The sequence below is a fragment of the Micrococcaceae bacterium Sec5.7 genome (assembly GCA_039636785.1).
In the GTDB taxonomy this organism is placed as follows: Bacteria; Actinomycetota; Actinomycetes; order Actinomycetales; family Micrococcaceae; genus Arthrobacter.
The window spans coordinates 2,704,205-2,761,875 of record CP144169.1 but is presented as its reverse complement, the minus strand read 5'-3'; the positions used below and the strand labels follow the sequence as shown (position 1 = coordinate 2,761,875).

The window sequence follows — 57,671 nt, the reverse complement described above, 5'->3', positions numbered from 1 at the left end:
CACAGACGGCAAGCGCTCGTGCCAATGGGAGCACTCCGTGGCCGTGCATGACGGTGGCATCTGGGTGCTTTCAGCGCCCGACGGCGGTGCGGAGCGGCTTGCGCCGCTGGGCGTGGTCCCCGTCCCGATCCCCTGAAGAAGCGCAAACTTCCCGGCGACACGAAAAATCCCTGACGACACTGGAAATTCAGCGTCGCCGGGGATTTTGCGCGTCGGCAGGCAGGAACGGCAGCGGCCACCAGCAGGCACAACGTTGGTTTTGGACCCCGGAAGAGATGCCTGAGGAGCACAATGGGTTCATGGCAGCCATTACCGATGTGACCGGAATCCAAGTGGGCCATGCCCAGAAGTCCGGCGACGGCTGGCTTAGTGGTGTGACGGTGGTGCTCCCGCCGGCCGGCACCGTGGGATCCGTTGATGTCCGCGGCGGCGGCCCGGGCACGCACGAGACCGACGCCCTGGACCCCACCACGCTTGTTTCCACCGTTGATGCCGTGGTGCTCACCGGCGGCAGCGCGTACGGGCTGGTCTCCGCGCACGGGGCTCAGCGCTGGTGCGAGGAGAACGGCAGGGGGTTCGTCGTCCCTGGCGGTGTGGTGCCCATCGTTCCGGCCGCTGCCATTTTTGACCTGGGAAGGGGCGGCGACTTCGCTGCCCGCCCGGACCAGAACCTGGGGTACGCGGCCGCGGCGGCCGCTGCAGCGTCCGGTGAGAAGGCCGACGTCGGACGCGGCAATGTGGGCGCCGGCACCGGAGCCGTGATCGGCCGGGGCAAGTTCAAAGGGGGAGTGGGAACCGCATCCATCACCCTGGAGAACATCTCCCCCGACGGGCCGGTGGTGGTGGGTGCCATCGCTGTCGTCAATGCGCTGGGACTACCGTTCGGTGATTTCGACAAGCTCGATCAGCGGCAGCCTCAGGTCGACCAGCTTCTCGGGACGCCGGTTGATTTCGACAAACCCAATCAGCGGCAGGACAACCCCGATCACCAGCCGCTCAACACCACGCTTGTGGTGGTTGCTACGAATGCCGTGCTTGATGCTGCTGAATGCAAGAGGACTGCCTCGGCTGCGCATGCGGGACTGGCTCGGGCATTGAATCCGAGCCATACCTTGGCTGATGGGGACACGGTGTTTTGTCTGGCTACCGGGGAGGTTGCGGTGGACCGCAGCACGGAAGCTGCCCGGCAGGTGAGTCTCATTACCCTGCAGAGTGCGGCAGCCCACGTCGTGCGTCTGGCCATCCTGGACGGGATCGCCAGCGCGGTGAGTGTCAGCACTCCGGCCGGGGAATTTGCTGCGTACGGGGACTCTGTAGGTTAGTCTGTAGGATTTCGTAAATACACACCGGTGTAGTAGTGTTGCATGTTGGTTGTCTGCCCTTCCACGCCCTTTTGTGGCCTGGAGGCACCAGCCAATCAATCAAAAAACGTTCGCAGTCATGACCGGTGCCAACCGGAGGGCTGTGGCAACAACAGTTAGCGGAGGGTATGGCCAAGAAGGACGGGGTCATTGAGATCGAGGGCGTTGTGACTGAGGCGCTGCCCAATGCGATGTTTCGCGTTGAGCTCACCAACAAGCACATCGTTCTGGCACACATCTCAGGGAAGATGCGCCAGCACTACATTCGAATCCTCCCTGAGGACCGGGTAGTGGTGGAACTGAGCCCGTACGACCTCACTCGTGGTCGTATCGTCTACCGCTACAAGTAAACACCTGGGCGGCCAGAGCAATTGCCGAAGGCCGGTCCAGTTGACCAACTGCAACACGCAAAGGAATGCCATGAAGGTCAAGCCGAGCGTCAAGCAGATCTGCGAAAAGTGCAAAGTGATCCGCCGTAATGGCCGGGTCATGGTGATCTGCGAGAACCCGCGCCACAAGCAGCGCCAGGGCTAATTTCCCTCTTCGGGAAATCCTGGGTTGCTAACCCACGCAAGTAAATAAAAGGCAGCACAAGCTGAATTGGGACGTATGAGCCCGGACAGCTAACCCCCGGTCGGAGGCTGGGGCCGCACTGAAAGTGCGGGTGTACTGCCTACGACCTCCGGTTTATTCAAGGAGCACTGCCACTATGGCTCGTCTCGCTGGCGTAGACATTCCCCGCGAAAAGCGGTTGGAAATTGCGCTTACTTACATCTACGGCGTGGGCAAGACCCGTGCACACGAAACCCTGGCTGCCACCGGCATCAGCGCTGACGTCCGCGTTAAGGACCTCAGCGATGCCGAACTGGTCCAGCTGCGTGACTACATCGAGGTCAACTACAAGGTTGAGGGTGACCTTCGCCGCGAAGTAGCAGCAGATATCCGCCGCAAGGTGGAAATCGGCAGCTACGAAGGCCTGCGTCACCGCAAGGGCCTGCCAGTACGCGGACAGCGTACGAAGACCAACGCCCGTACCCGCAAGGGCCCGAAGCGTACCGTCGCCGGCAAGAAGAAAGCCGCACGCTAGAAATAGCGTCCCGCTTACCCCCGTAACTTTCTGTAGGAGAAATAATGCCCCCGAAGACTCGTGGCGCGGTTCGCAAGCCGCGTAAGAAGGACAAAAAGAATATCGCGCTTGGCCAGGCGCACATCAAGAGCACGTTCAACAACACCATCGTTTCCATCACGGATCCGAACGGTGCTGTCATCTCCTGGGCTTCCTCAGGCGAGGTTGGCTTCAAGGGCTCACGTAAGTCCACCCCGTTTGCTGCCCAGATGGCTGCCGAAGCTGCTGCCAAGCGTGCGCAGGAGCACGGCATGCGCAAGGTTGACGTTTTCGTCAAGGGACCGGGATCCGGACGCGAGACCGCAATCCGCTCGCTGCAGGCCGCTGGCCTCGAGGTCGGCTCCATCCAGGACGTCACCCCCGCAGCGCACAACGGCTGCCGTCCGCCGAAGCGCCGCCGCGTCTAAGCCTTTTCCGCAGCAGGAGCTTGCCCGGACCGTCACTGGTCCGGGCAAGCCCAGCCGCGTTAAGTCTTCAGACCGAACTTTCCACCACCTGTGTTGCGTCATATAGCGGATGCTCGCCGAAAGGAAACCTAAGTGCTCATTGCACAGCGCCCCACCCTCTCCGAAGAGGTCGTCTCCGAAAACCGCTCGCGTTTCATCATTGAACCGCTGGAACCGGGCTTCGGCTACACGCTCGGAAACTCCCTCCGCCGTACCCTGCTCTCCTCCATCCCCGGTGCTGCCGTAACCAGCATCCGGATCGATGGCGTGCTGCACGAGTTCACCACGGTTCCGGGTGTGAAGGAAGATGTCACTGAGATCATCCTGAACATCAAGAGCCTGTCCGTGTCCTCCGAGCACGATGAGCCGGTTGTTGCCTACCTGCGCAAGCAGGGACCCGGAATCGTCACCGCCGCGGACATCGCTCCGCCGGCCGGCGTCGAATTCCACAACCCGGATCTGCACATTGCCACGCTGAACTCGAAGGGCAAGTTCGAACTCGAACTGACCATCGAGCGCGGCCGCGGCTACGTTTCGGCAGCTCAGAACAAGTCCGGCGATTCCGAGATCGGCCGCATTCCGGTCGACTCGATCTACTCGCCGGTGCTGAAGGTTACTTTCCGCGTGGAAGCAACCCGTGTTGAGCAGCGCACTGACTTCGACAAGCTCATTGTCGACGTTGAGACCAAGCAGGCCATCGCCCCGCGCGATGCCGTTGCTTCGGCAGGTACCACCCTGGTGGAACTGTTCGGTCTGGCCCGCGAGCTGAACACCGCAGCTGAAGGTATCGAGATTGGCCCGTCGCCGACGGACGCTGCCCTGGCAGCGGACATGGCACTGCCGATCGAGGATCTGGACCTCACCGTCCGTTCCTACAACTGCCTCAAGCGTGAGGGCATCCACACCGTGGGTGAACTCGTTGCCCGCTCCGAGGCTGACCTGATGGACATCCGTAACTTCGGTGCGAAGTCCATTGACGAGGTCAAGGCAAAGCTGGTTGAACTGGGCCTGTCCCTCAAGGACTCGCCTCCCGGGTTTGACCTCGCAGCACGCGCCGCAGCAATTGAAGAGGACGACGCCGCTTTCGGCGACGACGAACTCTAACAAACAGATCTTGGCTGGCGGGCTGGATGCACCATGGTGTGCGCAGCCCACCGGCTTCCATATGAGGAGAAACTATTATGCCTACACCCGCTAAGGGTCCGCGCCTCGGAGGCGGAGCGGCTCACGAGCGTCTTATGCTCGCGAACCTGGCAGCCGCACTGTTCGAGCACAAGCGGATCACCACCACGGTGACCAAGGCCAAGCGGCTGAAGCCGTACGCAGAGCGTCTGGTGACTTTCGCCAAGCGCGGCGACCTGTCTTCCCGCCGTCGTGTACTCGGTCTGATCAGCAACAAGGGCATTGTCCACGAGCTGTTCACCGACATTGCACAGGCAGTGGAAAACCGCGACGGTGGCTACACCCGCATCACCAAGATCGGCAACCGCAAGGGCGACAACGCTCCCATGGCTGTCATCGAGCTGGTTCTTGAGCCGGTTTCCGCCAAGCAGGCTGTTGTAGCCGAAGCCACGACGGCTGCTGAAAAGGCCGCTCCGGTTGCCGAGGAATCCGCCACGGTGGCTGAGCCTGTCGAAACCGAAGCCGAAGCAGCTGAAACCGAAGAGGCTCCGGCCGCTGAGGACGCCGCCGCTGAGTCTGCAAAGGACGCGAAGTAATTCGCTGAAACCTTCGCATAGACTTGAGTCTATGAGTGACCAAAAACCCGCTGCCCTCGTTTTGGGGGGCGGCGGGTTTTTGCGTGTCCGGCTGGATCTCGCGTACGACGGCGGCCCGTTCAACGGGTGGGGGATCCAGCCACGTTTGCGGACGGTCCAGGGAGTCCTGGAGGCTGCGCTGGCACTGCTGATCCGGCGACCCGTGAGGGTGACGGTGGCCGGGCGCACAGACGCCGGGGTGCACGCCCGCGGCCAGGTGGTGCACCTGGATCTCACGGAGACCGAGTGGCTGGGATTGAACAGGGGAGCGGAGCTCGATCCGGCTGCGGCGCTGTTGCGCCGGCTGCGGGGGGCCCTGAGCAGGGGGCTGGGTGACCTGACAGGCGCCGTGGAAGTGCACAGGGTGGGTCTGGCGCCGGAAGGCTTCGACGCCCGCTTCTCGGCGCTCTGGCGCCGCTACAGCTACCGCATTGCGGACGGGCCTGCCCTGTGGGATCCGCTGGGCAGGTATTCAACGCTCTGGCACAAGGAAGAGCTGGATGTTGACCTGCTGAACAAGGGTGCGTCGCAGCTCCTGGGGCTGCAGAATTTCCTGTCCTACTGCAAGCCGCGCGCGGGTGCCACCACCATCCGCGAGCTGCAGCGTTTTGAGTTTGCGCGCGGCACCGACGGCGTGATTGTTGCCACTGTCCAGGCTGACGCGTTCTGCCACAACATGGTGCGCTCTCTGGTGGGCGCTGCCTTGTTTGTGGGCGAAGGCGTGGAGGAGACGGGCTGGCTGCACGAGCGGCTGCTGGCCAAGAAGCGCGATGCCAAGTCGGTGCTGGCCGCGCCGCACCCGCTGGTGCTGGAGGAAGTGGCATACCCGTCCGTTCACGAAATGCTCGCGCGGGCCGAACTGACCCGGGCCAGACGGATGTAACGCCTGCTGACGGCTGTCAGCTGAGAATGTCAATCTGGTCGGGACCGCTTTGGCCGTCTGATTTGAGCCCACCCCCAATTCGCCGGACGGGCGGGCATCTTGACGGTGATGATCGTATTAGGACATGGACCGGTGTGACTCACGCCTTGACTGACGCTTCTTGAAGCTGTCTTTAGCATGATCCGTGCACCGGTCCGCGGCCCTGCATCAAGCGCGTTGGCCAGGCGGACATGACCTAATAGGACCCTTACATGAATCCACAGAGAAATCACCGGCCAAGATGCGCCCTTGACTACCACGCAGACGCGGCGTCCCAGTTCCAACGATGTGGGAGGCTCTCGGGTCGTTGTAGGAATCCGACAAAACTCTTTTGCTCACACCCGACCTACCGCGCGGAGCCCTGGCGCTGAGGCCGGGCTAGTCAACGTCCCCGGGGACACCAGAGGTCTCCTTGCCAACGGCGGAGCACACATGATCAGTCGAAGCCGAAAATTCCGGTCTGGGGTGCACCATAGGGTAGGGGCAGCGTCCGGGCCCACGCCCCTAGCTTTGGCCCGGCAACGTCCTTTTCTGCGGTGCTGACGCCGTCGATGACTCGTTCTCTTATGGGTGTGATGGCACGGATACGGTCATGGATGCGGTCTTTTCCCGAGTGTCACGACGTTGTCGGGGAAAATTGATTCGACCTTTCCCACGACATTTCGAACTCCCGCTTCGTCCAGGAACCCGGCGAGCGTTCCTTCGGCCAAGGTCGGAATGCATTTCCTGGTGCCGCCGGCGCCCCAAACCCGACTTGACGGCTCACGCCACATTTAGCGCACGGTCCCGTTCCATTACTACCAGACCCCGTTTCTCAGTAGTTTTTGCAGTCGTCACAGAGCGCCCGCTACTACACCAGCGCCGGTGTGCCGGCGGCGGCCCGGGCGAACCACGGCGCGGTAACCATTTCGATGAATGTGTCCACCACCTCATTGCGCCAGATGAACGAAGTCCACAACGGCTGCTCCCCGGCGGCGATCCGCCCCCACGAGCAGCCACTTTGCCGCGACGGAGCTGAGGATCAGCACGCTCTGTCAGTGAAGCGCAACGGTGTCATTTTCGACTCGGTCGCCTGCATCCTCGTCGAGCGGATTCTGTTCCCCATCAGGGTGGCGCTTCTCGGCGGCGTCTTTCCGTGTCAGTGTCAGGTATACGACGACGACCAGGACGACGGCGAGGAAGGTGACGCTGGTGCCTGTGGTGCCCAGACCCAGCCCGCCGTCGTCGGGGGACTGGGAGAGGAAATCGCCCAGTGACGCGCCGAGGGGCCGGGTCAGAATGTAGGCGCCCCAGAAAGCCAGCACCGCGTTCAGCCGCAGACCGTAGCGGGAGAGGGCGATGGCGGCGATGGCGGCAGCGAAGAGCATGGCGGAGGGCCAGTAGCCGACGTCGAAGCGCTCTGCGACGAGGTCACCGGCGGCGGTGCCGAGGGCAAAGGTGAAGAGGATGGCGAGCCAGTAGAAGCCCTCCCGGCGCGAAGTGGTGATGGCGTGGATCGACAGGGTCCGCTCAACGGCGAACCAGGCGCCGAAGGTGGCTGCCAGGGCCACGGCGAAAATGAGGGTGGACACTTTCAACGGCACGTTCAGGGTGTCCGTCAGGAAGTCGGTGAGAAGGGTCCCGACCACGCTGATCAGGACAACGGCCAGCCAGTAGATCCCGGGAACATACTTCCGTGCGCGGAACTGGACGACCAGCGCCGCCGCGAGGAGGGCGGCCATCAGCAGGCCGGTCCCCTCCAGGCCAAGATCCAGGTTGGTGTTGAGGTAGTCCGCGGCGGTTTCACCCACCGTGGTGCACAGGACCTTGATGACCCAGAAGTAGACAGTGACCTCGGGTACTTTGTTCAGCAGCCGCAGGGACGAGCCGCTGCGCAGGTTCGGTGGTGTGGTTTCCATGGTCGAACTCTGTCATCGGATTCTTGACACACCCTGAGAGCTGGCCGTGAGTATGCCTCGGTAGCTTGACGCTGCGCCCATGCGCCGTCATGTTTGGGTGAGGGACATGTCTGGGCTAGGCAGGACACCCTGTCAGCGCATCTGTAACGGCCGTGACGTTGGGGCCGCCGGGCGTTCTCTCGACGGGAAGGTGTTATCGATGTACAGCACCGACGCAACGCGACCGGCTGGCCGCAGCCGCTGGAGAGCGTGGCAACCACTGGCGGTGGCGTTCACCCTTGTCGTCGCGGTCGGCCTCGCAGGATGCCAATCGGGGCCGCCGACCACGCCCGGCGCATCCAAGGCCGCCACGTCCCAGTCCGGAACCGGGTCCCAGCTGTCGTCTGCGGGCGCGGCACCCGGGTCCGGCTCCCCTCAGCCGTCTGTGGGTGCGGCACCCGGAACCGGGTCCCAGAAGGGGCCGTCAGGAACGATCCCGGAGCATGTCTTCGTCATCAATTTGGAAAACAAGGGATACGACGCGGTGTGGGGGCCGGGCTCAGAGGCGCCCTACCTTTCCCGAACGCTCCGGGCCCGGGGTGTGCTGCTGACGCACTACTACGGCACGGCTCACCATTCCGCCCCTGATTACATCGCCCAGATTTCAGGGCAGGGATCCAATGCCATGAACCGCGACGATTGTCCGACCTACGCACCGTTGACGCCTACGGGAACGGCGGCGGCCGGGCAGGTGCAGGGCACCGGCTGCGTTTATCCGGCGTCCATGCCGACCCTGCCCGGCCAGCTGAGTCCGGCCGGGAAGACCTGGAAGGGGTACATGGAGGACATGGGGACGCCCTGCCGCCACCCCGAGCTCGGCGCCAAAGACGACAGCCAGAAGGCCAAAGCCGGCGATCAGTACGCGACCCGCCACAACCCGTTCGTGTATTTCAGGTCCATCACGTCTTCCCCGGAATGCGCGAGCAACATTGTCGACTTCAGCAACCTGGCGGCCGACCTTGGATCCGTCCGGACCACGCCGAACCTGTCCTACATCACCCCCAACCTGTGCAACGACGGCCACGACAGCCCCTGCGTCGACGGCCAGCCCGGCGGCCTGGCCAGCGCCGATGCCTGGCTCCAAAAGCAGGTCCCTTCCATACTGGACTCGCCGGCGTTCAACAAGGACGGGATGCTGGTCATCACCTTCGACGAAGCCGAAGGCGACGCGGCCGGCCCGACGGGGATGCCCGGAGGCACCGCCGGTGGTCGGGTCGGTGCGCTCGTACTCTCACCCCTCACGACGGCCGGCACTACCTCGGACACCGCTTACAACCACTTCAGCCTGCTGGCCAGCATCGAGGATATCTTCTCGCTTCCCCGTCTGGGCTACGCCGGGGCACCCGGGCTGAACAGCTTCGGGACGGACGTCTTCAACGCCCGCCCGTAGCCGGGCGGACCGCGAGTGCGTCTCGGGGAGCAGGAACTTGGCGGAGAACCATGCTGCGTCGGCGGCGCAGTGCGCGCTTAGACTTTGAGTATGTCCCGAATCCTGGTCATCGAGGATGACGCGACAATCGGAGCGACGCTTCTGTCTGCGCTTGGAGCTAGCGGCTACGGCGTTCAATTGGAGCCGACCGGTTACGGCGGGCTGGCCGTCGCGGCTGAAACGGGCGCTGACCTGGTGCTGTTGGACCTTGGATTGCCGGACCTCGATGGCTTCGCTGTCTGTAGGGAGCTGCGCGGCCTCCTGCCCGACGCGGTTATCGTTGTGCTGACCGCGCGGCAGCAGTCAATGGACGTGGTTTCGGGCCTGGAGTCAGGGGCGGATGACTACTTGACAAAGCCGTTCAAGCTCATTGAGCTTCAGGCGAGGGTCCGGGCGCATCTGCGCCGTTCGGCCGGATCCGCCGCTAGCGCACCGACGTCGTTAATCATGCTGGGAACTCTGACGGTGGATGGCGGCGCCAGGCGGGCGATGGTCAACGGAGTGGAGGTTCCGCTGCGGGCGCGTGAGTTTGATTTGCTGCTCCGTCTTGGTCGTGAACCCGGACAGGTTGTGAGCCGGGAAACTCTCATGTCCGAAGTCTGGGACGCCAACTGGTTTGGTTCGACCAAGACACTCGATGTCCACATGACATCCCTGCGGCAGAAACTCGCGCGAGCGGACGCGGGTAACAATGCGGTTCCGGTGATCCGAACGCTGCGGGGGCGGGGGTATCGACTGGACGCCGCCCCGTGGACGGGTCCACTCCCTCCGGGCGGAGCGGGATTGCTATAGCTCCCGCAGCAGCTCGACGGCGGGGCGCCGCTGCCGCCGGAAGACGAGCAGGTCAGCCGCCAGGATACCTCCCGTAGTCACCAGCAGTAGCAGCGCCAGGTAAGGTCCGGGCACGGCCGGGCCGGCGGGCGGTGGGTCAAATACTCCGGAGAGCACCGCGACGAGCATCTGGGAGAGCGCCCATCCGCTCAGTGCGCCGGCTACAACTCCGGCAACGGTTACCACGGCACCTTCACTGAGGATAAGCCCACGGAGCTGGCCCCGGGTGGCGCCGAGTACCGTGGCAATGGCGAACGTACGGCGGCGTTCGACGAGCCCGAGGGCCATGAGCAGCCCGCCTGCCGCGCACGCCAGGACCAGCGCGAAGCTGAGCTCCAGGCGGGTCAGGCCGGCAAGGTCGACCGAGGTCAGGCTGGAGCCGACCGAGGATCTCACGCTGTCGATTCCCGTCACGGCCACGGTGGGCCCGAGCTTTCCTGAGATCGCTGAAGTTACGCCGGAAACATTCTGGCCGCCGGTGTTGACCAGAACGATGTTCGCGGCGACGTTGTGCGTCTGCGCGGACAGGTAGTCGGCATTGACTACAAGGAAGCTATCCTTCGGGGCAGTGGGAAATTCACTGACGGTCCCCGCATACCGGAAGTCCAATGGGATGAACTTCTTGGTCTTGGCGTCCTGCAGCCGCAACGTCACCGTGTCACCGATTTGCAGCTGGAAATCCTTCACGGTTTCCGCGCTGACCAGAACGGCATCCGGGGAAGCGGCCAGGCGGTGCATCATGTCCGTTGCTGTGCCGCCTTGGAAGTAGGCATCCTGCAAGGACGTGGCCTGGGCGATGGTTTGGGCATGTACTCCATAGATGTCCTGAAGATCAGTGCCGACAAAGGCGAAGCGATGCTGTAATGGCTCGACGGACACAACTCCGGGCACGGCGGAGACAGCCTGAAGTATTTTGGCGTCAAGATTTCCGGCCGGAGGCGCGGAAACGGCCACATCCGCTCCGTTGGTCAGCCGCGCGTCTACCTCGGCCTGTTGTTGATACGTGGCGTTGAAGATTGCTGTCGAGGCTGCGAACGCGAGGGCCAGGGCAAGCACCACAACTGACTGGGCGATCAATGAGCGCTGCCGGAACATGCTGGCGGCAGCCGTGGGAGCAAGGCGCCCGGCCAACGGTCTGATGAGCCGGGAGACGGCCGACCTGCGGCGCAGGAGGAAGTCCACTGCGCGCCGGATCGCAAGCCCTGCCCCAACCCACAAAAGTGCCGGACCCAGGAACGCCCAGTAGTTGACAGAGATAGAGGCGACACCCTCCGGTGCCAGCACCAGCGTGTAGCCTGACTGCGTCGTGGCCAGAAAGACCGCCAAAGCCAGCGTGAGAGCAACGAGATCCAGGCCGAAGCGCATCCACCGTGGCGAATGCTCGCGCCGGATCTGCTTGCGGGCGGCGGAGACTGTGCTTTCACGGAAGTCCCCGACGGCCGGTCCGACCAAGGCCATGCCGGCGATTATGAGCCCTCCGGCGAATGCGGCAGCGGGCCACAGAATGGCGCTGGTCGACGATGCACCGAATCCGGACGATCCAAAGGAGACGGCGCCAAGGATTGCTGCCCCGGCGAGACCGGCGAGGCCGCCTACGGTTCCGACCAGAGCAGCTTCGATAACCGCCATCCGTATGATCTGAGCCGCTGTGGCACCTCGGGTGCGAAGGAGAGCTTGTTCACGGCGGCGGCGCAGGGTCCCCGCCTTGGCGAAGCTGACGGTAAGGATGCCGGCCAGTACGGCACCGGGCAGGCCCAGGAACAGAAAGAGTATGTTGGAATAGCCGGCGTCGCTGCGGGCCGCGTCCAGGGCTGCGCCCAGGTTATCGCCTACTTTGCCGGTTCCTGCCAGCGCTGCCTCCAAGTTATGGGCTGCTCCGCTGACGGAGACGAAGGCGTCTGCCGGGGAAGCAGGAAGGCTATGGGACCTTGCCACATGGATCTGCGTGGCCAACAGGTCTGGCCGTGTCGCCGACAGTGCCGACCTGACCTCGGAAAAGGTGGAGGCAGGCAGCAGGACGACGTTGTCAGGCGGCGCTGCGGGCTGCGACTGGGATGGCGCTCCTACGGTTTGAAACAGCGAATTTGCCTGTGGCAGATCCACGACGCCGTCCACGGTCACTGTCACGGATCGGCCCCCGGCGAGCTGAATGGACAGCCGGTCACCTGGACCGACGTGCAGGTTGGAAGCGGTCTGTTGTGCCACGAGGACGCCGCCGCGCGAACCGGTCAGGGGCCGCACCTGGGCCGGGAACGCGGACAGGTAACCCTCTGGTAGCCCCAGAACGACGCCCGGGCCGGTGGTCTGGGTGGAGCCGGCATTCGTGGCCTGGAGGCCCGCCGCCTTGGCGAATCCGACGGGCAGCGCCTTGGCGATTCCGGGCGCGGCCGCGATTTTTGTCAGGGCGGATGCCTCGTTCGCGCCCTGGCTGAGTTCAACCTGCCAGTCCGCGGCTACACCCGCCGCCGCCCGGGCGGTCATGGATCCCTGGGCTGCCGACAGGAAGGAACCCAGGCTCGCCGTCAGGGCCACAGCGACGGCCACCCCGGCTGCTGTCGCCAGCAGCCTTCCCCTGCGGCGGCTGAGCAGCCCGCGAAGCCAGATCCAGGTCACGATCTGCCCTGTTCCAGAGAACGCTCAAGGGCGCCGTCCTTCATATGCCACACTTCCTCAAGCAGGCCGGCGACGACTGGATCGTGTGTTGCTATCAGAACGGCCGCGCCGAGGGTGTCCGCGGCTTGGAGCAGGACCTTGAGGACGGAATGGCCCGTGGCATGATCGAGTTGCCCCGTTGGTTCGTCGGCCAGGATCAGACGCGGCTGGCAGGCCAGAACGCGGGCGATGGCGGCCCGTTGGGCCTGCCCGCCCGAGAGTTCCTCCGGCAGTTTGTGCATCAGCCAGCCCAGGCCGAGAAGTTCCAGGGCGCCGTGAGCGGCGTTGCGGGCCTGTGTGTCAGAGGCGCCGGCAAAGATCAGCGGCAGGGCCACATTTTCCAGGACGTCCAGGGCGGGTATCAGGCTCGGGCTTTGAAAGACGAGGCCGATCGTGTCCGGGCCCGGTCTGTTCCGCGCTTGGAATATGGATCCCGTCATGGTGCCGGACGTCGGCATCTCAAGTTGCGCCAGCATGTGAAGCAGCGTGGATTTGCCTGAGCCGGACGGCCCCATCAGCGCGATCCGGGCACGCGGGGGTATATCGAAAGTGGCATCATGGACTGCCACGACTGCGTTGGAGCCGGTGCCAAAGGTGTGGCCGACCTGGCGGCAACGAATTAATTGGGCGTCTGCTGCGGTCACGGTCATGCCTCCCGGCCAGGTTCCTGAACCAGGCCATCGGCCAGGCGGACGACCCGGTCTGCGGCTGCGACAACGTCGGGGCTGTGCGTGACCACCAGAACGGCGCACCCGCTGTCGGCGTATTGCCGTAGCAGCTGCAGAAGGCGCAGCCCGGCGTCGACATCGAGTTCCCCGGTGGGTTCATCCGCCAGCAAAAGCACCGGATCGTTGGCCAGGGCCACGGCGAGCCCGGCACGGGCTGCTTCGCCACCGGAGAGCTCGGACGGGTAAGCGTTCGCGCGGGCAAGGAGGCCCACGGATTCGAGGATGTCCAAGGGCGGTTCCGGTTGCTTGCGGGAAAGCCGTCGCACCAAGGCGACATTCTGGGCCACGGTCAGGTGGGCGAACAGATTCTCGGACTGGAAAAGGACTCCGACGTGCTTTGCCCGTAGCGCCACACGTTCGGATTCCGGTCGCGAATTCATCCGTTGGCCCAGGATCCGCACACTTCCCCCTTCCGGCTCGTCGAGTCCGGCTGCGCAGGCCAGCAGGGTGGACTTTCCCGAACCGGACGGCCCGACGACGGCGACGACCTCGCCCGCGAGCACACGTACCGTAACTCCGCGGAGGGCGAGTGTCTCTTCCTCGCCGTTGCGGAAGAAGCGGTACAGGTCCCGGACTTCGAGCACCGGCGGCAGCACGTTGACTAGTGAAGCCATCGGAACGATCCGCTGACTTTGGCCCACGGATCGACGTTGTCGGTGCCGTCCGGGCTGGCGAGGGTCAGTACAGCGAGTCTCCCTTGGCTCCAGAACAGGTACCGCTCCACGGCCTCCTGGACGGTCTTGTGCGTCACGGGATCCGGGACTGAATCAGCCGTGTACCTCATCCGCACGCCGCTGCCGCCAGCGCGTGTGAACGTTGTGACATCCTTCAAGACAAAATTGGGTGCAGATTTTAGAAGCTGCGATACGTCCCGCGAGGCAACGGACTGGACAGTGGGTGCGGCCCGAGCGGCGCTCTGATCAAGGGCAACACTGTTGAGCTTGTCAGTGAAACTGATGGAGGTTCCGCGTCGGGTCTCCGCCCATCCCTCGGGTACCTGAACGTCAAAGGCCCCCGAGGCGGCCTTGACCGTGATGAAGGCCTGATTATCGGGAATATCCCCGCCTTGGTTTGCCTCTATGGCTGAGGATGACGCCGCGATGCCTGGTTGAGCAGGGGAGGAACAGGCCGCAACACCGATCACTACGGTCAAGGAAGCCGCAAGCGCCATGGCGGCAGTACGATGAGTTGGCATGAGGACCTCCGGTAGGGATTTCGTCTGACTTCAGCGTACGAAGGCCGCGGTTAACGCAAGGCAATCCGAAGGTAAGTGGATGGCAAAGTATGTAATCCCGCAGAGGCGGACGTGAGACGACGAATAGTCGGGGCCGCGGTGGCCAGCGCTGTGCTGGCCTTGCTGCTGTTTCTTGTGCCGCTGGCCATAGCGGTGCTAAGCCTTGATGTGGAGCATGAGCGGGCCGCCCTCGAGCGTGAAGCCCTCAACGCAGCGCTCGTGGTCGACTCGAATTTCTCGGTCCGTGACCCGCCCGAATTGCCGGCGGCCCCTGCAGGGGTGGAACTGGGGCTTTATGACGGTGCCGGCCGCCTGCTGGCCGGCACCGGACCCCGCACCGCAGATGGTGAAACTGCCGGCACCCTCGGCCTGTCAAACGGCCAGGACAGTGACGGCTGGCTCGTCAGCGTCGTTCCGGTTTCCGCCAGCGAAAAAACTACGGGCGCGGTCCGGGCGGCCACGGCAGTCAGCTCGGTGTGGCAGCGTGTTGCCCCCGCCTGGGCAGGTCTGCTGCTGGCAGGCATGCTTGCCGTCTTCGCGGCCTGGCTCGTGGCGCGAAGGTCAGCGCGCCAGATCAGCACGCCCGTTGAGCAATTAGCGGATGCGTCGGTGCGGCTGGGGAACGGAGACTTTAATGTGCAACTGGCCTCGACAGGAATCGGAGAGCTCGACCAAGCAGGGCAGGCACTGCAAACCGCGGCCGTCAGCCTTGAAGATCTCGTGACCCGCGAACGGATGCTCGCTGCTAACGTCTCCCACCAGCTGCGGACCCCGCTGGCCGGGCTGCGCGCTGTCCTTGAGGTTGCGCTGGCGGGGCCCGAAGCTGGTCTACGGGCCGCCGCCGAGATTGCGGTCACTCACGCCGACCGGCTGGATTCGACAATCGAGGAAGTGATCGCACTAACCCGGGGGAATGCCCCATCAGTACCGGAGGTCGTCATCGCTCCCCTCGTGGAGGGCGCCGTGTCCGCTTGGAATGGCAGGCTGGCCGCACAGTCCCGCCCGCTGCGCATAAGAATTGACGCTGGCCTGCCAGGCACAGCCGTCGCCCCTTCGGCGATCCGACAGATTCTGGACGTCCTGCTTGAAAACGCCCTCAAGCATGGCCAAGGACCTGTAACCGTTTCTGCCAGATTGACCGGCGAGGCGCTGGCCGTCGACGTTGCCGACAACGGAGGGGACGTGGCTGATGACAGCATCTTCCTGCGCGGGGTTTCCGGCGACGGCGGCAGCGGAATGGGCCTCGCCCTGGCCCGCCGGCTCGCCGAGGACCAGGGTGGACGGCTTCTGCTTTCCCAGAGGACCCCGCTGACACGGTTTACTCTTCTTCTTCCACTTCGGTCAGAATTGGCCCGCTAGCTCATATGACGCCTATAGTCGGATCGGGAATTAAATATGAAATCCGATCAGTCATATCCACAGCCGGGCGGATCCCTGGGCGCGTAGGCGCGGCCACCAGACCCGGCTTTGTCGCGGTGCCCCCAGGCACCCACACACCAGACCTCCCCTGTAGTGCTGGAACGCATACTACATGACACTTGAGAGGTCAAGTAGCTTTCCCAATATATTTGAGGTCCCAAACCGGCGAGGTTCGTGGGCACCCGCACCGGGTCGCCAACAGGGCTGTGAAATGACCGCCCTTGATCCCTAAACGCCCCGGCGAGTCGCGGGTGGACTCCAAGTCAGACCGCCAAAGCCTTGTCCAACCAAACTGCCATAGTCGGCAGGTGGATCAGCCATAAATAGGTGTGGTCCATCCGCAACAAGGCCGGTGGACCACAATTAGGTGTGGTCCATCCGCAACAAGGCCGGTGGGCCACACCCCTGTGTCGGTTCCGCCGCCGCTGGCGATGAGACATGTGTCGAGGACATCGATCTACGGTTGTTAAGCCTGGCCCCCACCCCACCCGGCCATTCAGTCGAGCGACCGGATCATAAAGGGTCATCGCGTCCGGGGTGGCAGACAAAGCTCCCGCTGCGATCAGGTTCCCCCTTAGCCGCAGGAGCTTCGTCAGGTAAAGAATTACACCAGCGCCTGAGGGCAACAATACGTAGTGATACTCGAGTTTTGGGCACCCCTTTTGGCCGGATACTCGTCACTCGAGGGGGAATACTCGGTTTCTGACCAGCGGCCTGCGCCATTGCACGGATAGTGAGCGGGCGGGGCTCGACTCCGGGGCAACAACTGGCGCGGTGGCACCCTTGCCTCGGATGCCGCGCAGCGCTCAATACGACAACCAACCGGAGGAAAAAATTGGAAGGTCCAGGTAGCTGACTGCGGGAGTCGCGACGCCGGGCCGTTCGACGGGTGGGGATCCAGGAGCGTTGCGGACGACCCAGGGTGTCCTGGACACAAAGCTGGGTATGGCACTCTGAAATGGCCCCACTTCGGGGACTTTTAGCCGTTTGAAGTGGCCCCACCCTCGACCCGCACGTAGCGTTCTTTTGTCCACCAAGACGAAGAGATCGGAACGCGATTGAAAGAGAGATCGAGAGTGAAGCAATTCGAGCGTATCCGCCTTGATGCGAGGGATAAAGATATGGCGGTCAGAGAGCTGGCACGGGTGCACGGCGTCCACTGCCGCACTGTCCGGGCCGCGCTGGCAGAGGCCACGCCGCCGGCACGGAAGACGCCCGTGCGGAAGGCTCCGAAGCTGGGGCCCTGGGAGGAAACCATCCGGTCGTGGCTGGTCGCAGATCAGGCGGCCCCGCGCAAACAGCGTCACACGGCCCGCCGGATCTGGCAGCGGCTGGTCGATGAACACGGCGCCGTGGATGCCGAGTCCACGGTCGCCCACGCCAACCTCAAACCCGCGGTCATCACCGTGATCCTGGGCCGGGAACGGCTGGAAAACGAACGCTTCATCGCCCTGCGCTCCCACTACGGGTTCGACTCCTTCTTCTGCTTGCCAGGCATCGACGGCGCCCATGAAAAGGGCGGCGTTGAAGGCGAAGTCGGCAGGTTCCGCCGCCGCTGGCTGACCCCAGTTCCGGAGTTCGGTACCTTGGCCCCGGCTGAACGGGTATATGGCCGCCTGCGATGTCAAAGACGGCCACCGCGTCATCACCGGCCGCCCCGTCACCGTCGGTAAGTGTTCCTGGCCGTCCCTGCCCTTGCAACCGCCGGAAGGTATCTGGCAGTGCGCCATCGCAGGGGCTCTGCCTCTCATGGATCGGGCGAATCTACTCCCTGAAGAGTTTGAACATGAATTTGGTTCAGGACCGTCGTGACAGTTTGAACCAGGACCGCCCGTTCTAGCTAGGACTCTTCGAGCAGCCGCTTGATTCGTTGGTGGACTTCGCGGACCTGGCCCCGGGATTGCCGTCTGATGATCGGCTCGAACAGCCGGGTGAAGCCACTCACGTGCATTTCGAGAACCTCGGTGACAGTGGTGCTGGCGCCGTGCCCCTCGAAGGTCTGCGTGGCCACTACATCGACCGGCCCGTTACCGCTCTTGATCGCGAGTCTCCGCTCTGGCTCGTACTCAACAATCTCGATGGGAGCCTCGAACCTGCGCCGGCCCATGACGCGGATGTGGCACCATGTGCTTCCCACGCCGACGGGTCCGTCCGACGTCCGCCACGCCTTCTCCACCCACGGTTCGTGCTCGGGCAGGCGTTCGAAATCGGCCATGTACGCGAAGACTTCACCGACGGGGCGGTTGATCACAACGGTGGACCGGCTGCGGATCATGGCTTGAGCGCCCATTCGCTTGTCGAAGCGGGCAGTTCTGGCTTCGGGATCATCTGCGTCTCCTTGAGGGGCATCACCGCTGCGAACGTGGTCCCGCTTCCGAAGCTACGCCGGGCCCGTGACGCCGTCAACAACCTCCGCTCCGGAGGGCCTAGCTTGCGGTTTGTTGGGCGATGGTGTGGGCGAGGCGGTAGGAGTCGGTGCCGGTTTCGATGATGGCACCGTTGAAGGTCAGACGGTCCACGATCGCGGCACAGAGGCGTGGGTCGGTGAAGGTTTTGGTCCAGCCAACTGGAGAAGGATTCGTTGCTTGCGATGGCGATGGAGTTTTTCTCTTCGCGTTTGGTAAGGACCTGGAAGAGGAGTTCGGCGCGGCGGCGGTCCAGTTCCATATAGCCAAGCTCGAGACCCACGGCGCCGAGCTTTTGTTCCAGATCACGGCCAGGGAAGAACGGGCGTCCATAGCCTGCGCAAGCAACGCGCCGTTCAGCGAGTGGGGCCAGACGTTCACCGACCCGCGCCTCTGTGCCGCGATCGTGGACCGGCTGACCTTCCGCGTCCACATCATCAACACCGGCACCGATTCCTACCGGCTGAAAACCACCCAGCAGACCATCAACAACAAGTCCCGGCAAATCTGACCGGAACACCAACCGGGTGGGGCCAAAACAAGCGGCGAACCCGGGGAGAAATCAACTTGCTATTCCCGCAAAGCGGCCCTCCTCGGTTCTGGGGGCCGAGGAGAGCCGGTCTTTGGGGCGCCGTGACGTTCAGCTGAACATTTCCATGATGTTGATGACTGCAGGGCCAAGGAGCACGATGAATAGCACTGGGAAGATGAACACGAGCAGTGGAAACAGCACCTTCACCGGCAGTTTCATCGCCTTTTCTTCAGCCCGCTGCCTGCGCTTGACACGGGCGGCTTTCGCCTGCGTCCGGAGGACTTTCGCTATGCCGATTCCATACCTGTCGGCCTGCACAACAGCCCGCACAAAGCTTCGGAGATCCTGCACGGAAGACCGTGCTGCCAGCGCTTCATAAGACTCTTGCCGCGGACGCCCAACCTGGATGTCCTGGAGGGTTCGCATCAGTTCCTGCGCCAAGGGTCCGCCACCATATTCGGCTGCCCGTGCCATGGCAGCTTCAAAGCCAAGCCCTGCCTCCACCGAGATCAGCATCTGATCCAGTGTGCTCGGCAAATCCAGCTCGATCGTTGCCTGGCGTTTGATGCCCTTGTTGTATATCAGCAGATCCGGGACAAAATAGCAGAGGGTTGTTATCGCGAGTCCCAAACCGACATTTTGCGGTGTTACTGCTCTACCGTTCAGAAGAAGACCCAGTAATGCCCCGACCAGCGCAAGAGCAGGCTTCGAGGTGATCCCCAGTCACCGGCCGTATCTGGACTCCATCGCCGAGGAACTCAACGTCAGACCACGCCGTCCTTGGGTGCCTCACCCCACGGGAAGTATTCACGAGGCTACTCAATGACGAAGTTGCTACGACGCGTTGACACCGCCAGGGTTTTCCTGTGCTCCTGATGGCCCCTGCAAACTGGGGAGGCACCGCCGTTCCTGGTGAAAGGGCATAGGAAAATCCCAAGGACGCAGGCACACAGTAGGAACATGAAATCACTACTATGCGACGAAGTTGTCGCCGTCCGCGGCGTTCTTACTGATACGCATCCGGTCGATTTTTATGCTCTTGGAGTCGCCGGAGCGATTGACCGTTTGACTCTTCCGTTGCGCGAACGCGCGATCGTGGTGCGCCTGGAGACGCCGCACCACGGCATGGAAGTGGACCGAAAGTCCGCGATGCTGCTTTACCGGGCGGCGCAGGAGCTCCTGAGCAACGTCTACAAATTCGCTGAAGCATCCGCTGTGACGGTCCGGCTGGGCTGCGTCAGCCACGCCGTCCAGCTCAAAGTGACCGACGACGGCGCTGGCTTCGATGTGCAGGCAGCAACCAGTGGCAGGAACTCCGGCATGGGGTTGCGCCTCATGCGCCTCGCCGTGGGCCTGGCGGGCGGCCAGATGGTTGTCGGTTCTTCGGTAGCCACGGGCACGTGCGTGACAATAACGCTGCCGCTGGACTAGGCAGGGCCGGCACCGACCTTTGTAGTCCTTTAGGAGGTCGTGGCGCCGTCAGCCGGCAGTGTAATAGTGAACGTGCTTCCTTGGCCCGGGGTGCTGACGCAGGAGATAACGCCTCCGTGCCGCTCCACGATGGCCTTGGTGATGGAGAGGCCCAGTCCGACGCCCGGTATGGCTGACTGCCGGGCTGCGCTGGTCCGGAAGAATCGTGTAAAGATGCGTGTCGTTTCCTCCGCGCTGATACCCATGCCTGTGTCTTCTACTTTGAGTTTGACCCAGGACTCGCTTCTCTGCGCGCTGACGGTCACCATGCCTCCGGCCGGGGAATATTTGATGGCGTTGGACAGGAGGTTGTCCAGGGCCTGGGACATCCGCAGCGGGTCAGCATGCGCCCAGAGCGGTATGGGCAGATCGGTACGAAGCGACACGTTGGTGGCGTCGGCCTGCGCCTGGGCGGAACCGATGCTGCTTTCGACCAGCCCAGCGAGGTCCGTCCGCCTCGGGTGGACGGCAAGGACAGTTGATGCTGACACGAGCAGATCCGAAACAAGTGAGAGCAACCGCTCGGCATTGCGTTGCACGACCTGCAGCCGCTGTACGGCGATGGATGAAAGGTCTTCCACTTCGTCTAGCACCAGATCCACATTGCCCAGGACGGACATCAACGGGGTACGGAATTCGTGCGAGACGTTGGATATCAGTTCCTCTTTGGCCGATAGGGCTTCTACCAGGCCCGAGACGTCACGGTAGATGATCACCGCCCCGCTGAACCCGCCGTCGTCGTCGTTCTTCATGATCCGGGCGGCGGTTGAGACCGCACGGCGGCCCGGCCCCTCACCGAGCCACACCAGGTAGTCCGCGAAAGTTTCGCCAGCGGCTGCCCGGTGGATGGGGCGTTCGTCTATTGCCAGCGGAGTGACCCTGTCCTGGCCGAACAGAAACTGCTCGGATTCCTCCGGCATCGCCCCTGGGCCTTCGGGGGACGCCGCTTGCAGGAATAGTCTCTGCTTATCATTGACCAGAAGGTTCTGGCCGTTCGCGTCAACGGCGACAATCCCGACGTCGACAGTGTCCAGAACCGTCTTGAGGAGCCTTTCGCGGTTCCTGCTTTCAACGAGCAACTCCCGAAGTTCGGTGTCCTTCCTTTCCAAACGCTGGCGCTGGACGCGGACGTTGACGCTGGCGAATCGGATGGCAAGCGAGACAGAGAGCATCATCAAAGGCAACAGGATCACTGGGGCGATGGTGGATGCAGAAACGTCCGGAAACGATGGCAGCAACGACGGCAGGGTTATGCACAGGGGCCCGGAAAAGCTCAGGATCAGGCTTGTACGTGCGAATGCGCCCGAAGCGGACAACCAAATGACCGGGAAGATGGCCAAGACCCCGAGCCCCGGTATTGCTGGAACCGCTCCGTTGCGAGCCAACCCGATCACCACGAGGTCAAGGACGGGAATTACGAGATAAGCATTCGCCGGCAGCCGTTCCCAAGGAACAAGGAAACAGGCAAGAAACAAGATGCCGCTCAGCACCATTCCGGCAATAAATGCCGTGCTGTCGATCAGTTCCGGCCAAATTGCCGGCGACGCAATGGTCAGGGCCGTCAGGACTAGCGTCAGGGGAAGTTGGCACAGAGCAACTTGAATTCGCGGACCAAGCCGACGGAAATAGCGTTCCGCATCCCGGACCAGGAGCTGCTCACCCAAGGCGGCCGTGCTCCTCGCCATAAGGCGTACCGGTGGAGAGCCAACTAATTGAATGGCGTGACATGAAGCCATTATGCCCGGCAAAGGCGAGTTCTAGCGGTCGATGCAACACCCCCAAAATCGGGAGTTGCAACACCAACGGAATCACCATCAATAAATAGCTCTTCCTCAAAGAAAAATTCACGCCCAAGGAAAAAGTCGGGTTCGCCGGTCGAGGTGCCGCCCAAGCGCCCGTATCGGACCTACACGGAGGCGGAGAAGGCCGGGTTCTTCCTGACTTTGGATCGCCTGGGCAATGTCGGGGCGGCCGCACGTGAGCTGGGATTCAATCACAGTACGTGGCACGCCTGGGCTGTCTCCACCGGGAGGACAGCGGGGCAGAAACACACCAAGGACCAGAAGGATGAATTCTTCACCGTCTTGGAGCGCATGGGCAGTGTCAGCGTGGCCGCCAGGGATCTTGGCCTGAACCGGACGACGTGCGTCAGCTGGGCACGCACGGCTGGAATCCGAAGCATCCACCCGGGCGTGAAGAAGCGCGAAGAGTTCCTGCGCCTGCGCCAGGGCGGAGCCAGCAGAAAAGAAGCCGCAACGGCGGTGGGAGCCAGCCGAAAGAGCGGATACCTCTGGGACAACGGTCTGATTCAGGTCAACGGCAGGGCCGTTAACCCGGACTCCCAGGAACCCGCGTATAAACACGAGGTGACCGCTACTGTTGCAGAACCTCCAGTCCTCGAATCAGCTCCGGAAACCCTGGTGGCTGACTGCGAGCAGCAGTAAACCGGCCAAAAGAAGCGCCAAAACCAGTCGATTCGGCAGCAGATGGTGGGCAATGTCAATCCTGGCCAGCCGGCAGTATCCAGGCGGCCCCAAGGCGGAAGGCAAGGGCGGCGCAGAGCGCTCCGGTGAGTGCCGCCGTCGTAATCCTGATCTTTGTGGCCGGCAGTCCACCAAGCCGGGGGAGCGTACGTGCAACCAGGAACTCTGCGAGCAGTCCGAGCAGAACGCCCAACATCCCGATGACAGCTATGAAGAGCGGTCCGGCGGCTGCGGCGCTGCTTAATAAGGACACTGACACTCCCTGATGGAACTGGCCGGCAGGCTGGAGGACGCATCCGGATACCCCATTTTGACCCGGGCGCCCCGTTCAGGCTATTCTTGGTAGTCGTTGTGCGTGTCCTTTCTCGATGATGCGTGCCCGTTTGGGAATCCGGTTGCAGGATAACTACTCAACAGGCACATTCGGGACTACGGGACCACTGGTTACATGGAGCCCTCACCTCTGTTCCGGTAGCGCATAGATAGTAGGTGCACACGCTCACGTGACACCTAAACAAGAACGCCAGAACAAGAACGAGGCAAAAACCGTGCGTACGTACACCCCGAAGCCCGGCGATATCAACCGCCAGTGGCACGTCATTGACGCCACAGACGTTGTCCTTGGCCGTCTCGCCAGCCAGACCGCAATCCTGCTGCGCGGCAAGCACAAGGCCACCTTTGCGTCCCACATGGACATGGGCGACTTCGTCATCATCATCAACGCTGAGAAGGTAGCCCTCACCGGCGCCAAGCTGGAGCAGAAGCGCGCATACCGCCACTCCGGCTACCCGGGCGGCCTGACCTCCGTCACTTACGCGGAGCTGCTGGAATCCAACCCGGTCCGCGCCGTGGAGAAGGCCATCAAGGGCATGCTCCCCAAGAACTCCCTCGCTGCTCAGCAGCTGGGCAAGCTGAAGGTGTACAAGGGTGCCGAGCACCCCCACGCAGCCCAGCAGCCCAAGACTTTTGAAATCACTCAGGTCGCCCAGTAGTCCTGGCCACCAACCAACTTTTTAAAGGAGAATCGTGGCTCAGAACGAAGAACTGACCACCGAGGCCGTTGTGGCTGAGGAAAACCTGACCAGCTACACCTCGGAAAGCGGAGCTGCAGAAGCAGAAGCGCCCAAGAAGGAACGCCCGGCACTCACCGTTGCCGGCGCAGCTGTTGGCCGCCGTAAGGAAGCCGTTGCACGAGTCCGCATTGTGCCGGGCTCCGGCAAATGGACCATCAACGGCCGCGAGCTGTCCAACTACTTCCCGAACAAGCTGCACCAGCAGGATGTCAACGACCCCTTCAAGATCCTTGATCTTGACGGCGCCTACGACGTCATTGCACGCATCCACGGTGGCGGCATCTCCGGCCAGGCCGGTGCACTGCGCCTCGGCATCGCCCGTTCACTGAACGAGATCGACACCGAGAACAACCGCGCCACCCTCAAGGCTGCCGGCTACCTTCGCCGTGACGCACGCGTCATCGAGCGCAAGAAGGCCGGTCTCAAGAAGGCCCGCAAGGCCCAGCAGTACTCCAAGCGCTAAACCCGCTTACACGGAAGCCCGTCCCGCCATCCGGCGGGGCGGGCTTCCGCCGTTTATCGGTTCGCGGCCGTGGGTAATGTGAAGCCGGTCCGCAGCGCCTGAGTGCAGGGCTCGCGGCCTCCATCGTCTAAGCTTGACCCGATGTCTAGATTATTTGGAACAGATGGTGTCCGGGGCCTGGCTAACGGCCTGTTGACTGCCGAGCTGGCAATGCAGCTGGCCCAGGCTGCCGCCGTTGTGCTTGGCCACGACCGCAACACCTACGGCACCCGGCCGCGCGCCGTGGTGGCGCGTGATCCGCGTGCCAGCGGTGAGTTCATCGCGGCAGCCGTGGAGGCGGGACTCTCGAGCTCCGGCATCGACGTCTACGATGCCGGTGTGCTGCCCACGCCGGCCGCGGCCTACCTGGTGGCGGATCTGAACGCCGACTTCGGCGTGATGATCTCCGCCTCCCACAACCCCGCGCCTGACAACGGCATCAAGTTCTTTGCCCGCGGTGGGCAGAAGCTCCCGGATGACGTGGAGAACGCCATCGAGGAACAGATGGCCAAGGAGCCTGTCCGGCCAGTCGGCGGCGACGTAGGCCGGATCCAGCGCTTCTCCGACGCCGAGGACCGCTACATCGTGCACCTGCTGGGGACCCTCCCGCACCGTCTGGACGGCATCAGGGTTGTCCTGGACTGCGCCCACGGCGCTGCCAGCGGCTGTTCGCCCCAGGTATTCAAGGACGCCGGCGCTGACGTTGTGTTGATCGGCGCGGAACCGGACGGCCTCAACATCAACGAAGGCGTGGGCTCCACCCACCTGGGCCCCCTCAAGGCGGCAGTGCTCAAACACCAGGCAGACCTGGGGATCGCCCACGACGGCGACGCCGACCGCTGCCTCGCGGTGGACCATGAAGGCAACGAAGTGGACGGCGACCAGATCATGGCCATCCTTGCCGTCGCGCTGAAGGCCTCCGGCAAACTCAAGGACAACGTCCTGGTAGCCACCGTCATGAGCAACCTCGGCCTCAAGATTGCGCTCCGCGAAGCGGGCATCAGCCTCCGCGAAACCGCCGTGGGGGACCGCTACGTCCTCGAAGCAATGCGCGACGGCGGCTTCAACCTCGGCGGCGAGCAGTCCGGCCACGTGATCTTTGCCGATTACGCCACCACCGGCGACGGCGTCCTGACGGGCCTGCAGCTCGCTGCACAGGTTGCGCTCACAGGGCGGCCTCTGAAGCAGCTGGCCACGGTGATGACCAAACTTCCGCAGGTTCTCATCAACGTCAAGGGCGTGGACCGCACCCGGGTCAACGGCGATGTCGTGCTGGCCGCCGCGGTGGCCCGCGCTGAAGCCGAACTCGGCGATACCGGCCGTGTCCTGCTGCGCCCCTCCGGCACCGAACCGGTGGTGCGCGTGATGGTGGAGGCCGGAGACCACGAGACGGCCCGGGCCATTGCCGAGCGGCTCGCAGAAGTAGTCCAGACCGAGCTTGCCCTCGCGCTGGTCTCCGACTGATCGGCTGAACGGGCACGACGTCCCGCCTGCCAACAGCCACAATTGACAGCGGCCCGCCTCCTTCAGGAGCCGGGCCGCCGTCAGCTTGATCCGTGGAGCTACCTGCGCGCGGCGTCGTGACGCAATGCGTCACGGATCTCGGTCAGCAGCGCGATCTGCGGATCTTCGGCGGCCTCTTCCTGGACATCCTGATTGATGCCCAGCCTGCGGTTCCTGCGTTCGATCATGTGGTTCATCGGCATGACCACGACGAAGTATATCGCGGCGGCGATCAGCAGGAACGAGATGATGGCGGAAACTACGGACCCGTATTTGAACCCCTCCCAGGCCATCTCTTCGATGCCCTTGGCGCTGAACAGCCGGCCAATCAAGGGAGTCAGCAGGCCATCAACGATGGAGTTGATGACGGCGCTGAAAGCAGCACCAACGACAACGGCTACGGCAAGGTCAACGACGTTGCCTTTCATGACAAAACTTCTAAATCCACTCAACATAGGGTCCAAGCTAGCGCACGCTTATTAACATCGGATGACAAGGGAGTGATTCTCCGACGGTGTGTCGGGCTCCGGTTGAGCAGAGCTGCCGCTATGAGTAGCCCGGCGCGGCTTCCAGGCCAAAGTACTCTTCCAGGGTGCTGATGCCGCTTTTCTTCATGTCCGATGCGGCCTCAACACCGATGTACCTCAGGTGCCACGGCTCGTAGTAGTACCCCGTGACCGGATGGAGCGTCAACGGATACCGCACCACAAAGCCATACCGGTGCGCATTGGCTTTGGCCCACACGGCAGCCGGCTGATCTGCGAAGCATGGCTGGAAACCGCAGGACCCGCCGCCGTCGCCGATGTCGAATGACCACCCGGTCTGGTGCTCGGAGTACCCCGGCCGCGCCGATGCCGTGTCTGCGTCCGCCTGGCCGCGGGAACTGACGTAGCCGTTGTAGGTGGCCGTCTGGGTGCCGTATGAACGGTAGCCGCTCGCCAGCGTCGTGGCGACTCCGTCCCGCGCAGCCGCCGCGAACAGCTTTTCCGCGGCAGCCGCCGTCGTGCTGTTCAACAGGGCCGCTTCGCCGGAAACTGCCAGCAGTACCCTGGGCTGTACCAGATCCGCCGGGGCGTAGTCCGCCGGAACCAGCGGACGGTGCTTGTTGACCACGAGCCATGGGCTGGCGGGATCCGTCAGGGAGAACTGCTTCGGCAACGCGGAAGCGGCCGACGGCGGTGCCGGCGCCGAGGCGGTCGCGGACGCTGCGCTTGGCGTTGCGCTTGGCGGTGCGTTACGTGTGGGGGAGGCGGACGCCGCTGTTTCTGCAGACGGTGAAGCGGAGGAGCCGGCGGGGGAGGGCGACGGCGGCTGTTCCGCAGCGCTGTCCGGTGTGCAGGCTGCCAGGACGGTCAGCCCGGCGCCGGCCGCGAGGAAGCGGGTGAAGGCGCGTCTGCCCGGGCCGGGGGAGTGATGGCAGCACACGTGCTAGACCTTCCTGAGCAGCATGCGGCGGATGGAGTGGTCGGAATCCTTGGAGAGCACCAGCTGCGCCCGGCCGCGCGTCGGCAGCACGTTCTCTTCCAGGTTGGGTTCGTTGATGCGCTTCCAGATTTCGCGGGCTGTGCTTTCCGCCTCGGTATCCGAAAGCGTGGCGTACCGGTGGAAGTAGGATTCGGGCTGCGCGAATGCCGTGGTGCGGAGCTTGCGGAACCGGTCCACATACCACTCCTCGATGTAGGAGGTTTTGGCATCCACATAGATGGAGAAGTCAAAGAAGTCGCTCAGTGCCAGGCCCTGTTTGCCGTCGTGGCGGGGGCGGGCCGGAGCCAGCACGTTCAGACCCTCAACAATCAGCACGTCCGGGCGGCGGACCACAACCTCCTTGCCCGGGACGATGTCATAGGTGACATGGGAGTACCACGGCGCCCGCACTTCTTCAGCGCCGCTCTTGATCTCGCTCACAAAGCGCAGCAGGGCCCGGCGGTCATACGACTCCGGAAAGCCCTTGCGCTCCAGCAGCTGCCGGCGCTGGAGTTCGGCCAGCGGGTACAGGAACCCGTCCGTGGTGATGAGTTCCACGTTGGGGGTGCCCGGCCAGCGCCGGAGCATTTCCCGGAGCACGCGGGCGATGGTGGACTTGCCCACCGCCACGGAACCGGCCACGCCGATCACGAACGGCGTGCGCTGCGTCTTCTCGCCGAGGAAGGTGGTGGTGGCCGAGTGCAGCTGGCCTGCAGCCTCCACATACAGATGCAGGAGCCGCGAGAGCGGCAGATAGACCTCGCGGATTTCCTTCATGTCCAGGGGATCGCCGAGTCCACGCAGCCGGAGGATGTCCTCTTCGTTGAGAGGCTGTTCCATCTGGGCAGCGAGCCGGGACCAGGTCTGCCGGTCCAGCTCCACGAACGGGGAGACGCCGTCGCCGTTCGCTTCATTGCGTTGCAAAGTCACCCTAGAGATTCTGCCCCGCGCGGAGCCCAGAGCGAAATGGAGGGATTGTAATGTCTGTGGCATCCGCTGGATCTACGTTTACCTGCATTCGGATCCGGTAGCAGTGGGCCGGGTCCAGGCGGATCGCAACGGCGGGCTGGTCTTCGACGTGCCCGGGACGAACGGGCCCGGGGCCACTGCCCCGGTTCGAAGCTTCCCGTCGTCAGGCCGGCGGGGACCCCGGCGGTACCGGAAGCACTACCGGCGTCGGAGGTCCCGCTCGCAGCGGCAGGAGCCGGAAATTTGGTGACTCTGCGCACACGGAAGCGGGCAGCGGCCAGGCGCTGGGACTGTTACGGGTGCGCCGGTGGCCGGCGCACCCAACGGAGCTGAACCCCGTAACCGGGCAGGACGCCCCCAATTGGCGGGCGTCCTGCCATTATTCGGACGGGCCTGTTAGCGCGAAGCGGCGGACTTTCGGAAGCCGTACATTACGCCATCGCACTGAGGTCCTACGTCCGCTCTCTTGGAAGCCAGCTAGGCTTGTCTCCATGTGTGGAATCGTAGGATATGTAGGTCATTCGGCAGGCCGGGGAAATGCCGGACACAACGCCCTGGACGTTGTCCTTGAAGGACTGCGCCGGCTGGAGTACCGCGGCTATGACTCGGCGGGCATCGCCGTTGTTGCCGACGGTGTCATCTCCTCCCGGAAGAAGTCCGGGAAGCTGAGCAATCTGCTCGCCGAGCTGGAAGGCAGCCCGCTGCCTGAGTCCTCTACCGGAATCGGCCACACCCGCTGGGCCACCCACGGCGGCCCCACGGACCAGAACGCGCATCCGCACCTGTCCGACGGTGGCAGGCTGGCGCTCATCCACAACGGCATCATTGAAAACTTCGCCGAGCTCAAGCAGGAGCTGGTGGCCAAGGGCGCGGAGTTCGCTTCCGAGACGGACACGGAGGTGGCCGCCGCGCTCCTGGGCGACATCTTCCGGACCAAGCTCAACGGCGACGTCTCCAACGGCGGCCTGACCAAGGCCATGCAGCTGGCGTGCCAGCGCCTTGAAGGCGCCTTCACCCTTCTCGCCGTGCACGCAGACCAGCCCGACGTCGTGGTGGCTGCCCGCCGCAACTCACCGTTGGTGGTGGGACTGGGCGACGGCGAGAACTTCCTCGGCTCCGACGTCTCCGGCTTCATCGACTACACCCGCCGTGCTGTGGAACTGGGCCAGGACCAGATCGTCACCATCACCGCAGACTCCGTGGAGATCACCGACTTCTTCGGTGCACCCGCAGAGGGCAAGGAATACCACGTTGACTGGGACCCGGCTTCCGCGGAAAAGGGCGGCTTCCCGTCCTTCATGGAGAAGGAAATCCACGATCAGCCGGACGCCGTGGCTGCGACTCTCCTGGGCCGCTCGGATGTTAAAGGCAAGCTGACCCTCGATGAGCTCCGGATCGATCCCGAGCTGCTGAAGAGCGTCAACAAGATCATTGTGCTGGCCTGCGGCACGTCAGCGTATGCCGGCCAGGTGGCCAAGTACGCGATCGAGCACTGGTGCCGGATCCCCACCGAGGTGGAGCTCTCGCACGAGTTCCGTTACCGTGATCCGATTGTTGATGCCAACACGCTGATCGTTTCCATCTCCCAGTCCGGCGAGACGATGGACACGCTCATGGCTGTCCGGTACGCCAAGGAGCAGGGCGCCAAGACGCTCTCCATCTGTAACACCAACGGCTCCACTATCCCGCGTGAATCCGATGCCGTGCTTTACACCCACGCCGGTCCCGAGATCGCGGTGGCATCCACCAAGGCGTTCCTCGCACAGATCACCGCCGCCTACCTCCTGGGCCTTTATCTGGCACAGCTGCGCGGGAACAAGTTCCAGGGCGAGATCAAGGACATCCTTGCCGACCTGGGCAAGATCCCGGCCAAGATCCAGCGCATCCTGGACAACGAGGGCCAGATCAAGGAACTGGGCCGGGCCATGGCTGACGCCAAGTCCGTACTGTTCCTGGGCCGCCACGTGGGCTTCCCCGTGGCCATGGAGGGCGCCCTCAAGCTCAAGGAGCTGGCCTACATCCATGCTGAAGGCTTTGCCGCCGGTGAGCTCAAGCATGGCCCCATCGCGCTGATCGAAGAGGGGCAGCCGGTATTTGTGGTGGTGCCGTCCCCGCGCGGCCGCGACTCCCTGCACGCCAAGGTGGTCTCCAACATCCAGGAAGTCCGCGCCCGCGGTGCAAAGACCATCGTAATTGCCGAAGAGGGCGACGAAGCGGTCAAGGACTACGCCGAGCACGTTTTCTACATCCCGGAGACGCCAACCCTGCTCGCACCACTTCTGGCAACCGTGCCGCTGCAGATTTTCGCGCTGGCACTGGCGTCGGCCAAGGGGTACGACGTGGACCAGCCCCGCAACCTGGCCAAGAGCGTGACCGTAGAGTAACTGCCGGCCAAACCAGGCGCCCCAGGCCGGGCTTTCCGGTTGCCGGTGCTTTCACGCATCCGGGTGCAACGCGGCCCAGCCGCGCGTCCAGCGTGACGCGCAGCTGGGCCGCTGCCGTTTGCACGGCTAAATTGGGCCGGAGTGGTGCAGCGCCACCGTAGAATAGCGGCATGATTGTTGGCATTGGCGTAGACGTTGTAGACATCGAGCGGTTCGGCCGGCAGCTCGAGCGCACCCCCGGGCTCCGGGACAGGCTGTTTGTTCCGGCCGAACGCGGGCTGAACACCCGCTCCCTGGCCGCGCGCTTTGCCGCCAAGGAAGCCGTGGCAAAGGTGCTGGGCGCTCCAGCAGGCATGAACTGGCAGGACTGCTGGATCGGACTGGACCAGAACGGCCCCACCATCCAGGTCACCGGAACCGTGCTGGCAGTGGCCGAGGCCAAGGGCGTCAAGCGCTGGCACCTCTCCATGAGCCACGACGGCGGGATCGCCACGGCCACTGTCCTGGCCGAAGGCTAGGCACTACTTCCGCAGGAACCCCGCCCGTACACGGCACGGGCCAGGCACACAGCCCACGGACAGCACCGCGAACGGACTGAACTCCATGATCAGCGCCTACACCGGAACCCAGATACGGGACACTGAAGAGCCTTTCCTGGCATCGGGCATGGGCGCTGCTCTTATGCAGCGGGCCGCCCACGGACTCGCCAATGCGGTGGTCCGTGAACTTCGGTCCAGAGGCCGGCGCCTCTACGGCGCCAGCGTCGCCGTGCTCGCCGGCAAGGGCAACAACGGCGGGGACGGACTGTTCGCGGCCGCTTTGCTTGCCGGCCGCGGGATGCGGACGACGGCGGTGCTCACGGCCGGGGAAGGGCATGCCGGTGCTCTGGCTGCTTTTGAACGGGCCGGCGGGCGCGTTTACTCGCTGACTGACGCGAACGTCACTGAGCTGGCGGCGGAAGCCGCGAGGGCCGACGTCGTACTTGACGCAATTCTTGGGACCGGCGCCAACGGAGGGCTGCGCGGAACCGCCGCCGCGTTTGTGGCCCTGCTGGGGGCCGCCGGACCCGGGCTGGTGGTAGCTTGCGACGTGCCCAGCGGTGTGGACGCTGATACCGGCGAGGTGAATGCGCCCGTGCTGCCCGCCGGGCTGACGGTCACGTTCGGCGCGGCCAAGGCAGGGCTGCTCGCTGACCCGGGCGCCAATTTTGCAGGGCGGGTGCAGGTGGTGCCGATCGGGATCGAGGCAGGGCTCCCATGGCCCGCGCTCAAGCGGCTGGAAGCTGAAGACCTCGCCCTGCTGCTGCCGCGGCCGGAGCGGCGCTCGCATAAATACTCGCGCGGAGTGCTTGGAGTGGTGGCCGGCTCGGCTGCCTATCCCGGAGCCGCGGTCCTCGCGTGCCGGGGAGCGCTCGCGGCAGGCGTGGGCATGGTGCGTTACCTGGGCCCGCCGGAAGTCGCGGAGCTGGTCCGCCAGGCGTGCCCGGAGGTGGTGTGCAGCTCCGGGACCGTGGCCGAAACCCATGTGCAGGCGTGGCTGGTGGGTTCCGGCCTGGATGACAGCGATCCTGAACAGTTGCAACGCGTCCGTGACGCCGCTGATTCAGGGCTGGCCACCATCGCCGACGCCGGCGCGCTGCCTGCCCTGCCCCACGTCCTCGCCCCGCAGGTGGTGCTGACGCCTCACGCAGGTGAGCTGGCCGTGCTTTTGAACAGTCTCGGCGTTGAGCTGGACCGCCAGGGCGTGGAGGCGTCGACGCTGGCTGCTGTGCGGCAGGCAGCCGGACTGACGGAAGCAACCGTGCTGCTAAAGGGCGCCACGACCCTGGTGGCGTCGCCGTTCCAGGATTTTTACAGCCAGTCGGAGGGAAGCCCGTGGCTGGCCACGGCCGGCAGCGGGGATGTCCTGGCAGGGATCATCGGTGCCCTGCTCGCGCAGGTGGGATCCGACGTCGGGCGCTTCACGGATCTGGGGATCGATCCGGACGAACGGTGGGCGGCAATAGCCGCGATGGCCGCAAGCCTGCACGGGCTGGCCGGCACTCGCGCGTCTGCTGGAGGGCCGCTGGCCGCGGGCAGAATCGCCGACGCCATACCCGGGGTGTGGTCCAACATCAGCGAACTTAGTAATCAAGGGTCGGCGAAACGTAATAGTCGCACCCACCCGTTAAGGTGAAGCTAGGTTTTTACCGGCACGGCGCGAACGCTTTTTCCGACACCCGGTGTTGGACAACATTGAGGAGCACGAATGGAAATCTGGCCCGGATCGGCGTACCCCCTTGGTGCCACGTTTGATGGCACCGGCACCAACTTTGCCCTGTTCAGCGAGCACGCTGAGAAGGTAGAGCTCTGCCTGGTTGACGACGCCGGAACGGAAACCAGGTTCGACGTGGTGGAGGTGGACGGCTACGTGTGGCACTGCTACCTGCCGCAGGTCCAGCCGGGTCAGAAATACGGCTACCGCGTGCACGGCATCTACGACCCCGCATCCGGTAACCGCTTCAACCCCAACAAGCTCCTCCTGGACCCCTACGCCAAGGCGGTCCAGGGCCAGATTGACTGGGATCCCGCGCTCTTCTCCTACAACATGGGCGAGCCCGAGTCCCGCAACGATGCGGATTCGGCGCCGCACATGATGCTTGGCGTGGTCATCAACCCGTTCTTCGACTGGGACGGGGACCATAACCTTCGCGTTCCTTACCACAAATCGGTGATCTACGAGGCCCATGTAAAGGGGCTGACACAGCTGCATCCCGAGGTCCCGGAGGAACAGCGGGGCACGTACGCCGGTGTGGCGCATCCCGCCGTCATCTCGCACCTGCAGAAGCTGGGCATCACGGCGATCGAGCTGATGCCGGTGCACCAGTTCGTCAATGACGGCATTCTGCAGGAGAAGGGACTGAACAACTACTGGGGCTACAACACCATCGGTTTCTTCGCCCCGCACAACAGCTACAGCTCAACGGGGGACACCGGCCAGCAGGTCCAGGACTTCAAGGCCATGGTACGGTCCCTGCACAAGGCGGGCATCGAGGTCATCCTGGACGTGGTGTACAACCACACCGCGGAAGGCAACCACCTGGGGCCCACGCTGTCCTTCAAGGGCATCGACAACTCCTCCTACTACCGCCTGGTGGAGGACGACCTCCAGCACTACATGGACTACACCGGCACTGGAAACTCCCTCAATGTCCGGCAGCCCCACTCACTGCAGCTGCTGATGGATTCGCTGCGCTACTGGGTGACCGAAATGCACGTTGACGGCTTCCGGTTTGACCTCGCCTCCACGCTTGCCAGGGAGTTCTATGACGTGGACAAGCTCTCCACGTTCTTCGAACTCATCCAGCAGGACCCCGTGGTCTCGCAGGTCAAGCTCATCGCCGAGCCCTGGGATGTGGGCCCGGGCGGGTACCAGGTAGGTAACTTCCCGCCGCAGTGGACCGAATGGAACGGCCAATACCGCGACACCGTCCGCGATTTCTGGCGCGGGGAACCGGCTACGCTGGGCGAGTTCGCCTCACGCATCACGGGCTCCTCGGATCTGTACGAGCACTCGGGCCGGCGCCCGGTGGCCTCCATCAACTTCGTCACGGCGCACGACGGCTTCACCCTCGCGGACCTGGTTTCCTACAACGAGAAGCACAATGACGCCAACGGCGAGGGGAACAACGACGGCGAATCCCACAACCGCTCCTGGAACTGCGGGGTGGAAGGGCCCACCGACGATCCGGCCGTGCTGGGGCTCAGGGCCCGGCAGCAGCGCAACTTCATCGCCTCCATGCTCCTCTCACAGGGAGTTCCCATGCTGCTGCACGGCGATGAACTGGGGCGCACACAGCAGGGAAACAACAACGGTTACTGCCAGGACTCGGAACTGACCTGGATCAACTGGGAAAACGTGGACCAGCCGCTGGTGGAATTCACCTCGGCAGTCAATGCGCTGCGGGCCAGACACCCCACATTCCGGCGCAGCCGCTTCTTTGACGGCCGCCCTGTCCGCAGAGGCGAAGGCGAGCGGCTGCCGGACATCGTTTGGCTGGACGTTGACGGATCCACCATGCAGCCCGAGGACTGGGACAGCGGCTTCGGCAGATCCGTGGGTGTCTTCCTCAATGGGGACGGTATCCGGGGGAAGGATGACCGCGGGCGGCGTATCACCGACGTCAACTTCGTCCTGTATTTCAATGCGCATGTCGACGAAGTGGCTTTCACCCTGCCATCGGACGAATATGCCCCGGCCTGGGACATCATCATCGACACAGCCGGGCACAATGCCGACACCGAGCCGGTACAGGCCGGCGGCGTCATTGGTGTGGACGCAAAGTCCCTTGTGGTGCTCCGTGCCCACAGCACGCCGGAAACCGAACCGGACCACTCTGTGGCCGCCTCGCTTGCGGCCCTGTCCCAGACAGCCACGAGTGAAACGGCGGGACTGACCTCCCCGATGGTTCCGGAAACGCGAAGCACGAAGAAAACCGCGAAGCCGAAGACTTCCGCCTCGTGAGGGCACCGGTCTCGACGTACCGGCTGCAGATCCGGCAGGGGTTCACGCTTCAGGACGCCGCCGGGGCAGTTCCGTATCTGCATTCCCTGGGTGTGGACTGGCTCTATCTTTCCCCGGTGCTCACGGCGGAGCAGGGGTCGGATCACGGCTACGACGTGACCGATCCCTCAACAGTGGACCCGGACCGCGGCGGTTCCGAGGGACTGCTGGCCGTCTCCGAGGCGGCCCGCGCTGTTGGCATGGGTCTGCTGATGGACATTGTGCCCAACCATGTGGGGGTGGCGTCGCCCCGCCAGAACCCGTGGTGGTGGTCCCTGTTGAAGGAAGGGCGCCAGTCCCGCTATGCGGAAGCGTTCGACGTTGACTGGGACTTCGCTGGCGGCCGCGTCCGGATCCCGGTGCTGGGCAGCGACGAGGAACTGGACCGGCTGGAAATACGCGGCGGTGAACTGCGTTACTACGATCACCGCTTCCCGCTGGCCGAGGGCACGTACTCGGACGGGGACACTCCGCAGTCTGTGCACGCCCGCCAGCACTATGAGCTGGTGGGCTGGCGCCGTGCAGACAAGGAACTGAACTACCGCCGGTTCTTTGCGGTGAACACGCTGGCCGGCATCCGGGTGGAAGTCCCGTGGGTGTTTGATGAAGCCCACGCCGAGGTTGTCCGCTGGTTCCGTGAAGGCCTCGTGGACGGCATCCGGGTGGACCACCCGGACGGCCTTGCCGATCCCGGGGGCTATCTGCAGCGCCTTCGGCAGGCGACCCGGGGCAGCTACCTTCTTGTCGAAAAGATCCTTGAGCCCGGCGAAGAGCTGCCGGCATCGTTTGAATGCGACGGCACAACCGGCTACGACGCACTGGCGGATGTTGACCGGATTTTTGTGGATCCCGCAGGCCGGGAACCGCTGGACGCGCTCGACGGCAAACTCCGCGGCGGGGTTCCCGCGGACTACGGAAAGATGATCCACGGAACCAAACGCCGGATCACGGACGGCATACTGCACTCGGAGATGTTGCGGCTTGCCCGGCTGGCCCCGGCCAGCGCCGGCATCCCCGGTGAGCTGGCGGCCGATGCGCTGTCCGAAATCATTGCCGCCTTCCCCGTCTACCGCACCTACCTGCCGGCGGGCGAAGACGTCCTCAAGGAGGCCTGCGAGCTAGCCGTCCACCGCCGCCAGGACCTCGGCCAGGCCGTGGGCGTCCTTCAGCCTCTGTTGCTGGACACCGGGCTGGAGCTCGCCCGACGGTTCCAGCAGACCTCCGGAATGGTCATGGCCAAAGGGGTGGAAGACACGGCGTTCTTCCGCTACACGCGGCTGGGCACCTTGACGGAGGTGGGCGCGGATCCGACCGAATTCGCCCTGCAACCGGCCGAATTCCACGCCCGCATGATCCGGCGGCAGCGTGATCTCCCGCTGTCCATGACCACTCTCAGCACACACGACACCAAGCGCAGCGAGGATACCCGGGCGCGCATATCGGTGATCTCCGAACTGGTCCCGGAATGGGAAACGGTGCTGGGCAGGCTGCAGGAGCTGGCGCCCCTGCCCGATGGTCCGTTCGCCAGCCTGCTCTGGCAGTCCATCGCCGGCGCCTGGCCGGCGGACCGGGCCAGGCTGCAGCAGTACGCCACCAAAGCCGCGCGCGAGGCCGGGAACTCCACCAGCTGGACCGATCCGGACGAAGCCTTCGAGGAGAAGGTGGCGGCTGCCGTGGATGCGGCCTTTGGCAATGACCAGGTCAGGGCGGAACTGGACGCGTTCGTGGGGCTCCTCGAGCACCATGGTGCCTCGAACTCGCTGTCGGCCAAGTTGGTGCAGCTGACCATGCCTGGAGTTCCGGACGTCTACCAGGGCACGGAATTCTGGGACCGGTCGCTCACCGACCCGGATAACCGCCGGAGCGTCGACTTCGCCGAGCGGCGGCGGGTGCTGGCTGACCTGGACGCCGGGAATCTGCCGGCATCGTTCCTGAACGACGCCGCCAAGTTGCTGCTGACGTCCAGAGCCCTTCGCCTTCGCCGGGACCGTCCGGAGCTGTTCACCGGCTACCACGCGGTCACGGCTTCCGGCGCGGCCGCCGGGAACCTGGTCGCCTTTGGGCGTGGCGCCAACGCAGGCCGCGGTGCCCTCACGCTGGCCACGAGGCTTCCCTGCGGACTGGAACGTGCAGGCGGCTGGCGGGACACCGCCGTCGTGCTTGAAACTGCGATGCGGGATGAGCTGACCGGAAACAGCTTTGCGCCAGGCGCGGTACCGGTGGCGGACATTCTGCGGAACTATCCTGTGGCGCTGCTGGTGCCCGAAGCCGGTGAGGACTCATGAGGCTGCCTGTCAGCGCGGCCGGACGCTTTGATGTCTGGGCGCCCGACGCGGAGTCGGTGACGCTGCTCGCGGACGGGCAGCGGTATCCCATGAACCGCAGTGCGGAGGGGCACGGTTGCGGCGACGCCGGGCAAAGCGGCTGGTGGACCGCGCCGGAGGCACCGTCCGGGGCGGATGTGGACTACGGCTATCTGCTCGGGGATGACACCCGTCCCTTGCCGGATCCCCGGTCCAGGCGCTTGCCGGACGGTGTCCACTCGCTGACCCGGACCTTCAATCCTGATTCGCACGAGTGGCAGGACGCGGGCTGGGCGGGGCGGGGGTTGCGGGGATCGGTCATTTACGAGCTGCACCTTGGAACGTTCACGCCTGAGGGCACGCTGGACGCCGCGGCCGGCAGGCTTGGCTACCTGGCCGGACTGGGCATCGATTTTGTGGAGCTGCTTCCGGTCAATGCGTTCAACGGCACCCACAACTGGGGTTACGACGGTGTGCAGTGGTATGCCGTGCATGAGGCCTACGGTGGCCCGGCCGCCTACCAGCGGTTTGTTGACGCTGCCCATGCCGCGGGCCTGGGCGTCATCCAGGACGTGGTCTACAACCACCTGGGGCCGAGCGGCAACTACCTGCCCAGATTCGGGCCCTACCTCAAACAGGGCGACGCCAACACCTGGGGCGATTCCGTCAACCTGGACGGGCCCGGCTCGGATGTGGTCCGCGAATACATCCTGGACAACGTCGCCATGTGGCTGCGGGACTACCACGTGGACGGGCTTCGGCTCGACGCCGTGCATGCCCTGCCGGACGAACGGGCGGTTCACATCCTGGAGGAACTCGGAGCTCTCGGAGACGCCATCTCTGCGGAGACCGGGCGGCCGCGGACCCTCATCGCGGAGTCTGATCTGAACGATCCGCGGCTGCTGTACCCGCGCGATGTGAACGGGTACGGACTGGCCGGGCAATGGAGCGATGACTTCCACCACGCGGTCCACGTCAACATCAGCGGCGAAACCACCGGATACTACGCGGACTTCGATTCGCTGGGCGCACTGGCGAAGGTGCTGCGCGGCGGGTTCTTCCACAATGGCAGCTACTCCAGCTTCCGCGTACGCCACCACGGCCGGCCCATCAATCCCGGGCTGGTGCACCCCTCGGCTCTGGCGGTCTGCAGCCAGAACCACGACCAAATCGGCAACCGCGCCACGGGGGACAGGCTGTCCCAGTCCCTGCCATACGGCAGGCTGGCGCTGGCTGCCGTGCTCACGCTGACCTCGCCGTTTACGCCCATGCTGTTCATGGGCGAGGAATACGGGGCCACCACACCCTGGCAGTTCTTCACCTCGCACCCGGAGCCCGAGCTCGGCAAAGCTACTGCCGAGGGCCGGATCCGCGAGTTTGAGCGCATGGGGTGGGATCCCGCCGTCGTGCCTGATCCGCAGGATCCCGAGACGTTCCGCCGCTCCAAACTGGACTGGGCGGAAGCCGCCGGCGGCGATCACGCGCGGCTGCTCGAGCTGTACCGTTCGCTGATTGCGTTGCGCCGTGCTGCGCCGGAGCTCTCCGGCCTCGGGTTTGAGGACACCGAAGTTGAGTTCGACGACGACGCCGGCTGGCTGAGGTTCAGCCGCGGCCAGGTGCAGGTTCTGTTGAACTTTTCCGGCGCGGTCTCCCGGCTGAGTGGACGCGGCACTCTGCTGCTTGCGACCGACGACGGCGTCCGGCTGGACGGGGACCGGGTGGAACTTCCGCCCTGGAGCGCCGTGATTCAGAGGGTCGAGTTAACCTAGACGGTGGAGTAACCGGGGGTACGATTTCGTGTGTCTGATGATGTTCACGGGAGGGGCCCCGATCCCATATGTCACTCCGGCCAATTGAGTCACAGCCGGCCCGGGGCGACTCTCCAGCGCAGGCATCACCGCCCTGATCTTGCCCGGGCCGCGGCCTGTGATGCTGGCCGCCCTTCCGAGGCCTGTTTTCCCTGCGCTCGTGCGGTTTTCAGGAGTATGATATGGGCGTCGGCAGGATTCCCTCGACTCCTTGCCGAAGGCCGGTTCTCCATCAGAAGAGCCGGCAATCAGCGTGAAAGGGACGGTAATGACCACCGCTTCGCATCCTGCGCAACACCACCACGTAATGGGGTTGACGCTTCGCAACACCGCCATGGGCGTTGGTGCGGTATTTCTGCTGGTTGGAGTCCTCGGGTTCGTCCCGGGAATCACCACCAATTACGGCGCCATGAACTTTGCGGGACATGAGTCCGGCGCCATGCTGCTTGGAGTCTTCCAAGTGTCCGTTCTGCACAACATCGTCCATTTGCTGTTCGGCGCAGCCGGAATTGCAATGGCCCGGACAAGTCCGATGGCCCGCCTGTTCCTGATTGGCGGCGGCGCCGTGTACGTGGTCCTGTGGATCTACGGCCTTGTCATCGACGTGAACGCGGGCGCCAACTTTATCCCGTTCAACTCTGCCGACAACTGGCTGCATCTGGTCCTCGGCGTCGCCATGATCGGCCTGGGCGCCTGGCTCGGCAGGGATGCCATGGAGGAAACGAAGGGACGGGCCAAGTAGCGCCTCCCGCGGTTCGTGGAAAACCGACCACAGCGGCCGTCCCCCGGGCAGGAAATCTGCTTGCGGGGACGGCCGCAGTGCTGTGAGCACACGCGCCGGCCATGGCCTTAGCCCAACTGCTTGCCCTCGGCCTGTCAGTTCGTTGTTCCGGTTGCGCTTGCGCTGAGGGGCCTGAATCGTCAGGAACGCATGGTTCCCCTTTGTCAGCTGTTCGAGGGACGTCTGCATAATCAGCGCCGTCGTGAACTGCCTGCCTGAGGTGAAGCGTCAAAGGAGGAGGATGTATGCCTGCGGCGTAACTTTGGCTCGGGGGCGGTGTTGGCTGCATCACAACTGGCAGGATAGTACGTATGACTTATTCGGCTGCGGAGAACCGCTATGAATCCATGCCCTACCGCCGTGTCGGACGCAGCGGCCTCAAGCTTCCGGCCATCTCACTGGGCCTGTGGCACAATTTCGGTGACGACAAGCGCTTCGATGAGCAGCGCGCCATCCTGCGCCGCGCGTTCGATCTGGGTGTCAACCACTTTGACCTGGCCAACAACTATGGCCCGCCGGACGGCTCGGCGGAAACCAACTTCGGCCGCCACCTCCAGGACGACTTCAAGCCGTACCGCGACGAACTGGTGATCTCCACCAAGGCCGGCTACTACATGTGGCCCGGCCCCCACGGTGAATGGGGCTCCCGCAAGACCCTCCTGTCCAGCCTTGACCAGTCCCTGCAGCGCATGGGCCTGGACTACGTGGACATCTTCTACAGCCACCGCCCGGATCCGGAAACGCCCATGGAAGAAACCATGGGCGCCCTGGACTCCGCAGTGCGCTCCGGCAAGGCCCTGTACGCCGGTATTTCCTCGTACACCCCGGAACAGACCATCGAAGCCGCCGGGATCCTCAAGGAACTCGGCACCCCGCTGCTCATCCACCAGCCCAGCTACTCCATGCTGAACCGCTGGACGGAAAACGGTTCGCCCAACCTGTACGAAGCCCTGGACCAGGTGGGCGCCGGCTCCATCGCCTTCTCGCCGCTGGCGCAGGGAATGCTCACGGACCGCTACCTCAAGGGAATTCCGGCTGACTCGCGTGCGGCCAAGGAACGCTTTCTCTCAGAATCAGCCCTCACGGAAGAGAAGCTTGACCGCGTGCGCGGCCTGCGTGCCATTGCCGAAGGCCGGGGACAGTCCCTGGCCCAGATGGCCATCGCGTGGATTCTGCGCGATCAGCCCAAGGGATCACCAGTAACCTCGGCACTCGTTGGCGCCTCCAGCGTCAAGCAGCTCGAAGACACGCTGTCCGCCATCAACAACCTGGAGTTCAGCTCCGAGGAGCTGACAGCGATCGACGAGTTCGCCGTCGAATCCGACATCAATCTGTGGGCACAGAAGTGACAGCCCGCCGGGCATAGCCCGGACGTAACACAAGTGCCGGGGCCGGCCGGGAACAATTCCGGCCCCGGCACAGTTGGTTAGAATGTTAGGGCGTCCCATGGCGCTGTGCCCGTCGGCCGCCGTCGTACATCCCGGTACTGGCGCGCCGGGCACCTGAAGTTTGTTCTCAAAGGAGTTCCGTGTCTTCGAATCCGATTCGTGTTGCAATCGTAGGTGTGGGTAACTGCGCCGCCTCGCTGGTCCAGGGTGTCCATTACTACCGGGATGCCGACCCCCAGGCCACGATCCCTGGTCTGATGCACGTTGAGTTTGGCAAGTACCACGTCAATGACGTCCAGTTTGTTGCGGCGTTCGACGTCGATGGCAAGAAGGTGGGCGTGGACCTCGCTGACGCCATCCTGGCCAGCGAAAACAACACCATCAAGATCGCAGACGTCCCGCCCACCGGTGTGACAGTGCAGCGCGGCCACACCCTTGACGGACTGGGGAAGTACTACCTCGAAACCATAGAGCAGTCCACGGAGGAGCCGGTCAATGTTGTCCAGGCTCTGAAAGACGCCAAGGTTGACGTTATAGTCTGCTACCTGCCCGTTGGTTCTCAGGAAGCCGCAGAGTTCTACGCCCAGTGCGCCATTGACGCCGGTGTTGGCTTCGTGAACGCCCTTCCCGTGTTCCTGGCCGGCACCAAGGAATGGGCCGACAAGTTCACCGCCGCAGGTGTGCCGATCGTTGGCGACGACATCAAGAGCCAGATCGGTGCCACCATCACGCACCGCGTTATGGCCAAGCTGTTCGAAGACCGGGGCGTCACGCTGGACCGCACATACCAGCTGAACGTCGGCGGCAACATGGACTTCAAGAACATGCTGGAGCGCGACCGCCTCGAATCCAAGAAGATCTCCAAGACCCAGGCTGTGACGTCCAACGTCGAAGCCTATATTGCCCCGCGCGACGTCCACATCGGCCCGTCGGACTATGTTCAGTGGCTCGATGACCGCAAATGGGCCTTCGTCCGCCTCGAGGGACGCAACTTCGGTGACGCCCCCGTTTCGCTGGAATACAAGCTCGAAGTCTGGGACTCACCCAACTCCGCAGGTGTGATTATCGACGCCATCCGAGCAGCGAAGATCGGCCTGGACCGCGGCATCGGTGGCCCGCTGCTCTCCGCATCGAGCTACTTCATGAAATCCCCGCCGGAGCAGTTCAACGACGACCTCGCCCGTGACAAGGTTGAAGCCTTCATCCGGGGCGACCTCGAGCGCTAGCCCTGTCCTGAGCGCTCGCTCACCCGGTTGCTCTGTCACTTTTGGTCCCCATCCGCCTGGTTTGGCTGCCAAAAGTGATAGAGCAACGTGCGTTCAGCGGGGATGGAGGGCGAGTCGGACTCTACGGACCGCACCGCGGAAGTCGTCGGCGAGATCGTCTGCGTTGAATTTGAAATACCGCCACCCCGCAGAGTTGAACGATTCGTCGCGGCGATTGTCGCGGGACTGCTGTTCGCGCGAGAGGTGATGTCCGCCGTCGTACTGGATGCCAACCTGATGCTCCCGGTAGCCGAGATCCGCGGCAGGAGAATACGGGTCACCCTGGACAATCCGCAGCTGCAACTCAGGTTCGGGGAGTCCTGAAGCCGTCAGCGCCAGGCGCAGGAATGTCTCCGGTGCAGAGTCGGCGCCGACACGGATCAGCTCCATCGCCTGGCGCGCTTTCACGATTCCTTTGAGCTTCGGGTGGCGCTTCAGCATTTCCTGCAGCTGGGGAATCGTTGCCCACGCTTCCGCGCGATTCTCGAGGCCCGGACGGGGGCGACGGACCAGCTGGTCACCGACAGCGACGAGATCATCAAGCGGCAAGATGCGGGCAAGGTCAAGCCAGGTCCGCGCCGGCGTTGAAATGTGGGTGCCGTCCAGCTCCATCACCTCGTCGGCAAAAACAAGAACGGTATGCCCGAGGACACCCTCCCGCCGGACCGGGGGCAGCGCCCTAGGCTTGCTGAGGTGGAGTTCCCGGCAGTCACGGAACCAGGACGGAAGCCACAGCCCATGCAGTATTGCGGCGGTCAGGTGCGATATCCATGCGCCGGGTGTTGCCGCCGATAAGGCCCTCGCCAGGCTGCGGATTTCAGAGTCCCAGCCGGCGGGCACGTACAGCAACCGGCCGGCGGAGGCGAGATCGGATGAACGGAGCCGTCCGCTGCTCAGGCTGGCAGACCTAGCCTCATGGACCGTGAACGGTGCGGTGGCAAGGTGGGCCGGAAGAGGCGCAGATGGACGCATGGGCACCATTGTTGTCCGAACAGCCCTGCCACCGCTGAAGTTATCCACAATCCGGCGGCACTCGTCCTCCACAGCCCCTCCCTGACCCGTTGCCCTATCACTTGTGGGCGCCAAAAAGGGGGAATGGCGACCAAAAGTGATAGAGCAACCGGAGGGGGATAGGCGAGGGGTCAGAAGAGACCTACCGGATTTCCGGCGTCGTCCACGTCCATCCGCATGGCCGCCGGAACGGCGGGCAACCCGGGCATGGTCATCACGGCACCGGTGAGCGCCACGATGAAGCCGGCACCGGTCTTGGGGATGAGATCGCGCACGTGCACGGTGAAGCCCTTCGGCGCGCCGAGCCTGGAGGCGTCGTCGCTGAAGGAGTACTGCGTTTTGGCCATACACACCGGCAGCCCGGACCAGCCGTTTTTCTCGATGTCCGCCAGCCGCTTCAAGGCCGGAACGGAGAAGTCCACGCCGTCGGCCCCGTAGATCTCCTGGACGATGGTCCGGATCTTGTCCTCCACGGACAGATCCAGCGCGTACAGGTACCGGAAACTGCTGGGCCCGTAGACGGCCGCGGCCACCTTCGCAGCCAGCTCATCGCCGCCGTCGCCGCCACCGCCCCGGCCCCAGACGTCGGCGACTGCCGCCTGCACGCCTTCCTTGGCGCACCAGTCGAGCAGCCAGTCGAGCTCCTCCTCGGTATCTGTGGCGAACTTGTTGATGGCCACCACCGGCGCAATGCCGAACTTCTCCACGTTGTGGACGTGCCGCCGGAGATTCACCACGCCGGAGGCCAGGGCCTCGACGTTGGGCTCCCTGAGCTGGTCCTTCGCCACCCCGCCGTGCATTTTCAGAGCCCGGATGGTTGCCACCACCACAACAGCCGACGGCGCAACATCGGCAACGCGTGCCTTGATGTCCATATACTTCTCTGCCCCCAGATCCGCGCCGAAGCCGGCCTCGGTGACGACAATGTCCGCGAGGCGCCGGGCAGTCTGCGTGGCGATCAGCGAGTTGCAGCCGTGGGCAATGTTGGCGAACGGCCCGCCGTGAACCAGCGCCGGTGTGCCCGCAATGGTCTGGACCAGATTGGGCTTGATGGCGTCCTTGAGCAGCATGGTGAGCGCACCCTGCACGCCGAGATCGGCCACGGTCACGGGCGCGCGGTCATACGTATAGCCGAACGTGATCCGGCCCAGCCGCTCACGCAGGTCCGCCAGATCCGTGGCCAGGCAGAATACCGCCATGATCTCCGAGGCCACCGTGATGTCGAATCCGTCCTGGCGCGGGATGCCTTGGGTGGGCCCGCCGAGCCCGATCACCACTTCGCGCAGGGAACGGTCGTTCATGTCCAGCACCCGCTTGAACGTCATGCGCCGGGGATCAATGTTCAGTTCATTGCCCTGGTAAATGTGGTTGTCCACGAGCGCCATCAGGGCATTGTTGGCTGAGGTGACGGCGTGGAAGTCGCCGGTGAAATGCAGGTTGATCTCATCCATTGGCAACACCTGGGAGTAGCCGCCGCCCGCGGCGCCGCCTTTCATCCCGAGGATCGGCCCAAGCGACGGCTCGCGCAGGGCGATCATCACCTTGTGCCCGGCCTTCGCCAGCGAATCGGCGAGCCCTACGGTGGTGGTTGACTTCCCTTCGCCTGCCGGGGTGGGGGACATGGCCGAAACGAGCACCACTTTGCCGGCCGGCCCCGCCGCAGTCAGTTTGGCCGGATCAATCTTGGCCTTGTAGCGGCCATACATCTCCAGCGCCTCCGCATTGATGCCGGCAGCCGCGGCGATCTCCTCGATGGGCCGCATGACAGCCTGCCGGGCGATCTCCAGATCGCTCATGACATTGATTTCAGACATCGTTGTCCTTTGGTCAGGGCGTGGCCGGTAGGCGCACACCTGGTCAGGGGGTTTGGACCGCCGGGATCATCCGGCTTCCAAGGTAATTGTCGACGGCGGCATGGTAGCTTTCCAGCGTGATTGCAGCTGTGCGCTGCCAGCCGGAGTTCTGCGCATGGACGGAGGCGGCGCGGCCCATGTCCCCACGCGTGGCAGGATCGTCGTAGAGGGCCTCCAGAACATCGGCCCAGTCCCCGGCGCCGTGTCCATCTACAAGCAGCCCGGTCCGCCCATGGCAGATGGCGCGCGAGAGCCCGCCCACCCGGGTGGCTACCACAGGTGTGCCGCACGCCTGGGCTTCCAGCGCCACAAGCCCGAAGGATTCGCTGTAGGAAGGCATCACCACCACGTCGGCTGACCGGTACCAGTCCGCCAGCTCCGGTGCGCTGACCGGCGGATGGTGAGTGACGACGTCGTCCATTCCAGCAGCGCTGACCAGCGATTTGAGATTGAAGTCCTTGGCTCCGCTCAGCGCACCCAGAATGGTCAGCTGAAGATCAATGTCAGGGCGGCGAGAGCGCAGCAGCGCGGCTGCTTCGACCAGAATCTGAGGACCCTTGAGCCGTTGGATGCGGCCGGCAAACAGCAGGTGGAAGGTGCCGGTGCGCACCCCTCGCAGAGCCCGGGAATGGCTCCGGAACGCCGGGGTGAACACCGTCAGGTCCACGCCAGGCGGGGCGACGTCGATGTGGTCGAAGTCGGCGTTGTAGTGGGAGACCAGCTCGGCGGCCTCGGCACCGGTGTTGGCAATCAGCCGGGCGGCGCCGTCCACGATCCGGTGTTCGCCGAGTTCGCGGCGCCGCGGTTCAGGTTGCTCGCCCGATTCCAGCAACAGGTTCTTGACCTTGGCCATGGTGTGCATGGTGTGCACGAGCGGGACGCCCCACAGCCCTGACAGCTCCAGTCCCGCCACACCGGACACCCAGTAGTGCGAGTGGATGACGTCGTACCGGCCGTGCGGCTGGCGCTGGCGGATCCGTTCGATCTCGGCCACCATGCTGTGCAGCAGCTCCGGCAATTCCTCCTTCGGCAGCTTGCGCGGCGGACCGGCCATCACGTTGTGGACGCAGACTCCGGGATCCGGATGTTCGACGGCGGGCTGCCCGGTGGCGGTGGACCGCGTGAAGATCTCCACCTCCACGCCCGTCTCCGCGAGTGCCGAGGCCAGCGCCCGGATGTACACGTTCATGCCGCCGGCGTCGCCTGAGCCGGGCTGTTCCATGGGCGAGGTATGGAGCGAGAGAAACGCAACGCGTCGGATCAGTGCCATGGCTCTCCTCTCGGCTCGCGGGCCCTTGCATCAGAAAAGTGCCCGACTCTTTACTGCATTCGATAAAACACTACTCCTCCGGCCCGCCCGCCTTCGCTGCGTGGGCCCTGCTGCTAACGTGGCGGCTGTGAGTGCAGCCACAGATTCAGCACCGGCCCCCGCCGGATTCGAAATACGCCAGGCAGCGCAGGCCGACTGGCCCGGCATCTGGTCCGTCCTGGAGCCCGTCATCCGGGCCGGCGAAACGTTCACCTGGGACCGCGACACCACCGAGGCGCACGCCCGCGTGCGTTGGTTCAAGGAGTTCCCCGGACAGACATTTGTGGCGTTAAACCCCGACGGCGAGGTGCTGGGGACAGGGGAACTGCACGCCAACCAGGGCGGCGGCGGGAGCCATGTGGCTAACGCCGGCTATATGGTCCACGCCGACCACGGCGGCAAGGGCGTGGCCCGCGCGCTGTGCGCATACTCCCTGGACGCCGCACGCTTGGCGGGATTCCGCGCCATGCAGTTCAACGCCGTGGTGGAAAGCAATGTCCGGGCGGTGGCTGCCTGGCAGGCCATGGGCTTCCGCATCCTGACCACGATTCCGGAGGCCTACAACCACCCGACGCTCGGCTACGTCGGCCTGCACGTGATGTCCCGGAAGCTCTAGTTGTTGTCCCGGGGTTTCTGCCAGAGCCTGCCCAGCTCCGGAAACGCCAGTTCGTAGCCGGCCAGCAGCCGTTCCGCCAGCTCCGTTGAATCGATCAGCGGGTGGCGCGCAAACGCTTCCCCGGCGGCGGCACGGTCACCTTCGCTTGCCGCACGGACGGTGAGCCGTTCCACCTCCTTGACCCGCTGCATCAGAGCCAGTTGCCGCTCGGCCGGACGGTCCTGCGGCAGCGGCACCGCGCCGTCGTCGCTCACCGTGCAGGGAACCTCGACGACGGCGTCTGCCGGCAGTCCCGGAATCGCCCGGACCGCCGTATCTGGGTCAGCCGTGGCGGTGTTCCGGGTATTGAGGATCAGCTGGGCGTCCCCGCCGCCGGACAGCGCCCGCATTACGGCGAGGGCCACGCGTTCGTAGCCGCCGCCGGCGAGGTCGTCCTCGTCTCGCTGCTCGCCGGCGGACCGGGCTTCGGCCAGATACCCTTCCTCCCGTGATCTGCGGGCGGCATCCCAGAGCCGGAAAGCATTGTCTCCGGCGGCCATGAGCCTGGGGTAGAGCACTGACTGCTGGCCGTGGATGGATTCACCCCGGGTCTGTGCCATGGCGCGCATGGCACCCGCAGCCCGGGCGGTCTCGTAGTAGTAGAACAGGTACTCGTTGGGCAAGGCGCCAAGCTGCTCGAGGAACGGCTGCCGGAAGAGCCGGCCTTCTTCGAACGTGGCCAGGGCCGCGGCGTCAGCGAGCAGGGGAGGCAACAGATCGCGTCCGCCGGACTCCAACCGGTACAGCCAGCCCAGGTGGTTCAGCCCGTAGTAGCCGACGCCGTCGAGCTTTCCCTCCGGCAACGGCACGCCGGCCGCCCTGGCCGCGCGGTACACAAGGCCGCTGGCGGAATCGCAGATTCCGATCACCCGGCGGCCCAGCACAGGTGCCAATGCCTCCGTGATCATCCCCGCCGGATTGGTGAAGTTGATCAGCCAGGCGTCGGGGCAAACCCGACGCATTTCCGTGGCGAGTTCCAGCATCCTGGGAATTGAGCGCAGCGCGTAGGAGATTCCGCCCGCGCCGGTGGTTTCCTGTCCCAGAAGGCCCAGATCCTGGGCGATGCGTTCGTCCGCGACCCGCCCGGCGGTGCCGCCGGGGCGGATGGCGGCAAACACCATGTGCGTGCCCGCCAGCGCCTCGGGCAGCGACGTGGTGCTGCGGATGGCAGGAGAAGTCCCGGCGCCCGAAGTGGAGGCCATGGCACGGAGCACGGCCTCGATGGCAGCCAGCCTGCCGGGATCGACGTCGAACAGCACCAGCTCACGGACTACCCCGGAGTAGGGGCCGGAGATCAGTGCCCGGTAGACCAGCGGAACCCGGAATCCGCCGCCACCGGCAATCATGAGCCGCATGACCAGCAGTCTATGCGCTTGCCCCGGCGGGCGGCGCGGCGCGGGTCTCTTTCGCCGGGAGCGGGCACGGCGTAGTGTGCCGAACATGGACGCGATCCCGGTACGACGATTCGATCCGCTCTCCGCTGTACGCACACCGTCGGACGCAGGCTTTGACCTGCTGCTCGCCGGGACGGTTTTCCAGGACATTATTTTCACCGGGCTGCCGCATGCGCCCGAGCCTGGGACGGAAATCTGGAGCGAGGGGATGGGCAGCTGCCCGGGCGGGGTGGCCAATCAGGCCATCGCCGCGGCCCGGCTTGGGCTGCGGACGGGGCTGGCTGCGGCCTTCGGCGATGACGGGTACGGGGACTACAACTGGAAAATCCTGGCCGGCCAGGAACACGTGGACCTCACCCTGTCCCAGCGCATCCCCGGCTGGCATTCGCCTGTCACAGTCTCCCTCAGTGTTCACAACGACCGCTCCATGGTGACCCATGGGCATCCGGCACCGGTGAGTTCATCGGAACTGATCGGTGCGCCGCCGCCTGCTGCGCTCGCCGCCGTCGCGGATCTCGGCACCGTGATGGAACCCTGGGCGCTCGCGGCCCACGACTCCGGGGTCAAGCTCTTTGGCGACGTGGGCTGGGATCCCAGCGGTGAATGGTCGTCGGCCCGGCTGGACAATCTGCAGTACTTCCACGCGTTCATGCCCAATCAGCGCGAAGCCATGGCCTTTACGGGCAAGGACGATCCGTGGGCGGCGCTGTATTCACTGGCGGACCGGGTGCCGGTGGCCGTAGTGACACTCGGGCCGCAGGGTGCCATGGCGGTGGACTCCGAAACGGGGGAGGAGGAATGGGTGCCGTCCCTGCCCGTCGCTGCCTTTGACCCCACCGGCGCCGGCGACTGTTTCGGTGCCGCCTTCATCGTGGGGAGCCTGGCCGGCTGGCCTCTGGGCGACAGGCTGAGGTTCGCCAATCTCTGCGCCTCCCTGGCCGTGCAGGAAGTCGGCGGTTCGCTCGCGGCACCTGGATGGGGCGACATCGCCGACTGGTGGCAGCGGGCCAACGCACGGCGGGAACGCCAAAGCAGCCAATGGCTGCGGCGCTATGGCTTCCTCGCCGAGATAGTCCGCGATGTGCCGCTGGAAGCGCAGCGCCGTGCCACCGCAACCATTGCCCACCTCTCCGACGCATAGATCCCAGCCGGCTGAGAGTGCCCGGAATTAAGCCCCTCGCCGCGCCGGCAGTAGAATCAATCAGGTGACTTACCCAGCATCAACAGGTGACTTCCGGCCCTCGGCAGACGCGGGGGCAACCCCTGCCTACGAACGCTCAGCCGTGATCGATCTCGGGGCCATCCGCCACAATGTGCGCCGGCTCGCGGCAGCCGCCTCGCCCGCGCAGGTCATGGCGGTGGTCAAGGCCGACGCCTACGGCCACGGTGCGGTGCCGGTAGCCCGGGCAGCCCTCGAGGCCGGAGCCCGGTGGCTCGGCGTGGCGCACATCTCGGAGGCCCTGGCGCTGCGGGCCGCGGGCATCGAAGCACCCCTTCTCGCCTGGCTGCATACCCCGGCAAGCAACTTCGGCGCGGCAGTTGCTGCCGGCGTCGACATCGGTTGCTCAGGCTGGGAGCTGGACCGGATCGTGGCAGCCGCCAGGGAGCAGGAGCGGCCGGCGCGGGTCCACCTTAAAGTGGACACGGGCCTTGGCCGCAACGGTTCCACCATTGAGGCCTGGGACCAGCTCGTGGGCGAGGCCATGGAATACCAGGACGAAGGACTCCTGCGCGTTGTGGGCATCTTCTCCCACCTGGCCGTGGCCGACGAACCCCACCGCCCCGAAACCGACGAACAGCTCGCCGCTTTCCGTGAAGTCCTGGCCATAGCCGAGGACGCCGGTGTGGATCCCGAAGTCCGTCACCTTGCCAACACCCCGGCGGCGCTCTCACGCCCGGACACCCACTTCGACCTTGTCAGGGTGGGCCTTGGCATCTACGGGCTTTCGCCGTTCGAGGGCCAGACCTCCGCTGAGCTGGGATTGCGGCCGGCCATGTCCCTGCGCACCGTGGTATCCAACTGCAAGGACGTGCCGGCGGGCCAGGGCGTCTCCTACGGGCTGAACTACCGGACACGCGGGGCAAGCACGCTGGGACTCATCCCGCTCGGCTATGCCGATGGTGTGCCGCGCGTAGCCACAGGGGGCCCCGTGCGCGTGGAGGGCGTGACGTACCCGGTTGTTGGCCGGATCGCCATGGACCAGATGGTCATCGACCTCGGCCGCCGCGGAGTGTCCGCCGGCGGCAGCAGCCTTCTTGGTGCCGAGGCACAACTCTTCGGGGACGGCTCTGAAGGCGGCCCCACGGCAGACGACTGGGCCCGGGCCGCAGGCACCAACAACTATGAAATCGTGACGCGTATCAGCCCGCGCGTGCCACGGCGCTTCATCAACGAAACGCCAACGCCATGAGCGTGCCGGGCAGCGCGGCGGAACCGCTCTGGGAACAGACACTCAAGGTCACGACGGCGGCACAGACTTCCGCGCTCGCCGCCACCTTGGGGGCAGCGCTGGAAGCCGGGGATCTCTTGGTGCTCACGGGCGAGCTGGGCGCCGGGAAAACGACGTTCACCCAGGGTCTGGGCGAAGGTTTGGGGGTCCGCGCCGGCATCATCTCACCGACGTTCGTGCTGGTCCGGATCCATCCAAACCTCTCCGACGGTCCGCGGCCCGGCGGACCGGATCTGGTCCATGTGGACGCGTACCGGCTGGAGTCCGCGTCCGAGATCGACGACATCGATCTGGAGAACACCATGGACACAGCCGTCACCGTGGTGGAGTGGGGCCGGGGAAGGGTGGAACACCTGAGCGAGAGCCGGCTTGAGGTGGAGCTGCACCGTGCCCCTGGAACCACTGCCGTTGGAACCACTGCCGTTGGAACCGGGGGCGTCGGGGCCGGCGCACCTGCCGCTGACGCAGCCGGCACATTGGATTTCGACGTGGACGACGACGAGCCCCGCACCCTGGTGATCCGGGGCTTCGGGCCACGGTGGGCGGAACGGCCCGCCCTGGCCGAGGCACTCCTTGCTGAGACACGCCCTGCCGGGGCCTTCCTTCCGAAAGCCTTCCCTGCCGCGACCGACGAAGGGGAGTCCTGATGCTCATACTTGCCATTGACACCTCGGCCGTGGCCAGCGCAGCCCTGGTCTCGGACGACGCCCTCGAGGGCGTGGTGGGCAGCTTTTCCACCGAAGACACCCGCAGCCACGCCGAAGTGCTGGCACCCGGGATCGAGCAGCTCCTGGCCACAGCCGGAATCACCGGAGCTGACATCGATGCAATCGTGACAGGGGTCGGCCCCGGGCCTTTCACCGGACTCCGATCTGGCATTGCGACCGCCCGGACGCTGGCCTATGTGTGGAACAAGCCGCTGTACGGACTGATGAGCCTGGACGCCGTTGCCCTCGAGGTGGCGGAATCCACGGCGGCCGTTCCCGAATTAATCGTTGCCACGGACGCCCGGCGGAAGGAAGTCTACTGGGCCCGGTACTCCCTGGTTGATGGCCAGCTGCCGCACCTGGTGGATGGCCCGCACGTGGGCTTCGCCAAGGATTTGCCGGACATTCCCGCATATGGCGCCGGTGCCGGACTTTATGCCGATGAAGTCCGGGCCAACCCTGATTTCAGTTCCGAGCATCCCGATGCCCTCTTCCTGGGCCAATTCGCGCTGGCACGGCTTGCCGCGGGGGAGAGCCTGCTTGATTCAACTCCGCTGTACCTCCGCGAGTCCGATGCCAGGGTGCCCGGGCCTCGGAAGCGGGCACTGTGAAAAGCACCGCCCGGCTCGCCCGGGCCGGAGTTACACTTCGGGACATGACCGCCGCAGACGTTCCCGCCGTGAACGAGCTCGAGCGAAGGCTTTTTCCGGCGGATGCGTGGCCGCTTCAGATGTTCTTCGATGAGCTATCCCAGACGGATACCCGCCGCTACCTCGTGGCTGAGGCGGACTCAGGAATAGTCGGCTACGCCGGGCTGATGTGCATAGAGCCCATCGCTGATGTGCAGACCATCGCCGTGGTTCCGGAGTTCGAAGGGAAGGGCATCGGCTCGGCACTGCTGACTGAGCTGATTGAGGAAAGCCGGCGGCGGAATGCAGCCGACGTGTTGCTCGAAGTCCGCGCGGACAATCCACGCGCCCAGCAGCTCTACCTGACGTTCGGATTCGAACAGATCCATGTCCGGCCAAGATATTACCGGGACGGCATAGATGCACTGATCATGCGGCTCCAGCTCCACGCGCCCGGAGCCGGTCCCGCTGAAGTGACCGGGACAACGGAAGCAGAACACGCATGAATCGCACCGAGCCATTGGTCCTCGGCATTGAATCCTCCTGCGACGAAACCGGCGTCGGGATCGTTCGCGGGGCGGCCCTCCTGACCAACACCGTTTCCTCCTCCATGGACGAGCATGTGAGGTTTGGCGGTGTGATCCCGGAGATCGCATCAAGGGCGCACCTTGATGCCTTTGTGCCCACACTCAGTGAGGCTCTGGCGGATGCCGGAGTGACCCTGGACGAAATCGACGCCATCGCCGTCACCTCCGGGCCCGGGCTGGCGGGCGCCCTGATGGTGGGTGTCTGCGCGGCGAAAGCCCTGGCGGTGGCTACTGGGAAACCGCTGTACGCCGTCAACCATCTGGTGGCCCATGTGGGCGTAGGACTCCTGGACGGGGGAACACCTGGCCGGCCGGGCACGGCGCACAGCCCGGTCCTGCCCCGGAACCTCGGCGCGCTCCTGGTCTCCGGTGGCCACACCGAAATATTGCGGATCCGGAATATCACGGACGACGTGGAGCTTCTCGGCTCCACGATCGACGACGCCGCCGGCGAGGCGTACGACAAGGTGGCCCGCATCCTTGGCCAGGGCTACCCCGGTGGTCCTGCCATCGACAAACTCGCGCGCGAAGGCAATCCCAAGGCAATCCGTTTCCCGCGGGGGCTCACCCAGCCCAAGTACATGGGCACCGCGGAGGAGCCCGGCAAGCACCGCTATGACTGGTCCTTCAGCGGGCTGAAGACCGCCGTGGCACGTTGCGTGGAGCAGTTCGAGGCCCGTGGCGAGGAAGTGCCGGTGGCGGACGTTGCCGCCGCATTCCAGGAAGCCGTGGTGGACGTCATCAGCTCCAAGGCAGTGCTGGCCTGCCGCGAGAACGGCATCACCAACGTGCTCCTGGGCGGCGGTGTGGCCGCCAATTCAAGGTTGCGCCAGCTGACCGAGCAACGGTGTTCGGCCGCCGGAATCACGCTGCATGTGCCGCCGCTGGAGTTGTGCACTGACAATGGCGCCATGGTGGCAGCCTTGGGTGCACAGCTGGTGATGGCAGGAGTTGAGCCCAGCGGCATCGGGTTCGCCCCGGATTCCTCCATGCCGGTCACCACGGTTTCGGCTTGAAGGCCAACGGCGGCTGGCAACTGCTGACGCAGCTGTCCGTTCAGGGCGACGGCCATGTCAATGAGGACGCCTGCGGTGTGCGTTGGCCGTCGGCCTGGGTGGTGGACGGGGCCACCCCTGTGCTGGAGCAACTCGGCCTGCCGGGCGCATCAGATCCCCAATGGTATGCGGCGCAGCTCAGCAGCCTCCTGGCTGAACACCACGACGCCGGCACAGCCCGGGATGTGCTGCGCGCAGCCCTGACGGAGCTTGATTCTCTGGCACAGACCCTCGTCGGCGATGAACGTGTGCGTTTCCCCTCGGCAGCCGTGATGGTGGCAACTGTTCACGGCGGTGTTCTTACATTTGCCTGGTTGGCCGATTGCCAGGCCGTTGCAGAGGTGGCGGACGGGAGCGTCGTCCACGTGGGCACACCGGGCGTCGATACGAGCCTCACCGCTGAGGAACACCGTGAGGCGCGCCGGCTCCGAAACACCCCTGGCCAGGTGTGGGTGGCGCGGCGGGAAGCGGATGCCGCGGATCAGGCCTTCACAGCTGAACTGACTGGAGTCACGCGGGTGGTGCTGGCAACTGACGGTGGCTGGCTCGCCGTCGAACGCGGTGTATGCACGCCGGAACAACTGCTCAAGGCGGCGTCCTCGACGCAGGGGGTGCTCGACGTCGTGATGCGGCTGCGGTCCGAGCAGGAACGGCTCGGCGAAAGTGCTGACGACACCACCGTTCTCGCGGTAGGGCTCAGAATCTAGGGACGCGCCATGGGCTGCTCAGGCGGTAGGACCGTTGCGCATCTGCCTGACCAGGTCCAGCACGACTGCCTGGAGGTCTCCGCCGTGCTCGGCGGCGACGCGGCGCTGGCGCTGGTAGCCGGCGCCCCGGCGGATGATCTTCTCGACGTCGGCCAGCTCATCGGAGCAGTCCAGCTTTGCCGCGATGGGCTCCAGCCGGTTGAGGGTCTCAAGCAGGTGCTCGGTGACGAGCTGTTCCTTGCCTTCGGCATCCAGGATGATGATGGCTTCGAGGCCGTACCGCGCCGCACGCCATTTGTTTTCCTGGGTATGCCAGGGCGGCATGGTGGGGATGGAGCCGCCGTTGTCCAGGGTGGTGGAGAACTCGTGAACCAGGCACTGCGTCAGCGCAGCGATGGCCCCCACTTCCTCGAGAGTGGCCAGGCCGTCGCAGATCCGCATTTCGATGGTGCCGAGGTTCGGCACCGGCCGGATGTCCCAGCGGATCTCCGAAAGCGTATCGATCACGCCGGTGGTGAACATGTCCTGGACATAGGACTCGTACTCTTCCCAGTTGGGGAACTGGAAAGGCAGACCGGCGGTGGGCAGCTGCTGGAACATCAGCGCACGGTGCGAGGCATAGCCGGTGTCCTCACCGCCCCAGTATGGGCTGGAGGCGGACAGTGACTGGAAATGCGGGAAGTAATTGACCAGCCCGTCAAGCACCGGCAGAACTTTGTCGCGCCGGTCCAGGCCGACGTGCACGTGGACGCCGTAAATGACCATCTGGCGGCCCCACCACTGGGTGCGGTCAATCAGCTTGGCGTACCGTGCCTTGTCCGTCACCGGCTGGAGCTGCGGCGGGCTGAACGGGTGGCTTCCCGCGGAGAAGACTTCCACACCCATGGGATCGGTGATCTCGCGCACTGCGGCCAGGGACCTGCTGAGGTCTTCTTTGGCTTCCGCTGCGGTCTCGCAGATGCCTGTGACGAGTTCCACTGTATTAAGCAGCAGTTCCTGCTTGATGTGCGGGTGTTCGTCGTCCTCATTGAGCTCGGGATGCTTGGCAGCCACGCCGCGGAGCACCTGGTTGGCAACAGAGGCCAATTCCCCGGTCTGCCCGTCCACGAGGGCAAGCTCCCATTCCACACCAAGAGTTGATTGCCTGGATGATGCGAAATCAATCTTCACGTGGTCCCCTAACTGTTCTGTTGTCCGTAGCTCCGGCCGCTTCTGGCAGGTCCATTCGGAAGGGGAGGCGGGCAGGGCAACGAGTGTTTCAAGTCTAATGCAGGGGTAGCATCGAGATGATGGCTTGGTTACAGGGAGCGCGTGAGAGTTTTCACAGACTGATGCTCACGGCGGCGGCGCTGACGGTATTGCTGGCGGCGTCATCCTGTCTGCCGGCACCCTCCCCAGCTGAGTCGGGGGCGGAATCCGCGTCAGGACCGGCCACCCCAGGGTCCGCCACCTCCGGATCACAGCCGACGACGCCGGCACCCGCCGCCACTGCTCCCTCACCGGATCCCGGGGTAAAGCCGCTGGGCTGGGGCCCGCAGCAGAGTGACGTTGATGCTGCCAGTGCGGCACTGGCCAAAATGAACCTCAGCCAGAAGGCCGGACAGGTCCTGATGCCCTTTTATGCCGGACTGGATTACGAGGCCCAGGCCGCCAGGATTGAGCGGCTCCATCTGGCCGGTTCCATCATCATGGGCGACAACGTCCCCAAAACTGTTGACGGTCTGGTGGATACCGCCGCAATGGCCACCGTCACCAAGCGTCTGTCCGGGGCCGCGCGGTCGGACGGCCGCGGTTGGCCCGGGTTGATCGGTGTGGACCAGGAAGGCGGTGAGGTGGCCAGGCTGGGGGCTCCGCTGACCGAATGGCCGTCGCCCATGAGCTACGGTGCCGCTGGAAGCGTACCTCTTGCAACCGAGTCCGGCCGCGCCCTCGCCGCGGAACTGGCGCCGTTGGGCTTCAATGTGGACTTCGCACCGGACGCGGACGTCACCATCGGCGCGTCAGATCCCACTATCGGCGCACGGTCAATGTCCGCCAGCCCGGACGCGGCGGCCAAACTGGGGGTCGGCTTCTTCCGTGGAATGCTGGCCGGCGGGATGCTGCCTGCCGTCAAGCACTTTCCCGGCCACGGCTCTGTCACGGTGGATTCACATGAGGGCCTTCCGGTCCAGAACGCAACTGTGGCCCAGCTCCGGGCCAAGGACTGGAAGCCGTTCAAGGCCGCCGTTGACGCTGGGGCTCCCATGGTCATGACGGGGCACATCGCCGTGACGGCACTGGAGCCGGGAGTTCCGGCGTCGCTTTCGAAACCCGCATATGCAGCGCTGCGGGGGATGGGCTTCACAGGTGTGGCCGTGACGGATGCGCTAAACATGGGTGCGGTGCAGAAACAGTTTCCCAACGGATCCGCCGCGCCGCGGGCACTGGCTGCCGGGGCGGATCTGTTGCTGATGCCGGCCGATGTTGAACAGGCCCATGCCGCGATCGTCAGTGCTGCTACGGCGGGCACCCTGCCGGCGGCGCGCCTGGATGAGGCCGCCCGGCGTGTAGCCACCATGATGATCTGGCGGGAGCGGGAGCATGCCAAGGCGGCACCGGGG

52 protein-coding genes and 3 pseudogenes (2 of these 55 running past the window's edge) are annotated in these 57,671 nt (G+C 64.6%); 38 read left to right on the top strand and 17 right to left on the bottom strand.

The features are described from left to right. The 9 genes from map to V3C33_13070 all read left to right on the top strand — a co-directional run. A protein-coding gene (gene map, locus V3C33_13110) for a type I methionyl aminopeptidase (protein ID XAS66429.1) crosses the window boundary here: on the top strand, window positions 1–136 show its end. 692 nt of this gene lie to the left of the window's left edge; 136 of the gene's 828 nt are visible here — the last part of the coding sequence; its start codon lies off the left edge, out of view; it ends in the stop codon at window positions 134–136. A gap of 163 nt (window positions 137–299) precedes the next feature. Continuing rightward, window positions 300–1,322, top strand: coding sequence for a P1 family peptidase (locus V3C33_13105; GenBank protein ID XAS66428.1), 1,023 nt, complete (start codon window positions 300–302; stop codon window positions 1,320–1,322). Between the two features lie 167 nt (window positions 1,323–1,489). Then, on the top strand, window positions 1,490–1,711 hold the full coding sequence (gene infA / locus V3C33_13100; GenBank protein ID XAS66427.1) for a translation initiation factor IF-1: 222 nt from the start codon (window positions 1,490–1,492) through the stop codon (window positions 1,709–1,711). Between the two features lie 70 nt (window positions 1,712–1,781). Further along, entirely contained in the window at window positions 1,782–1,895 is a 114-nt protein-coding gene (rpmJ, locus tag V3C33_13095; GenBank protein XAS66426.1) for a 50S ribosomal protein L36, read from the top strand. A 175-nt stretch (window positions 1,896–2,070) separates the two neighbouring features. After that, the gene (gene rpsM / locus V3C33_13090; protein XAS66425.1) at window positions 2,071–2,448 is read left to right on the top strand and encodes a 30S ribosomal protein S13; all 378 of its coding nucleotides are present in this window, start codon (window positions 2,071–2,073) and stop codon (window positions 2,446–2,448) included. Between the two features lie 44 nt (window positions 2,449–2,492). After that, window positions 2,493–2,894: a 30S ribosomal protein S11 gene (gene rpsK / locus V3C33_13085; protein ID XAS66424.1), complete on the top strand. Its 402-nt coding sequence runs from the start codon at window positions 2,493–2,495 to the stop codon at window positions 2,892–2,894. A 132-nt stretch (window positions 2,895–3,026) separates the two neighbouring features. Beyond that, entirely contained in the window at window positions 3,027–4,037 is a 1,011-nt protein-coding gene (locus V3C33_13080) for a DNA-directed RNA polymerase subunit alpha (protein ID XAS66423.1), read from the top strand. 77 nt (window positions 4,038–4,114) lie between these two features. Further along, complete coding sequence (gene rplQ, locus V3C33_13075; protein XAS66422.1) at window positions 4,115–4,651, top strand: 50S ribosomal protein L17; 537 nt, start codon at window positions 4,115–4,117, stop codon at window positions 4,649–4,651. Window positions 4,652–4,682: 31 nt separating this feature from the next. Further along, window positions 4,683–5,573, top strand: a complete 891-nt coding sequence (locus V3C33_13070) for a tRNA pseudouridine synthase A (GenBank protein XAS66421.1) — start codon at window positions 4,683–4,685, stop codon at window positions 5,571–5,573. Between the two features lie 1,073 nt (window positions 5,574–6,646). Here V3C33_13070 and V3C33_13065 read toward each other — a convergent pair. Further along, window positions 6,647–7,510, bottom strand: coding sequence for a hypothetical protein (locus tag V3C33_13065; GenBank protein ID XAS66420.1), 864 nt, complete (start codon window positions 7,508–7,510; stop codon window positions 6,647–6,649). Window positions 7,511–7,709: 199 nt separating this feature from the next. Here V3C33_13065 and V3C33_13060 point away from each other — a divergent pair, with 199 nt between their 5' ends. Together V3C33_13060 and V3C33_13055 are read left to right on the top strand one after the other, a co-directional pair. Then, window positions 7,710–8,939 (top strand): alkaline phosphatase family protein, encoded by a 1,230-nt coding sequence (locus V3C33_13060; GenBank protein ID XAS66419.1) that lies wholly within the window; start codon window positions 7,710–7,712, stop codon window positions 8,937–8,939. 90 nt (window positions 8,940–9,029) lie between these two features. Continuing rightward, window positions 9,030–9,770 (top strand): response regulator transcription factor, encoded by a 741-nt coding sequence (locus V3C33_13055; GenBank protein ID XAS66418.1) that lies wholly within the window; start codon window positions 9,030–9,032, stop codon window positions 9,768–9,770. Here the strand turns inward: V3C33_13055 and V3C33_13050 are convergent. The 4 genes from V3C33_13050 to V3C33_13035 are packed head-to-tail and all read right to left on the bottom strand — an operon-like array spanning window position 9,765 to window position 14,384. Further along, a complete protein-coding gene (locus V3C33_13050; GenBank protein XAS66417.1) occupies window positions 9,765–12,422 on the bottom strand; it encodes an ABC transporter permease in 2,658 nt (885 codons plus the stop codon). The genes V3C33_13055 and V3C33_13050 overlap by 6 nt on opposite strands. After that, the gene (locus V3C33_13045; GenBank protein ID XAS66416.1) at window positions 12,419–13,105 is read right to left on the bottom strand and encodes an ABC transporter ATP-binding protein; all 687 of its coding nucleotides are present in this window, start codon (window positions 13,103–13,105) and stop codon (window positions 12,419–12,421) included. Before V3C33_13045 ends, V3C33_13050 begins: the two co-directional genes overlap by 4 nt. A 2-nt stretch (window positions 13,106–13,107) precedes the next feature. Continuing rightward, on the bottom strand, window positions 13,108–13,803 hold the full coding sequence (locus V3C33_13040) for an ABC transporter ATP-binding protein (protein XAS66415.1): 696 nt from the start codon (window positions 13,801–13,803) through the stop codon (window positions 13,108–13,110). After that, the gene (locus V3C33_13035) at window positions 13,791–14,384 is read right to left on the bottom strand and encodes a hypothetical protein (protein ID XAS66414.1); all 594 of its coding nucleotides are present in this window, start codon (window positions 14,382–14,384) and stop codon (window positions 13,791–13,793) included. Before V3C33_13035 ends, V3C33_13040 begins: the two co-directional genes overlap by 13 nt. 111 nt (window positions 14,385–14,495) lie before the next feature. Between V3C33_13035 and V3C33_13030 the strand changes: the two genes are divergently transcribed. Both V3C33_13030 and V3C33_13025 read left to right on the top strand, forming a co-directional pair. Further along, window positions 14,496–15,782, top strand: coding sequence for a HAMP domain-containing sensor histidine kinase (locus V3C33_13030; GenBank protein XAS66413.1), 1,287 nt, complete (start codon window positions 14,496–14,498; stop codon window positions 15,780–15,782). Window positions 15,783–16,963: 1,181 nt separating this feature from the next. Beyond that, window positions 16,964–17,515: a hypothetical protein gene (locus V3C33_13025; protein ID XAS69826.1), complete on the top strand. Its 552-nt coding sequence runs from the start codon at window positions 16,964–16,966 to the stop codon at window positions 17,513–17,515. A 167-nt stretch (window positions 17,516–17,682) separates the two neighbouring features. Here the strand turns inward: V3C33_13025 and V3C33_13020 are convergent, their stop codons facing one another. Next, complete coding sequence (locus V3C33_13020; GenBank protein ID XAS66412.1) at window positions 17,683–18,117, bottom strand: SRPBCC family protein; 435 nt, start codon at window positions 18,115–18,117, stop codon at window positions 17,683–17,685. Between the two features lie 151 nt (window positions 18,118–18,268). Continuing rightward, window positions 18,269–18,521 (bottom strand): annotated as a pseudogene (locus V3C33_13015) (ATP-binding protein). On the opposite strand from V3C33_13015, the pseudogene V3C33_13010 reads away from it, so the two are divergent. Beyond that, window positions 18,519–18,758, top strand: a pseudogene (locus V3C33_13010) (ATP-binding protein). The pseudogenes V3C33_13015 and V3C33_13010 sit on opposite strands and share 3 nt — an antisense overlap. 129 nt (window positions 18,759–18,887) lie before the next feature. Here V3C33_13010 and V3C33_13005 read toward each other — a convergent pair. Beyond that, window positions 18,888–19,490: pseudogene (locus V3C33_13005) on the bottom strand (type II secretion system F family protein). Window positions 19,491–19,739: 249 nt separating this feature from the next. Between V3C33_13005 and V3C33_13000 the strand changes: the two are divergent. Continuing rightward, complete coding sequence (locus V3C33_13000) at window positions 19,740–20,210, top strand: ATP-binding protein (protein XAS66411.1); 471 nt, start codon at window positions 19,740–19,742, stop codon at window positions 20,208–20,210. 29 nt (window positions 20,211–20,239) lie between these two features. Here the strand turns inward: V3C33_13000 and V3C33_12995 are convergent, their stop codons facing one another. Then, a complete protein-coding gene (locus V3C33_12995; GenBank protein ID XAS66410.1) occupies window positions 20,240–21,913 on the bottom strand; it encodes a PAS domain-containing sensor histidine kinase in 1,674 nt (557 codons plus the stop codon). Window positions 21,914–22,129: 216 nt separating this feature from the next. Here V3C33_12995 and V3C33_12990 point away from each other — a divergent pair, with 216 nt between their 5' ends. The 5 genes from V3C33_12990 (at window position 22,130) to glmM (ending at window position 25,771) form a co-directional block, all read left to right on the top strand. After that, window positions 22,130–22,693, top strand: a complete 564-nt coding sequence (locus V3C33_12990; protein ID XAS66409.1) for a hypothetical protein — start codon at window positions 22,130–22,132, stop codon at window positions 22,691–22,693. Between the two features lie 52 nt (window positions 22,694–22,745). After that, window positions 22,746–22,976, top strand: coding sequence for a hypothetical protein (locus V3C33_12985; protein XAS66408.1), 231 nt, complete (start codon window positions 22,746–22,748; stop codon window positions 22,974–22,976). A 304-nt stretch (window positions 22,977–23,280) separates the two neighbouring features. Continuing rightward, window positions 23,281–23,724: a 50S ribosomal protein L13 gene (gene rplM, locus V3C33_12980; GenBank protein ID XAS69737.1), complete on the top strand. Its 444-nt coding sequence runs from the start codon at window positions 23,281–23,283 to the stop codon at window positions 23,722–23,724. Window positions 23,725–23,758: 34 nt separating this feature from the next. Beyond that, window positions 23,759–24,268, top strand: a complete 510-nt coding sequence (gene rpsI / locus V3C33_12975; GenBank protein XAS66407.1) for a 30S ribosomal protein S9 — start codon at window positions 23,759–23,761, stop codon at window positions 24,266–24,268. A gap of 141 nt (window positions 24,269–24,409) precedes the next feature. After that, entirely contained in the window at window positions 24,410–25,771 is a 1,362-nt protein-coding gene (gene glmM, locus V3C33_12970) for a phosphoglucosamine mutase (protein ID XAS66406.1), read from the top strand. Window positions 25,772–25,869: 98 nt separating this feature from the next. Here the strand turns inward: glmM and mscL are convergent, their stop codons facing one another. The 3 genes from mscL to coaA form a co-directional block, all read right to left on the bottom strand. Beyond that, a complete protein-coding gene (gene mscL / locus V3C33_12965) occupies window positions 25,870–26,265 on the bottom strand; it encodes a large conductance mechanosensitive channel protein MscL (GenBank protein XAS66405.1) in 396 nt (131 codons plus the stop codon). 91 nt (window positions 26,266–26,356) lie between these two features. Then, window positions 26,357–27,235, bottom strand: a complete 879-nt coding sequence (locus V3C33_12960; protein ID XAS66404.1) for a M15 family metallopeptidase — start codon at window positions 27,233–27,235, stop codon at window positions 26,357–26,359. 3 nt (window positions 27,236–27,238) lie between these two features. Beyond that, entirely contained in the window at window positions 27,239–28,204 is a 966-nt protein-coding gene (gene coaA, locus V3C33_12955) for a type I pantothenate kinase (GenBank protein ID XAS66403.1), read from the bottom strand. 530 nt (window positions 28,205–28,734) lie between these two features. Here coaA and glmS point away from each other — a divergent pair. The 9 genes from glmS to V3C33_12910 all read left to right on the top strand — a co-directional run bounded on the left by glmS (window position 28,735) and on the right by V3C33_12910 (window position 42,675). After that, the gene (gene glmS / locus V3C33_12950) at window positions 28,735–30,627 is read left to right on the top strand and encodes a glutamine--fructose-6-phosphate transaminase (isomerizing) (GenBank protein ID XAS66402.1); all 1,893 of its coding nucleotides are present in this window, start codon (window positions 28,735–28,737) and stop codon (window positions 30,625–30,627) included. 170 nt (window positions 30,628–30,797) lie between these two features. Further along, the gene (locus V3C33_12945) at window positions 30,798–31,145 is read left to right on the top strand and encodes a holo-ACP synthase (GenBank protein ID XAS66401.1); all 348 of its coding nucleotides are present in this window, start codon (window positions 30,798–30,800) and stop codon (window positions 31,143–31,145) included. Window positions 31,146–31,230: 85 nt separating this feature from the next. Further along, window positions 31,231–32,802: an NAD(P)H-hydrate epimerase gene (locus V3C33_12940; protein XAS66400.1), complete on the top strand. Its 1,572-nt coding sequence runs from the start codon at window positions 31,231–31,233 to the stop codon at window positions 32,800–32,802. 72 nt (window positions 32,803–32,874) lie between these two features. Then, on the top strand, window positions 32,875–35,130 hold the full coding sequence (gene glgX, locus V3C33_12935) for a glycogen debranching protein GlgX (GenBank protein XAS66399.1): 2,256 nt from the start codon (window positions 32,875–32,877) through the stop codon (window positions 35,128–35,130). Continuing rightward, window positions 35,127–37,454, top strand: a complete 2,328-nt coding sequence (gene treY, locus V3C33_12930) for a malto-oligosyltrehalose synthase (protein XAS66398.1) — start codon at window positions 35,127–35,129, stop codon at window positions 37,452–37,454. The genes glgX and treY overlap by 4 nt, the downstream gene beginning before the upstream one ends. Then, window positions 37,451–39,241: a malto-oligosyltrehalose trehalohydrolase gene (gene treZ / locus V3C33_12925; GenBank protein XAS66397.1), complete on the top strand. Its 1,791-nt coding sequence runs from the start codon at window positions 37,451–37,453 to the stop codon at window positions 39,239–39,241. Before treY ends, treZ begins: the two co-directional genes overlap by 4 nt. Window positions 39,242–39,548: 307 nt before the next feature. Then, on the top strand, window positions 39,549–40,022 hold the full coding sequence (locus tag V3C33_12920) for a DUF4383 domain-containing protein (GenBank protein ID XAS66396.1): 474 nt from the start codon (window positions 39,549–39,551) through the stop codon (window positions 40,020–40,022). A 350-nt stretch (window positions 40,023–40,372) separates the two neighbouring features. Next, complete coding sequence (gene mgrA, locus V3C33_12915) at window positions 40,373–41,410, top strand: L-glyceraldehyde 3-phosphate reductase (protein ID XAS66395.1); 1,038 nt, start codon at window positions 40,373–40,375, stop codon at window positions 41,408–41,410. 179 nt (window positions 41,411–41,589) lie between these two features. Next, window positions 41,590–42,675: an inositol-3-phosphate synthase gene (locus tag V3C33_12910; GenBank protein ID XAS66394.1), complete on the top strand. Its 1,086-nt coding sequence runs from the start codon at window positions 41,590–41,592 to the stop codon at window positions 42,673–42,675. A gap of 93 nt (window positions 42,676–42,768) precedes the next feature. On the opposite strand, the gene V3C33_12905 is transcribed toward V3C33_12910, so the two are convergent. The 3 genes from V3C33_12905 to mshA form a co-directional block, all read right to left on the bottom strand. Then, a complete protein-coding gene (locus V3C33_12905) occupies window positions 42,769–43,686 on the bottom strand; it encodes a DUF559 domain-containing protein (protein XAS66393.1) in 918 nt (305 codons plus the stop codon). Between the two features lie 170 nt (window positions 43,687–43,856). After that, window positions 43,857–45,539 (bottom strand): formate--tetrahydrofolate ligase, encoded by a 1,683-nt coding sequence (locus V3C33_12900; protein ID XAS66392.1) that lies wholly within the window; start codon window positions 45,537–45,539, stop codon window positions 43,857–43,859. Window positions 45,540–45,582: 43 nt separating this feature from the next. Next, window positions 45,583–46,848, bottom strand: coding sequence for a D-inositol-3-phosphate glycosyltransferase (gene mshA / locus V3C33_12895; GenBank protein ID XAS66391.1), 1,266 nt, complete (start codon window positions 46,846–46,848; stop codon window positions 45,583–45,585). A gap of 127 nt (window positions 46,849–46,975) precedes the next feature. Here mshA and V3C33_12890 point away from each other — a divergent pair, with 127 nt between their 5' ends. Continuing rightward, window positions 46,976–47,503: a GNAT family N-acetyltransferase gene (locus V3C33_12890; GenBank protein XAS66390.1), complete on the top strand. Its 528-nt coding sequence runs from the start codon at window positions 46,976–46,978 to the stop codon at window positions 47,501–47,503. On the opposite strand, the gene V3C33_12885 is transcribed toward V3C33_12890, so the two are convergent. Beyond that, a complete protein-coding gene (locus V3C33_12885; GenBank protein ID XAS66389.1) occupies window positions 47,500–48,897 on the bottom strand; it encodes a 6-phospho-beta-glucosidase in 1,398 nt (465 codons plus the stop codon). The genes V3C33_12890 and V3C33_12885 overlap by 4 nt on opposite strands. Window positions 48,898–48,982: 85 nt before the next feature. Here V3C33_12885 and V3C33_12880 point away from each other — a divergent pair, with 85 nt between their 5' ends. The 7 genes from V3C33_12880 (at window position 48,983) to V3C33_12850 (ending at window position 55,071) form a co-directional block, all read left to right on the top strand. Continuing rightward, on the top strand, window positions 48,983–50,077 hold the full coding sequence (locus V3C33_12880; GenBank protein XAS66388.1) for a PfkB family carbohydrate kinase: 1,095 nt from the start codon (window positions 48,983–48,985) through the stop codon (window positions 50,075–50,077). Window positions 50,078–50,141: 64 nt separating this feature from the next. Beyond that, window positions 50,142–51,347, top strand: a complete 1,206-nt coding sequence (gene alr, locus V3C33_12875) for an alanine racemase (protein XAS66387.1) — start codon at window positions 50,142–50,144, stop codon at window positions 51,345–51,347. Then, the gene (tsaE, locus tag V3C33_12870; GenBank protein XAS66386.1) at window positions 51,344–52,033 is read left to right on the top strand and encodes a tRNA (adenosine(37)-N6)-threonylcarbamoyltransferase complex ATPase subunit type 1 TsaE; all 690 of its coding nucleotides are present in this window, start codon (window positions 51,344–51,346) and stop codon (window positions 52,031–52,033) included. Before alr ends, tsaE begins: the two co-directional genes overlap by 4 nt. Then, on the top strand, window positions 52,033–52,704 hold the full coding sequence (tsaB, locus tag V3C33_12865) for a tRNA (adenosine(37)-N6)-threonylcarbamoyltransferase complex dimerization subunit type 1 TsaB (GenBank protein ID XAS66385.1): 672 nt from the start codon (window positions 52,033–52,035) through the stop codon (window positions 52,702–52,704). The genes tsaE and tsaB overlap by 1 nt, the downstream gene beginning before the upstream one ends. A gap of 44 nt (window positions 52,705–52,748) precedes the next feature. Further along, window positions 52,749–53,228: a ribosomal protein S18-alanine N-acetyltransferase gene (gene rimI, locus V3C33_12860; protein ID XAS66384.1), complete on the top strand. Its 480-nt coding sequence runs from the start codon at window positions 52,749–52,751 to the stop codon at window positions 53,226–53,228. After that, on the top strand, window positions 53,225–54,325 hold the full coding sequence (tsaD, locus tag V3C33_12855; GenBank protein ID XAS66383.1) for a tRNA (adenosine(37)-N6)-threonylcarbamoyltransferase complex transferase subunit TsaD: 1,101 nt from the start codon (window positions 53,225–53,227) through the stop codon (window positions 54,323–54,325). Before rimI ends, tsaD begins: the two co-directional genes overlap by 4 nt. Next, window positions 54,322–55,071, top strand: coding sequence for a hypothetical protein (locus V3C33_12850; protein ID XAS66382.1), 750 nt, complete (start codon window positions 54,322–54,324; stop codon window positions 55,069–55,071). The genes tsaD and V3C33_12850 overlap by 4 nt, the downstream gene beginning before the upstream one ends. Window positions 55,072–55,089: 18 nt before the next feature. Here the strand turns inward: V3C33_12850 and V3C33_12845 are convergent, their stop codons facing one another. Then, a complete protein-coding gene (locus tag V3C33_12845; GenBank protein ID XAS66381.1) occupies window positions 55,090–56,241 on the bottom strand; it encodes a glutamate--cysteine ligase in 1,152 nt (383 codons plus the stop codon). Window positions 56,242–56,648: 407 nt separating this feature from the next. Between V3C33_12845 and V3C33_12840 the strand changes: the two genes are divergently transcribed. After that, window positions 56,649–57,671 carry the 5' portion of a glycoside hydrolase family 3 N-terminal domain-containing protein gene (locus tag V3C33_12840; protein XAS69736.1) on the top strand. It continues 417 nt past the right edge of the window, so only the first 1,023 of its 1,440 coding nucleotides appear in the window; its start codon is at window positions 56,649–56,651; the stop codon falls past the right edge of the window.

Excerpts from the sequence above, each read along its gene's own strand:
- V3C33_13105 (XAS66428.1), top strand. The coding sequence starts at position 300 with ATGGCAGCCATTACCGATGTGACCGGAATCCAAGTGGGCCATGCCCAG.
- infA (XAS66427.1), top strand. The coding sequence starts at position 1,490 with ATGGCCAAGAAGGACGGGGTCATTGAGATCGAGGGCGTTGTGACTGAG.
- rpmJ (XAS66426.1), top strand. The coding sequence starts at position 1,782 with ATGAAGGTCAAGCCGAGCGTCAAGCAGATCTGCGAAAAGTGCAAAGTG.
- rpsM (XAS66425.1), top strand. The coding sequence starts at position 2,071 with ATGGCTCGTCTCGCTGGCGTAGACATTCCCCGCGAAAAGCGGTTGGAA.
- rpsK (XAS66424.1), top strand. The coding sequence starts at position 2,493 with ATGCCCCCGAAGACTCGTGGCGCGGTTCGCAAGCCGCGTAAGAAGGAC.
- rplQ (XAS66422.1), top strand. The coding sequence starts at position 4,115 with ATGCCTACACCCGCTAAGGGTCCGCGCCTCGGAGGCGGAGCGGCTCAC.
- V3C33_13070 (XAS66421.1), top strand. The coding sequence starts at position 4,683 with ATGAGTGACCAAAAACCCGCTGCCCTCGTTTTGGGGGGCGGCGGGTTT.
- V3C33_13065 (XAS66420.1), bottom strand. The coding sequence starts at position 7,510 with ATGGAAACCACACCACCGAACCTGCGCAGCGGCTCGTCCCTGCGGCTG.
- V3C33_13060 (XAS66419.1), top strand. The coding sequence starts at position 7,710 with ATGTACAGCACCGACGCAACGCGACCGGCTGGCCGCAGCCGCTGGAGA.
- V3C33_13055 (XAS66418.1), top strand. The coding sequence starts at position 9,030 with ATGTCCCGAATCCTGGTCATCGAGGATGACGCGACAATCGGAGCGACG.
- V3C33_13040 (XAS66415.1), bottom strand. The coding sequence starts at position 13,803 with ATGGCTTCACTAGTCAACGTGCTGCCGCCGGTGCTCGAAGTCCGGGAC.
- V3C33_13035 (XAS66414.1), bottom strand. The coding sequence starts at position 14,384 with ATGCCAACTCATCGTACTGCCGCCATGGCGCTTGCGGCTTCCTTGACC.
- V3C33_13025 (XAS69826.1), top strand. The coding sequence starts at position 16,964 with ATGGCGGTCAGAGAGCTGGCACGGGTGCACGGCGTCCACTGCCGCACT.
- V3C33_13020 (XAS66412.1), bottom strand. The coding sequence starts at position 18,117 with ATGATCCGCAGCCGGTCCACCGTTGTGATCAACCGCCCCGTCGGTGAA.
- V3C33_13000 (XAS66411.1), top strand. The coding sequence starts at position 19,740 with ATGAAATCACTACTATGCGACGAAGTTGTCGCCGTCCGCGGCGTTCTT.
- V3C33_12985 (XAS66408.1), top strand. The coding sequence starts at position 22,746 with ATGTCAATCCTGGCCAGCCGGCAGTATCCAGGCGGCCCCAAGGCGGAA.
- glmM (XAS66406.1), top strand. The coding sequence starts at position 24,410 with ATGTCTAGATTATTTGGAACAGATGGTGTCCGGGGCCTGGCTAACGGC.
- mscL (XAS66405.1), bottom strand. The coding sequence starts at position 26,265 with ATGTTGAGTGGATTTAGAAGTTTTGTCATGAAAGGCAACGTCGTTGAC.
- glmS (XAS66402.1), top strand. The coding sequence starts at position 28,735 with ATGTGTGGAATCGTAGGATATGTAGGTCATTCGGCAGGCCGGGGAAAT.
- V3C33_12945 (XAS66401.1), top strand. The coding sequence starts at position 30,798 with ATGATTGTTGGCATTGGCGTAGACGTTGTAGACATCGAGCGGTTCGGC.
- V3C33_12940 (XAS66400.1), top strand. The coding sequence starts at position 31,231 with ATGATCAGCGCCTACACCGGAACCCAGATACGGGACACTGAAGAGCCT.
- glgX (XAS66399.1), top strand. The coding sequence starts at position 32,875 with ATGGAAATCTGGCCCGGATCGGCGTACCCCCTTGGTGCCACGTTTGAT.
- treZ (XAS66397.1), top strand. The coding sequence starts at position 37,451 with ATGAGGCTGCCTGTCAGCGCGGCCGGACGCTTTGATGTCTGGGCGCCC.
- V3C33_12920 (XAS66396.1), top strand. The coding sequence starts at position 39,549 with ATGACCACCGCTTCGCATCCTGCGCAACACCACCACGTAATGGGGTTG.
- mgrA (XAS66395.1), top strand. The coding sequence starts at position 40,373 with ATGACTTATTCGGCTGCGGAGAACCGCTATGAATCCATGCCCTACCGC.
- V3C33_12905 (XAS66393.1), bottom strand. The coding sequence starts at position 43,686 with ATGCGTCCATCTGCGCCTCTTCCGGCCCACCTTGCCACCGCACCGTTC.
- V3C33_12900 (XAS66392.1), bottom strand. The coding sequence starts at position 45,539 with ATGTCTGAAATCAATGTCATGAGCGATCTGGAGATCGCCCGGCAGGCT.
- mshA (XAS66391.1), bottom strand. The coding sequence starts at position 46,848 with ATGGCACTGATCCGACGCGTTGCGTTTCTCTCGCTCCATACCTCGCCC.
- V3C33_12885 (XAS66389.1), bottom strand. The coding sequence starts at position 48,897 with ATGCGGCTCATGATTGCCGGTGGCGGCGGATTCCGGGTTCCGCTGGTC.
- V3C33_12880 (XAS66388.1), top strand. The coding sequence starts at position 48,983 with ATGGACGCGATCCCGGTACGACGATTCGATCCGCTCTCCGCTGTACGC.
- tsaE (XAS66386.1), top strand. The coding sequence starts at position 51,344 with ATGAGCGTGCCGGGCAGCGCGGCGGAACCGCTCTGGGAACAGACACTC.
- tsaB (XAS66385.1), top strand. The coding sequence starts at position 52,033 with ATGCTCATACTTGCCATTGACACCTCGGCCGTGGCCAGCGCAGCCCTG.
- rimI (XAS66384.1), top strand. The coding sequence starts at position 52,749 with ATGACCGCCGCAGACGTTCCCGCCGTGAACGAGCTCGAGCGAAGGCTT.
- tsaD (XAS66383.1), top strand. The coding sequence starts at position 53,225 with ATGAATCGCACCGAGCCATTGGTCCTCGGCATTGAATCCTCCTGCGAC.